This window comes from Neobacillus sp. NRS-1170 (genome assembly GCF_050468025.1).
In genome coordinates this window covers 57,672-115,342 of record NZ_JBITPF010000078.1, presented here as the reverse complement: position 1 = coordinate 115,342, position 57,671 = coordinate 57,672, and the positions used below count along the sequence as shown (strand labels likewise).

The window sequence follows — 57,671 nt, the reverse complement described above, 5'->3', positions numbered from 1 at the left end:
AAGAAAAATGCAATCACGCTGCCGTTGTATACGATTTTAATTTTATTTGCCTTCTTTATTGGATTTTCAGCGATTATTCAAGTACCTGGCTTAGAAGGTGCTGACGGTGACCTGTCACTGTTACGTCTCACGATGCAAACATTTGATCCTTGGTTTGTAGGAATTGTTGGAGGGGCCGGCGTACTTACTGCGTTAGTACCGGTATCCGTTATGGTCATGTCCGGAGCAGTCGGGTTAATGACAGGTTTTTATAAGTTAATTAAGCCAAATTCATCCGATCGCCAGCAGCTGACCGTGTCTAAATTATTTGTTTTATTCATTATTTTAACAGCTTATATTTTCAGTATTTTCGGTGGAGAAGCTTTGGCTATTCTAAACATCATGTCATATGGTTTAATTACCCAATTAGTGCCTGCGCTGATTTTCGGATTCTTTAATACAAAGTTCATGAATGCGTACGGGGCGATTGCCGGTATTATAACTGGTGTTTCCATCGTATTATTTAATTCTGTCACTGCATTTAAATTAGCAAATATTTTCCCAAATATTCCAAGTGTCATTAATGATATCAACATTGGATTTGTAGCCATTGCGGTTAATATTTTCATTGGAGTAGGTGTAAGTTTACTAACTAACACACTTGTAGCAAGAGAAAGTTCCAAGGTAGTAGAAGAATTGGCAAAGTAATTAAAGGAGGGCTCCTTGTGATAAAGTGTAATGCGAATCGACTTGAAAAATTAATTGATTTATTTAGTTTGTTTGGCCAAACAGATAACAACGGAGTAACGAGGCTTTCATTATCTGCGGAAGATATCGCAGCACGTAAGAAATTCCAAACAATATGCGAAGAAATAGGGATGATCGTAACCTACGATGATATGGGGACCATGTATGCAACATTACCAGGAAAGAAAAACTTGCCTCCTATTGTCATAGGTTCTCATTTGGACTCTGTTACCAAAGGCGGGCGTTTCGATGGTGTGCTCGGTGTCCTAACTGCTATAGAGACTGTCTATACGATAAGAGATGAAAATATCGAGTTAGACTACCCAATTACGATTGTCAATTTTACAAATGAAGAAGGAGCCCGGTTTGAGCCATCTCTTATGTCTTCCGGTGTGTTATCCGGAAAGTTTGATAAGACAAAAATGCTCGCTTCAACAGATAAAAATGGCATTTCATTTGCTCAAGCATTAAATGAAAGCGGTTTCGAAGGACCTGAGAAAAATCGTTTAAAAGAAGCGAGCGCTTATATCGAACTGCATATTGAACAAGGACCTGTACTTGAAAGGAGAAACATAGATATCGGCGTTGTAGTAGGTGTGCTAGGAATGGTATGCTACGAAATCACTGTCTATGGAGAATCCAATCATGCAGGTACCACACCGATTAGCATGCGTAAAGATCCAATGTTCACTGCTGCTAATATGATTGCAGATATGCAAAAACAATTACAAAGACTAGATTCGGATCTTGTTTACACCATCGGAAGGATCAATGCCTATCCAAATATCCATACCGTTATTCCTTCAGAGGTAACCTTTACTTTAGAGGCAAGACATCAGGATCCTGGGGTCATTGCCGAAGTAAGTCGAATCGTGGAGCAATTACCCAAAAATACAAATGGATGCTCAATCAAATCAACACTTCTATGGGATCGAGATACAGTTGACTTTAATGAAGAAGTAATCGATGCTTTGGAATCCACTTGCAAAGAGTTAGGCTATAAAGAAAATCGAATGTATAGCGGCGCTGGCCATGATGCTCAATTCATCGCTTCCTATATACCAACTGCAATGATTTTTGTACCAAGTATAAATGGCTACAGTCATCGTGAGGATGAATTAACTTCATATGAAGACTGCGCTAAAGGTACTAACGTTTTACTTAATGCTGTATTAAAATTATGCCGTGAAAAAGTCAGATAAAGGTAATGGAAGAGTACTTATTAGGGTAGTTGACAGTAGAAAAAAATGCTTCTTCCTTAAACAGTCCATTAAAGGTCATTATCAAAACAAAGCCCAAAGCTTTAGTCCTTGGAGTGGCGCTCATCGGACCGGGTGATTATGTATTAATTTATAAGGCATAGTCCGAGGGGATGGTTCTGCTAGTTTTTTTGGTGTAAAAATGGCCTTCATCATGTGATGAAGGCCATTTAAACGTTTAGAGATTAACCACATATTCATCCACAGCATGAAAAGGATAATAGCGGAGTTTTAACTTTACATCTTTTGGCATTTCAAAGGCAAGTGTCCCGGTAATGCTTTCCCCTGCCGCTAAATCTCCTGATGGAAGCGTGGTATCAATATCAATCATGATGAATGGCTGTGGATAAGACTTTCCTTTATTATCGAGCACATCGAAAAAAGCAGGATCGTAACGCATCGGTTCTTTTCCTGTATTTTTTAGTTGAACCGTTACAATAATAAACTCACTTCCCTCTCTTGGTTTCTCTCTTGCATTCCCCTCCGATTTTTCCACCTTTGTCACAGTCAGCGTGGAGCCAGATATTTCAATCTCCTCCCCCACGGCATGAGGTCTTTGCTCCAGTGGATCAGAAGCTGTCTGAGCATTAGGCACATTAATAGAAACCGGTTGAGATGGATTCTTCTCATTGTTTTCAGCAGCTGACTCCGTATTTGAGGTCTTTTTTCCGGGGTTATAAACAACCATTACCACCAATAGGATCACTGCTAATGCCACTAAGAGAGCTTTCCTGCCAATAAACTTTTTCCGAGGCCTTACTTTTTCTGCATGAGCAGCTCCTTTTAATAACTCATCACTTTCAACAAAAACAAACTGTTCCTTCGCAGGTTGGCTTGAAAAAGATGACGTGGACTCTGCTTTTTTCTTTTTCCTTTTTATGAACAAAGCACCATTCAAATTTTCTTCTAGTTCTTTTTTCATCATATTCACTATTAAGATAACAAATAGAAAACCAAAAATGGGGCCAAAAATGATCCAGGGTGCTTGAATAAAGTCATAAAGATTTTGTCCAATTAAACCAGCCCACTCATTAGAAAGAGATGCAGGTTTTGGCGGGTCATCATACCCAATAATTCCCCCAACCGTTTGGCCGCCAAGGAAATATCCGAATAACCCAAGATGCATCGTCAACTGCAAAGTACTTAATAGCTGCTGGATGGTAAATAGGATTCCATAGGATTTGAAATAGGGCATCAAATGTTTTTTTATAATATGAAACTTATTTGCCCCCATTAAGTACGAGCTCCTTATAAAGGAAGTTTTAGTCAATTCATCTGTCAGTTCGGATGCAAAAATCGTTACCGACGGAAAACCCAAAAACACAAGCATCAAAATCTGATAAGCAATAACAGAAGAAACCGGTTTTTCAAACATACCGTGCACCGGCAGCATGACCACGATTCCTAATAATACAGTGGGTATGTATCGAAAAATGATGAAGAAATCTTTAAAGTATTTTTTTAATAATGGAGCATAAAGAGATAGAAATACCCCCATTAATCCTCCGAGCAAAACCCTTAAGAAGGCAACCACCAATGCGGTGATCAGGGTATATTTCGCACCATACAATAATAAAAGAAGCATATTCGCTCCGTTTCGGTCCGTTCCTATGATATGTTCCAAAGAAGGTGGAAACGGTGCCCTGCCAATCACATTAGACTTTTCATCCATAATTATAGTCTGCTTATTAAAGTCCTCCGGTCCGTAAAGGGGATAGAAATAACTAGCCAGAAAGAGAAGGACAAGGATGGCGGCGCCAATGGTTGTTTTTCTATATGTCCTCATAAACTAGCACTCTCCTTCCCTTTATAAAACCTCGACACCAGGTAGCCAGTTGCTTCTATCAACAGCAGAGGTACGGTAAACAACAGCAGGCAAATAACAAGCATTAAGATTTCTCCGGTCCCAATGGATATCACAAAATTTTTCGTAAAGCCGGGAATGTTAAGCATAAACTCTAAGAGATAAATAGTAGATAGAATGATCCAAATACTAGTTCTTAGCTGAATGATATAAAGCGGAAAAATGTTGCGAAGCATATGAACCATTAATACTCTAAACTGGCTGAGCCCCTTGGCTTTTCCGTATAGAACATAATCCCGTAACTCTTCCTCTTCCAAAACCTTAATAAAAAATTGGATTAGAAACAGGGTTGGGAGAAATGAAACGGTAATGATCGGTATTACATATGGCTTATGACCAAAGTTACCGTACAACTGTAAAAACTTAAGACCAGTCGTTTTATAAAGTGTAATAACGAAAAACTGAAAAAGAAAAAGGATAAGCAGGTCCGGTACGGCTTCAAAAAAATTGATCACTTTCTTAAAGAGGTTTCCTAGTTTTTTAGGAGCCATTTGTACCAAAATCGCCACGGCCATCCCAACGAAGACGACCACCAATAGAGAACTGAAGACAATCGTCATCGAATAAAGATAGCTTTCAGCCAGATTCAATTGTTCATATAAACGAATGAAACTGTGGCTGCCTAATTGGGTTATCTTTTGAAAATTGGCTTCGACATACTTCCAAAAGGGTTGAAAGTTAATGGTGAGTGTATCTCCTATTCCGACTAAAGATGGTAAAGCAAACACAAAAAGGATTCCTGATACCATAAGAAAAATTCTTATAGGAATTTCTAATAATTTATACATGTTGTCACCTCGGTTCAAAAATGTTAATGTTCCTAACCTAATTAGACGTAATATCCCCCTTTTTTTATTCAGTTTTTTCCAAAAAAGTTTGAAAAAGGAGATAATATAATGCAGATTAATGTTAATTTAGGTAGACAAATAAATTGTAGAATAATATATTAGGTATTAGTATAGTTAATATAAGTTAGTATATAAAGAACGAAGGGTGAGTTAAGATTAAAAATGAACCGCTTTATCAACAAATAAAGAATAAAATTAAGGAACAAATACAATCCGGAAAGCTGCGAATGGGTGATCGTGTTCCTTCCGAAAAAGAGTTAATGGAGGAATATCATGTAAGTCAGATTACGACAAAGAATGCACTTGCTGGTCTTGCAGAGGAAGGAATAGTAGAAAGAATAAAAGGGAAAGGAACGTTTGTTAGTGAGAGTGCTTTTACATCTTCGATGAATCAACAGAATAAATCCAAAGGGTTTATAGGACTTATTTTACCGACGATGAAAACCAAAATTGATCAAGAGTTCGTTAATTATATTGAAAAATATGTTGCAAAAAATGGACATCAATTAATCGTAAAAATAACAAGAGAGTCCCAATTTGAGGAAGCAATTGCCATCGAAATGTATAAAAAAATGGAAGTTAAAGGTATGATCATTTTTCCTACCGAAAAAGAGAATTATAACGAAGCAGTGCTGCGACTTTCCTTGGATAAGTTTCCATTTGTGTTGATTGATCGATATTTGGAGAATATCTTAACATATAGTGTGGCTTCAGAAAATGAAAATGGAACTCTAGAAGCTATTTCATATTTATTAGATAAAGGACATAAAAATATTGGGTTAATTTCTCCAATTATTACAAATACGGTTACCGAAGAGAGGGCAAAAGGATTTGAGGATGCTTTATTAAAGCGGAAAACCACCATTAATAAAAATCTTTGGCTAACATTAGAATTCAATGATATTTCTAAAAATAAAACGCCCAAGTTAATTAAAGATTTTCTATTGACCAAACCAGAAATGACCGCAGTGTTTACAATGAATGCTGAACTGGCTTCCTATACCCATTTAGCCATTACTTCTCTTAAGAATGAAACAGGCAGAGATATCGAATTAATTACATTTGATCCACCAGGAATTTCCGGAATTTCGTTTATAGAGCAGAATATTGAAGAATGCAGCAAAAAAACAGTAGAGCTCTTATTAGAACAAATTGATGGCACCTATAATCCAAGAAGAATTTTTGTGCCAGTTAAACTTAATCAGTGTGAGCATTTTGAAAGCTTATTATTAGTTGATAAAATCTAACTTTGACAAAACTTCTTGTCAAAGTTAGGTTTTATTTTTTGTCTAATCCCAATTTTTCTGAATTATTAAGTGGTAATAAAAGTATAATTTATACTAAATTTAGTATATTAATGTTAAATCAGTTAATATAATATATAGTTGTAAGCACTTTCAGAAAAGTGAAAAACTTTGTGCCAGTACAGGTTCCATTAAAGGAGATTGTTGAATGATGGAAAAAAATATCCCAAGAAAAGAATATCCTCGTCCTCAATTTGAAAGACAAGAGTGGATGAATTTAAATGGGGAATGGAATTTTAAATTTGATCGAGAGAATCAAGGTGAAAAGGAAAAATGGTATTTAGAGCAACACTTTGATAAAAAAATTATTGTCCCCTTTACGTATGAAACAAAGGCTAGCGGCATTGGAGAGGAAATATTTTGTCCAAATGTCTGGTATCAGAAAAGTGTTGCTGTTCCTAGTGAATATGAAAAAAAGAACATTATTCTCCATTTTCAGGCTGCTGATTATATAACAAAGGTATGGGTAAACGGTACATTTGTTGGTAAAAAAAGGGGAGGGCAAATCGCTTTTTCATTCAATATAACTGATTATTTAGATGAAAAGCTGGAATTAAACATCGTCGTAAAAATTGAAGATAGTCAAAGTTGTTTTCAACCAAGAGGTAAACAAAGGTGGCTGGAAAATAGCTATGAATGCTGGTATGTTCAAACAACTGGAATATGGCAAACAGTGTGGCTTGAATTTTTAAATGAAGCGCATCTTGAAACTGTCAAAATAACGCCTGATATTGATAAGGAATCAGTTGAGTTTGAGTATGAAATTTCAGATGACACTTATCAGTCCTTAGAATTAAGGACGTCAATATCCTTTAATGGTATGCAAGTAAAATCATTTGAGCAAACCGTAATTCGACGAGTACAGACAATTATTACGAATATTGCAAGTGAATTTCATCATTGGAGAGTTCTTCATTGGAGCCCTCAATCTCCAAATCTATATGATATTGAATTTACATTATATAAAAATGGAATAGAAGTAGATAAAGTAAAGTCATATTTTGGTATGAGGAAAATTTCTATTGAAAACGGCAATGTATTGCTTAATAACATTCCAATCTATCAAAAACTCATTTTAGATCAAGGCTATTGGGGAGAATCACATTTAACTCCTCCTTCTGATGAGGCGATTGTTGAGGATATAGATCGAACACTAGAGATGGGGTTCAACGGTGTAAGAAAGCATATGAAAGTGGAAGATCAACGTTATTTATACTGGGCGGATAAAAAAGGATTACTAGTTTGGTCTGAAATGGCTGCAACATATGAATTTTCAGATGAGGCTATTCAAAATTTCACAGAAGAATGGATAGAAGTTGTAAAACAGCATTATAATCATCCAAGCATCATAACGTGGACGCCTTTTAATGAATCTTGGGGCATTAAAAATGTTTATACGGACCGTAAACAACAAACGTTTACAGAAGGAATCTATTATCTTACTAAAGCTATGGATAGTATGCGGCCTGTTATTGTCAATGATGGTTGGGAGCATACTATTTCAGACATTATTACTTTACATGATTATGAGGAATACGGTGATAGATTTTTAAAGCGTTATAACAATAAGGAAAAAATAGTTAATAATGAAATTGCTTTTAATCATTCTAAGCATGCTATGGCAAAAGGTTATACATACAAGGGTCAGCCAATCATTCTAAGTGAGTATGGAGGCATCGCGTTTGATTCAGAAAAAGGCTGGGGATATGGTAACCAAGTAACGAGTGAAGATGACTTTTTACGTCGTTATGAATCTATTACTCAAGGAATTAAAAATACACCCTATATAAGCGGGTTTTGCTATACACAAATTACAGATGTGCAACAAGAGATTAATGGATTATTGAATGAAGATAGAGTACCAAAAGTAGATCTAAAGAAAATCAAAACTATTAATGATAATTAATTCCATAATTTAAAGGAGAAGTTTATGGTATTGCGACAAGAATATCCCCGACCACAATTCGTAAGAAGTAATTGGGTTAATTTAAATGGTGACTGGGAATTCGAATTTGATGATCAGAATATCGGATTCGATGAGAAATGGTTTGAAAAACATAAGGAATATACACGAAAAATAAATGTACCTTTTGCCTTTCAATCAAAGCTTAGCGGGATAAATGACTCTTCGTTTCATGATTGGGTCTGGTATCGGAGAGAATTTGTGATCCCTGATACAATGGCTGGCAAACAAATAATGTTGCACTTTGGAGCAGTAGACTATCGGGCAACGGTTTTTATTAATGGAAAACTGGCTGGAACGCACGAAGGTGGACACACCCCATTCTCCTTTGACATAACGAGTTACTTAATAAGTGGAATGCAGACAGTGGTTGTGAGAGTCGAAGATCCATCTATAGAGGAAACGATCCCCAGAGGGAAGCAATATTGGCTTGATAAGCCAGGTGGAATCTGGTATACGGGAATCACTGGAATTTGGCAAACGGTTTGGTTGGAGGCAGTAAATAAAACTCATATAAAGAAGGTAAAGTTTACTCCAGATATTGATAATGGAGACATTATTATAGATGTTGAATTTTCAGGTGAATATGTTGAAAAAAGCCTCGAAATTGATATTTCCTTTAAAGGAGAAAAAGTAGTTAAAGACACAGTATTAATAACGGATGGATATTTAAAGCGATCTATTAATCTATATAATAGGAAAATATTCAGAACCGGTTTTCATCATGCTGGATGGAATTGGACACCAGAAACTCCTAACCTTTTTGATGTGACGATACGTATGAGAGAACAGGATCATATTCTGGATGAAATCACCTCTTATTTTGGAATGAGAAAAATTCATACTGAAAATGGGATGGTCTATTTAAATAATAAACCATACTATCAAAAACTAGTGCTCGATCAAGGGTACTGGCCAGAAGGTTTACTAACAGCTCCAACTTAACAGGATTTAAAGAAGGATATCGAACTTTCAAAAGAAATGGGATTTAACGGATGCAGGAAACATCAAAAGGTAGAGGATCCATTATTTTTATATTGGGCAGATAAATTAGGCTTCCTGGTTTGGGGAGAATGTGCCGCAGCTCCATCTTTCAGTGAAGACGCCGTTGCCCGTCTCACAAATGAATGGATTGAAATCATAAACAGAGACTACAACCATCCGTGTATTGTAACATGGGTTCCGTTGAACGAGAGCTGGGGTGTTCCGCTCATATGTAATAATGAACAACAAAAGCACCACTCGGCAGCGATGTATCATTTCATTCATTCACTTGATACAACAAGGCTAGTCATTTCAAATGATGGCTGGGAATTAACAAAAACCGATATTTGTGCAATCCATAACTATAATCATGGACAAAAATATGAATATGAAAAATACGATGAGTTTCGAAATGCACTACTCAATAAAGAAAATTTACTTAACTCAGACCAGCGGGTAGAAGAATCTATACAGAAGGATTTAACCATGGTGGCGAACCCATTCTATTAACAGAGTTTGGCGGAATTGGGTTTAAACTTAATAGAGAAATTGGCTGGGGTTACACGACTGTTACGAATGAGGAAGATTACCTGGCTGACTATGAGCGTGTCATGAAGGCAGTGTATGAATCGCATTCATTACATGGATATTGTTATACACAATTAACAGATGTTGAACAGGAGATTAATGGTCTATTGATGTACGATCGTACTCCAAAGTGTGATTTAAAAAAGATTCGAATGATTAATGATATGTGGCATGCTGGGATTGTTAAATAGGATTTTTATTCCCAGTTTTAATAAATCCCAATTCTATTAAAATGCAGAAAAGGGAGGGAGACAGGATTTTTGGTTGGCAGGTAAAATATTAATTAACGAATCAGGGGGAAACAATATGAGAAAAAAAGTAGTTTCTATGTTTTCTATCATTTTAGTGTTATTAGTTGCTTTATCAGGATGTAGTTCAAGTTCTTCAAGCTCTTCAAGTACTAGTACAGCTAAAAATGAGATTGTATATTGGAATCCATTTACAGGTCCTGATGGTGAAAACATGAAACAAATTGTAAATGATTACAACAAGACCAATCCAAAATTTAAGGTGAAAAATGTATCAATTGAAGCAGATGATATGTATAAAAAGATTCCAACTGTAGTGAACTCAGGAAAAGGGATTCCTGATCTGACGATTGTACATGCTGAGAGGATTAAACAATTTGTTGATAATGATCTTTTAACACCTTATGATGATAAATTAGCTGATTACCCTGGAATTAAAGCAGAAAACTATGTACCAGCAGGATGGAACATTGGTGACATTAATGGCAGCAGATATAGTGTTCCGCTAGACGTACACAGTTTTGTTATGTACTACAATAAAGATTTATTAGAAAAATATGCACCGAATGCCCTAGATGATAATGTTATTACTTTTGATGAAATAAGAGCAGCTGGAGAAAAATCCAAAAATGACAAGATTACAGGTATTGGTATAACTTGGACTCGACCAATTTTCTTATCTATTTACAATCAACTTGGCGGGGATATTACAAGTGATGGTGAAAAACCAACACTTGATACTCCAGAAGCGAAGGAAGCACTGCAATTATTAAAAGGTCTCATCGATGATAAAATTGCGAACAAGGATGGGGAAGACCCTGGCCAGTTATTTAAATCCGGTAAAGCTATCTTTTATCCTGAAGGTATTTGGATGCAAAACAGTTTAAAAGAATCAAAAAAATTAAATTGGGGCTTAACAAATTTCCCACAAATTTCGCCTGATAAAATCGTGAATTGGACATCATCTCACCAATTTGTAATGTTTACCGATAAAAATCGATCAGAAGAAAAAGAGAAGGGTATCATGGATTTCCTTGAATACGTTCGCGAAAATTCTCTTCCATGGGCACAAGCCGGGCAAAATCCTGCAGCATTAGCAACGTTGGCAAATCCAGAATATAAAAAATTGCCACAAGCCTTCTTAATCGAAGATCCGGAATTACAGAAAACTCTCAAAATCTTTGATTATAAGTATAATGGCTTTGTTGCTGAAGAAGTTGATAAATTAGTAGGGGATGCTATTTTTGGAAAATTAAATATTGATAAAGGGTTAAAAGCTGCTCAAAAAGCTGTTGAGGATAAGATCGCAACAAATAATAAGAAATAACCCTATTGACGATTAATGTAAATTATTGAGAAATCCTTATATGGCCTTAAGGATTTCTCTCTCTATTCGATAACTAAAGAATAGGAGTTAAAATATATGATAAATGTTGAAGAGACAAAGGAATTACATATGTCATCAGTTCTTGAAAAGAAGCATAGAAAAAAACGATTGAATCTATCTCCCTATCTTTACATTGGTCCACATCTCATTTTATTTGCCATTTTCTTTTTACTCCCCACTTTTTATGGTATTTATATATCCTTTACCAACTGGGATTTAATTGGTGATCCAGAATTTGTAGGTCTTGCTAATTATACCGAAATATTAGTAAACAAAGATTCTACATTTTATGAACAGCTGCGTGTTGGTTTAGGAAATACTTTTAAATTTGTGCTTTTTACAGTTCCAGCCTGTATCATTATTCCATTACTTTTAGCTGCAAGTCTTAATACGAAACCCAAGGGATTAAAGTTTTTTCAGGCATTATTCTACATGCCTACATTGTTCTCAGTTTCGGCAGTAATGATTATCTTTTATATGCTATTTAGTGTTTCTTTTGGACCGATTAATCATTACCTGAATGTTGATACGAACTGGGTAGCTACACAACCATATGCATGGATTACGTTAGTTATTGTAACCGTGTGGTGGACGATTGGTGCCAATATGATCATATATCAGGCAGCACTTAACGGTATTCCAAAAGATTTATATGAAGCTGCCTCGATAGATGGGGCAAATAGCGTTCAAAAGTTTTTTAGAATTACTCTCCCTAGCATAAGAGCTCAAATATTATATACCCTTGTGATTACGACCATTTCTCAATTTAACGTATATGGACAACCACTCATGCTCACAAATGGCGGACCAACGAGCTCAACTTCCGTGTTATTAATGTACATTCAACAAAACGCATTTGGTTCGGGAATTTCTATTGCAGGTATTGGATCAGCAATGGCTGTGGTCCTTGGCTTATGTATTATGGTCGTTTCAGCCATACAATTTATCTTTTTAAGACAACGTGATTAGGAGGTGCTTTTTCTTTGGAGAAAAAAGCAGTTTCAAAATTTGTTTCTATTATATTTTTAACCTTAATGGCCGTAATTTGGGTAATTCCTCTATTGTATACATTCTTTTCATCATTTAAAAGTGAAGCTGACATTCAATCAAATGCTTTCACGATCCTTCCGATTCATTGGGTTATAGGTAATTATCAAGATGTTCTTTTTCAAAACACAAGTGCTCCAGTAGCCAAATGGTTTATGAACTCGTTAATTATTTCGGTATCGCAAACAGTATTGGTTTTAGTAATTGTTTCATTGGCCGGATATGGATATTCAAGAATGAAGTTCAAGGGAAGAGATGCTATCTTTGTGTTCTTAATGGCAACGATGATGTTTCCAGCAGTAGTAAATCTTATTCCACTCTATAAAATTATGGATACTTTAGGATGGGTAAATAACTATTTGGCAGCGATTGTCCCCGGCTCGGCAGCAGTTTTTAATATTTTTCTAGTTAAACAATTTATGCAAGGTATTCCTATTGATTTTGATGAATCTGCAAGAGTCGATGGAGCTTCCGACTTTCAAATTTTTATGAAGTTGATTTTACCGTTAATGAGACCAGTTCTGACTGTTGTTGCACTCTTTACTTTTACAGCCTCATGGAATGACTTCTTATGGCCATCCATTGTATTTAATGATATTGAAAAAATGCCAATAACTCCAGGTTTACAATTGCTGCAGGGAATGTACGCACTTGATATTGCTCACGCCTTAACTGGCGCATTGATTGCTATTGTTCCAACATTTATTCTTTATTTATTTACACAAAAGTATTTTATGGAATCACTTTCTTTATCATCAGGAGTTAAAGGATAACAGGATTTATGCAACTAATCCTTTTCTCTAAAGGAGGTTTAATAATGAATAGAAAACTTGAGAGAAAAATCATTTTGGCAGGATCTTTATGGCAAATAGTATCAGGTCTCCTTACAATATTTGTTTATGCGTCCTTTTTAAAAAAAGAAGGATTAAATACTTCGTATAATACTGTTGCAAAACTTGAGGCAGCCCAATCTATTTTCGGCAGTTTATATATGTTTTCGGTTTCCTTTGGTTTGTTATTTGTTATTTTAGGAATTGTAAACTTTGTTTTAGCGAAATCAATGAAAGATGATCAACCAGAAATCAAAAAACCTATATGGTTTATCGTATTAGGGATACTTTCCTATTTGGTTATGGATATATTAGGAGCTTTTTTATTTTTATCGGCTGGAATTCTAGCAATTGCTAAAAATAAAACCATATCAAAGCTAGCAAACTACCAGGTTTAATAATAGGAGGGGAATTTTCTGAAAAGGATCTTTATGATGGGAATTGTAGCTATCTTTATTTTGTCCGGCCCTATAACGTCACTTGCCTATAGTAATCCATATAAATTATCAAATTCTTGGAAATGGGATACAGGTGTGTTCTATGGAGAAGGAGATCCCTTTATTTTAAAGTATAACGGTACCTATTATCTATATGTAAGTACCGTAGATGATAAGAGTGGAGTAAAAGCTTGGAAGTCCAATGATTTGGTGAATTGGGAGTATTCCGGCTTAGTTACAGAAGAACCAACAACGAAAGCTGCCTATGCACCGGAGGTTGTTTATTGGAATGGTGAGTTTTACATGTATACCTCGCCTGGTGGAAATGGACATTATGTGTACAAAAGCTCAAGCCCGTTAGGCCCTTTTGTGAAGCAGACAAATAATCTGGGTATGGGTATTGATGGTCACGTGTTTATTGATGATGACGGTAAATGGTATTTTTACAGTACTGGGGATCAAAGAATTGATGCACGTCCCATGTCAAATCCATACACTTTTGGTAAAGCTTCAGACACTGGAGCAAAAATGAATGGCTGGACTGAAGGACCTACCATTATAAAAAGAAATAGTAAATATTATATGACCTACACGGGAAATCACGTATGGAATAAGGCGTATCGTGTCGATTATGCAATGAGTGAAAGTCCAGTTTCTGGTTTCACTCATCCCTTTGATCAAAATCCAATTTTGCTAAATTCTGAAGGGGAGAATGTAGGACTAGGACATAATTCAGTCATTAGAGGACCTGACCTGGACTCTGATTATATCGTGTATCACAGTCATGCCAATCCTGGCAGATACTTGAATATAGATCGAATCGCATGGAATGGAGATAAAATGCTCGTTCTTGGTCCAACTACAACAGAACAGCCTAACCCAGACATGCCTGATTTCAGTGAGCGATTCACGCAGTCTTCATTCGAAGAAAAATGGGGAAATATAGGCGGCGGCAGTTGGAGTATAGCATCAGATATGAAGGGATGGCTTCAACAATCCACTGTTAATAATACTAACCTATTTAAACAATTAACAAACGAATCTACAACTTCGGATTACACGGCAGAGTTTAATATGAAATCGATTGAAAAGGGACAGAGTAGTGATCCATACTTTGGTTCTGTTTTTTCCTACAAGGATGAAAACAATTATGGATTAGCCGTATTAAATCCTAATAAAAATCAACTCGTCACAACCTTTTTCGTAAACGGGGTTGAGGTAAAGAAAAATGTAACAGACCTGCCAAAAGACTATGATTATTCCAAGCTTCACCAAATCAGAGTGGAAAAATCATCTTCAACATTTAAGGTTTTTGTTGATGGAATGCAAAAACAAACATCTGAGGTATCTCAGTTAAATGGAGGAAAGATCGGTTACGCAACATCTGATATGCATGCCGCATTTGGTTATACTGCTTTTAGCAATAAAGTGAACGGAAGTAATGTGTTTGATGCCTATAAGCCTTTACCAGGAAAGATTGAGGCGGTTCATTTTAATTCAGGTGAGGAAGGCGCAGCCTATCATGATACAACCACTGAAGATGCAAATGGCAAGTATCGAAAGGAATCTGTTGATATAATATCAAATTCCGAAGGCGGCTATAAGGTAAGTTTGAATGATGCTGGGGAATGGTTGAATTACAATATTAATGTTGAAGCAAATGGTACTTACAATGTCGATCTAAGAGTATCAAAGTCAAGCGGCAATGCACAAGTGAAACTAATGCTAGATGGCTCGACTGATTTGACTGGTGTATTAAATATCCCAAAGACTGATGAATCGAAAACATTTTCAATCGAAGGATTAGATTTACCAAAAGGCATGCACACACTAAAACTTGTCGTTGTAAATGGAACATTTGACTTGTCTATGATGAATTTTCAAGAACATAAGCAGGTAAATGAAATCTCCTCAAATTTTAATGATGGAAAAAGTGATGATTGGGACGAACTAGAAGGGTTTTGGACTGTTAAAACAAATAAACCGAGTTCTTTTGATGCTTATAAACCAATACCAGGTTCCGTAGCAGCAGCCTATTATATAACTGGTGGAGAAGGGGTTGCTTACCACGATACCTCTTCTGAAAATATTGGCGGTGCATTAAGAGGAGATTCTGTTGATATTCGAAATAATCCAAAAGGCGGCACTGCGGTTGGATGGAATCAAACAGGAGAATGGTTTAAATACAATGTATCTATTAAAGAAACTGGACTCTATAATGTCCAAATAAATGCTGCGACCACATTTAATGCCGCTAAGGTTCGATTATGGTTAGATGATGAAATAGACTTAACCGGTGTCCTAGATGTTCCGAACACAAGGGATTGGAACAATTGGCAGCCTGTAATCAAAAGAGGTATTAATTTACCAGAGGGTGAGCATACGATTAAAGTTGAAATCGTAGAAGGTGAATTCGATTTTACTAGTCTTGATTTTTCTTCGTTTGATATTCATAAGCCAGTGCCGGGAATCATTGAAGCTGAAGATTACAATCTCGGCGGAGAAGGTGTAGGCTATCATGAAAACACCGTAGGAAATAGTGGCGAACAGTATCGTGATGATTCTGTGGATATAAGAGCTACTCTAGAAGGTGATTACGCCGTAACTTCAAATCAAGCAGGAGAATGGCTGTCGTATGATGTAAACGTTGAAGAAGAAGGCATATATGGTCTAGATCTGCTTACTTCGGCAATTAAGGATGGAGCGAAGGTAAAGCTCTTATTAGATGAAAAAATTGATTTAACCGGAGAAATTAGTATCCCAAATACAGGTGATTGGAATAACTGGAGAAATGTTTCATTAAAGAACATTTCTTTACCAGCCGGAAAACACACTTTAAGGTTAGTCACGCTGCAGGGTGAATTTGATATATCCAGACTCGCGCTTCATACATTTGATAACTATAAGAAGCTGCCAGGAAACATAATGGCTGCTGATTATATAACCGGCGGAGAAGGAGTTGCCTTTCACGACAATTCGCCTGAGAATATTGGCGGTAAATATAGGAGAGATTCTGTAGATATTCGAAACAATCCTGAAGGTGGATTTAATGTTGGCTGGAATCAAGCAGGAGAATGGTTAAAATATAATGTCGACATTGAGAAAGAAGATAACTACCAAGTAGCTATCAAAGTTGCAACAGAACTTGAGGGAAGTCAAATTAGACTTTTGCTGGATGATACTGTTGATTTAACAGGTATCATGGATGTCCCAAAAACAGGAGGCTGGGATAACTGGGAGAATGTGATTAAAGAAAAAGTATCCTTACCAGCTGGAAAGCACACGATAAAGGTCGAGATGGTGAAAGGTGAATTTGACTTAAGAGGTATTAATTTTACTTTAGATGATGGAAAAGAACCGCCAGCAATTGAAGGAGAGTACAGTACAGCACCAGGAACCTTTGCAAAGTCTGTAATCGGGGATCGAAGATGGAGAGATTATACAGTAGAAGCTGATATTAATATTGGAGCTGGAACAGGTGACGGAGGGATTATTTTTAGAGTGAATAATCCAGCCAATGGTATCGAGCTAGGTCAAAATAATCCAAACTTTATGCAAGGATATATTGCCTATATTAATAAAGATGGTGTTCACTTAGGGAAGTTTAATTATAATTGGACTTACTTAAGAGGTGCGAAAATAAGTGAGCCATTAAACACATCGCAACATATGAAAGTGGAAGCAAAAGGTACAAATATTAAAATATATGTTGGTGATATGAATACTCCTAAAATAGAATATACAGACAATAGCAGCACGCCGTTTACTCAAGGAAAAGTGGGGCTAAGATCATACTATAATTCCACGAAATTTGATAACTTTAAAGTAAAACCTATAGAGATAACCCATGATTCCATGAACAACAATCTTGATAGGATGTTAGAATCGGGCGATGTTGTTCACAGCTTGTATATGACACTAAGAAATAAGCTGGCTCAGTCCAAGCATCATTTGGAAACGGCCAAATTGGAACAATCTATTAAGCATCTTAATGATTTTCGGGAAATTCTTGAAAAAGACAATGATGTAACAGAGGATGTAAGAAATTTACTTGAGTATGATGCTGTAAGGCTGATAATGGACATGAAAGCTAAAAGTAAAGGGATTTAATAAGTGCCTGTCACCACCCACATTCTGTCGAATTCTTCGACATTATTCGGGACGTGACAGGCACTGTTTTTTAGGTAAAAGAACCCGCCCCCATGCATCAAGGGGGAGGGACTCCCCCCGTTTCTCTGCAACTCGCACTAATATGAGTTTACAACAAGCCTACATTGGCCTGTCATTGTTTTGATGGGAGATATATTTTTTAGGTATCGCATCATTATACGGCATTTTGCTATGTCCGTAGCTGCGATGAATCATCATATACAGTAAACCAGCAGCGACAACTACGATTCCCGAAACGAGCACGATATAGTTATCATACCAAGCTGCATCTGGCGTTCTTGGCCAGCACATGTTGATCATTGCAATTATTCCATAGACAAGAGCACCAATATTGATAGGCAGTCCCCACTTGCCCAATTGGTACTTGCCACTTGGCTTCCATCCTTTTAATCTAGCTCGAAGTGCAGCAAGGACAACCATTTGGAATCCAATATAAATTCCAAGCGACGCAAAACTGATGATCTTTGTGAGCGCGTCTGTAGATACTTTTGAGCCAAGAACAATAATAGCTGGAACAATAGCTGCAAGAAGCAGCGAATAAGGTGGAATGTGACGAGCAGGTGAAAACTTTTTTAAGTATCGGCTTCCTACAATCATGTCATCACGCCCATAAGAATAGGCAAGTCTGCTGGCGGCAGCCTGTAAACTTATTGCACATGAAAGGAAAGAAATCAATACAATACCCATTACGATCTTTGCACCAACACTACCAAATGCATTAGTTAATATCGTATCAACCGGCGTAACGTCTTTTCCAGCGATAACTGCCGGAATATCAGCAATGGAAAGTACTAAAGCTAGGCTAACAAAAACTGCGGCAGCACCACCAATGTAAATCGTCCTGCGCATTGCCTTTGGGATCAGAGCACCTGGATTGGGTACTTCTTCTGCAACATCACCACAAGCTTCGAACCCAAAATATAGAAAAATTCCGATTAGTCCAGCTCCAGCAAATGCATAAAAGTAGCTATGGCCGCCTTGGGCACCAAAAGAGTCAAAGAGCACATCAAGACTGTGATGCCTTTGAGTAAAAAGCAGCCAAAAACCAACTGCAAGCGCGCCAATAATCTCAGCAGTAAAACCAATTATTGCTGCAGCTGCGAGAACCTTTGTACCCAGGAAATTGATGATTGTCGATAGTGCTAGTATGACGATTGCACAAAGAATGGTTGAGTCCACTGATACTTTGAAACCCAAAATCTCTGCCAGAAAAGGTCCTGCTCCATATACAACACTGGCAATCGTAACAAACAAAGCTATTAAGTAAACCCAGCCAGTCATCCACGCATACTTTCGCCCCCATAATCTTCGGGCCCAAGGATAAACTCCTCCAGCAACAGGGAATTGTGCAACAATCTCACTAAAGACAAGTGCGACTAGTAATTGTCCGAGACCACAGATGATAAGACTCCAAATCATTGGTGGGCCGCCTTGAGCAAGTGCGTATGCAAATAATGTGTACACACCTACTACAGGAGAAAGATAGGTGAACCCAAGCGAAAAGTTTGCCCATGGACTCATGTCGCGACGAAATTCTGATTCATATCCAAGCGATGCCAGATGGGCAGCATCACGATCATGAAGTTCTGATGCAGACCCGTCCATTTTTTTGTTAGGATGTTCTTTCATGTTTTTAAGCCCCCTTAAAATAGAAAATAGTTACATTTTCTTACATGCAAATATCGTGCCGGTATATAGAGTAATAGGAATATTCTGAAAAAACAAACGGAAACTTCACTATTAATCTTCAACTATTTAATAACTTTGCGATGGGGGAGATAGGGGAATAGAGATAGGTGAAAAAATGCTTTTTATTCTTTTCTGCATAAGTTATTCATAAATTCATAAGAACCGGCTCTTTTTTACTTGGAATTCTAGGAAATGAGTATTTAAAATAATAGGAAAAAATAATATTTGAAGGGATAAAAGCCTTAAGGGGCCACAACCTATTAAAAAAATAAATAAGCAGGTTTTTGGCCTGCTCATTTCCTGTTTTATAAGTGAAAATACTAATCTACTCCACCAAAAAACTCAGTACCTCAGGCAGGGCAGCATGGGACGTCTCTATATGACTAAGGTTATGGAATTTTCTTAAGGCGGCCCCCGGAATTTTTTCCGCCAGGTACTCTGCATGCGAGATAGGCACGGATTTGTCAGCGTCACTGTGCCAAAACTGCACAGGAGTACGAATATCTTCGAAGTTCACATTCCATGGCTTTCCGAAGCCGCGGTAATCGTCTATCATTCCATATGGGGTTTTCGTGCTTTCAACGATCATTTGGATAAAAGCATCAGGAATCTTTTCTGGTATTTGTTCATTCGACTGGGCCAATAAATCTTTAATAAACCTAACAGGATCTGCCTGGGCTTTCTGAGTAAAGGAAATGATGTCTTCAGAATCTCCCCTGGCATCTGTCAGGAAAGCTTTTTCCTCATCACTAATATTTTCGAATAAATGAGGCAGGTAAACAGGTCCAACTCCGGCAGAGATGGCCGCTTTTGTGACACTATGGGGAAGGCGCTGGCAGCAAGCAAGGACAAAGGGGTTCCTCCAGAACCGCCAAAAATAGCGAAATGTTCTAATCCGATGCTATCTGCAAAGAATGCTGTATCCTCCACCACGTTATCTATGGTTCGACCTGGTTGAGGGTCAGAAAGACCATAACCGGATCTCTCCAACACAAATATCTTGAAAGGCTTTGCCGATATATTTTGTGCGATCTGCTCCAACCGACTGAAGGCTCCTAAAATTCGTGCCCCAGGTGTTCCGTGCATCGCAATAATGGGAAATCCGTCTGGCTGCCCATACTCTGCATATCCTAAGATTCTCCCATCAGGCAGCTTCATTGTATTTTCAATCATAATCCAGCCCCTTATCCTGAATTTATGGTCTTTCCCCTTATTTATAAGAAGGGATTCCTCTAATAAAAATATTATGAGGCAGTAAAAATAGACCATTTTCATGATGAGCGGATCCAGTAATAAAGTCTTGAAGCCAATGAAAATGTATAAAAAAAGGATAGATAGAGCATGTATTCTGCTCCACTATCCTTTTTATTAGTGACTTAAAAGTGAAGGTCACTTCTTTATATATATTAAACTCCTATTTTCCCTTGAATGACAACCTGGTCCGACGCCTGCTTTTGCTTCTTATTTACAAGATAAATACTGGCCACGATTAGTACAATGCCTAAGAATAATAGTTTGGTAAACGGTTCATTTAATAAGACAGTTCCGATGACTACTGCGAGCATTGGAACCAAGAATGTAAATGTTGCCACAATACTGGCATCCCCTGTTTTCACTAGTATGACGTAGAGAATCCAAGATAGCGCAATCCCTAGAAGTGAACCAAATGAAAGCCCCCATAAAAACGTATCATTCCATTCAATACTAGACCATTTTTCAGACGAAAGTCCGGCTATCATCAGAACAGATCCGCCAATTAAACACTGGAGTGCCACCATCCAAAGTGAATCAACCGAGTGAGAATTTTTTTTGGTGTACACTGTACCTAATGCCCAGGAAAGTGCGGATAATATGCCGAAAATAATGCCTAAAATGGAAACATGGCCGGAGAATCCTTCTGCGCTTACAGAAATCACTCCAAGAAATCCTAGAATAAGCCCCAATACTTTAGGAATGGTCATCGATTCACCTAACCATAGCCAAGCAAGCAGACCTACTAAAATAGGTTGAAAATAGACAATAACGGAGAATAAGCCTGATGGTACTAATTTAAGCCCCACAGTCTGCAGCCCATAGAACATAGCAATATTTAAAGTGCCGGTTACGACATATATTTTCCAATTCTTTCGCCATTGGATACGGGCGCGGGTTTTCCAAATGATCGCACCTAGGACCAAGCCGCCAATCAAACACCTCATCCCAGCAAAAAGCAAAGGAGGTGTATACACTAATGCAAGTTTATAAATTGGCCAAGAAACACCCCAAATCATAATTAAACCTGCCATCATTAAAAACCATTTTAATTTCATGAGTTCTCCTCCCCCTCAGTTTATTTTTTGATATTAGAGCCTAGCATCTATTTTTCTATAAAAAACCAACTTTAATAGGATACGCCCCTATGTAAAAAATTTCAATTAAGAAATCTTGGATAAAAATCTGGAAGGTGTTTTACGCCCATAGAAAAACGAGGTTGGTAAGGGGAATTTTCCCACACAACCTCGTTTTGTTTAATGAATTATAGTTGGACCTGCTAATTCTTTTGGAGGATTTCCTAAAGCCAGCTTGCTGATATTAGCATAACTCACCTGTTGATACTCTTTAAGCAGCTGTTTAAGTTCATAGAATTTTTGGTCGCCTTTTAACTTTTCGATTTCTTTTTGATAAACAGACAAAACATACTCATCTTGTCCTGCAGGTTTAAATTCGCTTGGGTCTTCATCCATGAGCAATGCTCCCATGTATTGATATCCATAATTAAGTTGACGGGTTAGTTCAATGATATTTAAGAACATATAATAAATAGATGGTTTAGTTTGACCTAAGTGTTCAATGGCCATTTTTGCGTCGTTCAAATCATCATAATTTGCTGAGACTAACATGTCATCAACCCCTTAATCCCATACTTTGTCCGAAGAAAGTCTGGATACAAGTTCTTTATTTTGCTCTCTTTTGAGTTTGCGGATTTTTTCGCGTTCTTTTCCGGTCTCGTATAGATATTTTTCTTCCTCTGTTTCTGGGATGACCTCTGGCACTTCCAATGGTCTTTTATTTTCACCTAGAGGAACGAAAGTAAAGAATGCAGTAGCGGCAATTCTTCGTTCCCCCGTATCAAGTTCTTCAGCAACCACTTTGCAGAAAATCTCCATCGACCTTTTACCCGTATAGCAAACAAATGATTCGATACTAACCGAATCGCTTTGTCGGATGGGGTGAAGAAAATTAACTGAGTCAGTCGATGCCGTAACGCATTGTTTTACTCGTGAGTGCCGGCGAGCAGAAAGTGTCGCACATGCATCCATCTTCTTCATGAGAACTCCGCCAAATAATGTATCATAATTATTCAAATCATTAAGCAACACCTGATCGGTATGAATAACGCGCGTTTCACTACTTTTTTTCGCTTCCATTTCATCACCCTATGTTGAGCAATTTCTTTATACTTGTTTTCCGCTTTTAAATTAGTGTAGGGAGATGTTATCTCATTTAAACCAGTTAGATATTTCCTGAAATGTTGAGAAGCTTCACGCGAAACATCACCAATTAAGGTCCGTTACAAAAACCGTACCATAAGTAAATGAGGTTTTATTATAGAATAATATTTCATAATTGATGTAAAATTAATATCAATAATTGAAGCAATTATGATAAAAGATGAGTGCGGTTATTTGCTGTTTGACAGATATCAGAGTAACGGTAAGTTGCCAGAAAGGTCCTCATGGCAAAGTGAGAGATGAAAAAATATGATTGACATTAGCAAAATAATTCAAGGAAAGAATCTGACAGAATTAGAAACCCAAATTGTGCAGTATATTATTACGAACATCAATACTGTTTTGCAAATGGGAGTCCGCAAGATAGCGAAGGAAAATTTCACGTCTCCTGCGACGGTGATCCGCCTCTCAAAAAAACTAGGTTATGCCGGCTTTGTAGATATGTATTATCAGCTTTTGCCTCTTGTGAAAATAGCAGAATTACCGCAAAGCGGTGTAGTCGGAGATTTCTTAGAGATTAGTGAGAAGGATTTATTGGATCTAAATTCGATGCAACGATATTAGCACAGCCTGAATATAAAGAAGAAATCAGGGAGATTCTTCAGTTTCTTTATCATTCTTTAGAAACATTTGAGATTGAAAATGATTTTGATATTACTTGTCCATTAGGAGTTCATTGTTACTATAATACTCCCAAATTCTAGCCGCTTTTGGTTATTATAATGAAACAAGCAGCCCATCCTTCCGTGAAGGGGTAAAGGTATTTCGAGGATAAGAATCTGGATATCTTTTTTATAACTATAAATAAGTCGGAAAAAGACTTCTCGCCTTCGACTTTATATGATGATTATGCGATAAATGAACGGCTTTTTCACTGGCAAACTCAAAGTCGTGTTACTGAAGGAAGCAAAATTGCAGAGCGCTATATTCATCAAAAAAAGCGAAATCATCAAATTGCCCTTTTTGTTAGGGAGTATAAGAAGGAAAATGGGTATACGTATACTTCGCCATTTGTGTTCTTTGGAACAGCGGATCATATTAGTCATTCTGGCAGTAAGCCGATGAACTTTATTTGGAGCTTGAAGGAGGAAATACTTGGTGCCGAGGGCAAATAAGAATATTTTATAAATCGATGAACCTTGTTGAATGCAGCAAGGTTCTTTTTTGTCGTATGGAAGATATGCTTATTTTTCCTGATTTAATTGTTTAACTGCTGCAATATCTACCGGCACCCATTTAAGGGAGTCCAAATTCTAGCTTTTCAACTATTAATTTGGAATGCTCACTAGGTGTGGGTGTCCCATCAACAACTCTACATTTGATCGAGATTAAGTTAATGATAAATGTTTCGTATTCATGGGTGTTTTCGTTAAAAATCTCTTTAAATGTCTCAATTTTACAGCCCAACTCTTCAATAATTTCTCTCTCTAAGGCTGAGAAGATGTCTTCAATTGCTTCCACTTTCCCGCATGGAAACTCCCACATATTTGGCATCGCCATCAGGGGTGATCTAAGAGCACATAGAATTTCTTGGTGTTTGTTGAAATGGCAAAAGCAGTATTATTCATGGCTTCTGATGATTCTTCATTCATGACTGGTAATAGTTTGATTGTGGATGGCGGGTATACAGCGCAATAATAAATCATGGGAACTAAGTCGGAAAGATGACATTTCACCGGCATATATCTTTAATGTGAGATATTTTAATTAAAAATAATTCAAAAAAATACGCTTTAGACCTTGAAACAAAAACAAAGGGAGGAAATTTCCAATGAGTAATCGTTTTGATGGAAAAGTGGTATTAATTACAGGTGCAGGTTCTGGTTTAGGTCAAGCCTCTGCTTTACAAGTAGCAAAAGAAGGAGCGAAACTTTCACTTGTTGATTTAAACGCTGCTTCATTAGAAGAAACGAAAAGCAAAGTGTTAGAAGTGGCGCCAAACACAGAAATGGTGCTGATCACTGCGAATGTGGCAGATGAACAAGCAGTTTTTTCTTAGGTAGTGCGGGAGAAGGAACAGAGACTTGTCTGCAAAATGAAATACTAAAAAGTTAGAAGGGTAGCTAAATTCTTTCCAATTTTAGAATCAATATTGCTAAAGTGGTAAGTTGATAATTACTATGTTTTGCAGTGCACTTTGGCAAAAATGAAAATATATAAAGAATTATAATATTAAAACTGTTGATTTTATAAGGTTTACAGGATTGGCATAACTTTTGCATATAAAGATTTGTATACAACTAAAAGGAAGAATTAAAAACGGTAGCATTTCAGATTACTAAAATTAGGAGGCGTAATAATAATGAACTATTCATCAAAACTAGTAAAAGTAAATAAAGATCCAGGGCATGGCTCACACATCTCCCCTGTTTATATGACTTCAACATTTGTTTTTGATAATGCAGAAGTAGGAGCACAACGCTTTGCAGGAGAAGATCCAGGATTTATGTATTCACGCCTGGGAAATCCAAATGTAAGAGAACTGGAAGAGAAGGTAGCGGCATTGGAATTTGGTGAAGGTTGTTTGGCTTTCTCATCTGGAATGGCTGCCATAACTGGCTGTCTTTTGGGTGTTTTACAGGCCGGAGATCACGTTGTTGCACACACAGCGTTGTATGGGGCAACGCACGCATTTCTAACTCAAACGGTAAAGAAATTTGGAATTGATGTAACATTTGTACCGTTTAAGACAGGGGAAGAGCTTGAACCACACATTACAGATAGAACGAAAGTGGTCTACTTTGAAACCCCCTCCAATCCTACGCTTTCCTTAGTGGGTATGAAGAGTGTAGCGGCCATCACTAAGCAAAAGGATATCTTGACTGTTGTTGATAATACGTTTTTGTCCCCATATTTACAAAATCCTTTGCTATGCGGCATTGATATTGTCATCCACAGTGCAACAAAATATTTGTCGGGTCATGGATATCTTATTGGCGGGCTAGTGATTTCCAGCAAGGTAATTATTGATCCGATGAGAAAAGAAGTGCAGAAGACTATGGGAGCAAATTTGTCCCCTATGGATGCCTGGCTTCTCTGTCAAGGGATACGTACATTGCACATTCGTATGGATCGTTCACAAGAAAATGCACAAATTTTGGCTGAACGCTTGGAAAAACATAAGGCTATAGAGAAGGTTTATTTTCCAGGACTAGCAAGTTTTGAAGATAAAAATATCATGGAGAAACAAATGAAAGGTCCTGGAGCAATGATTTCTTTTGTCTTGAAGGGAGGATACGAAACAGGCGTTAAACTTATGAATTCAGTAAAACTGAGTACTTTAGCAGTTTCCTTAGGGGATGTAGGTACATTAATTCAACATCCAGCGTCGATGACACATGCGATAATCCCTAAAGAAGAAAGAGAAAAAGCAGGTCTCTATGATGGACTCGTTCGTTTTTCGGTTGGAATTGAAGATGTAGAAGATATATGGAAGGATCTCGAAATGGCATTAGAATAACGGTGCGGCCTCAGGGGTACAGGTCGGGCGGAATCAAGCCGGGGATAGGTTTAAACCGGGAGATTTGTTGAGCGTTAAGGTTAAATATGATTTGGAAAAATCCAACTAGAAAAAGAGGGTGTATAAAATGCTAAACCCATTGGCTTTAGAATTAAATCATGTTATTGAAGAACGGAATAAACCAGTATATGAGATGTTTTCATTGTTAGGAAAGTCCTTGTATTTTCCAAAAGGAATTGTCAGCCAAGCAGGAGAAGCAAGGGGGAAAGCGGACATTTTCAATGCAACAATCGGAATGGCTACAGAGGGTGGACAACCCATTTATATAGATGTGATTCATAAAAACCTCTCCGCCTACGATCCGAAAAATCTGTATCCCTATGCACCGCCTGCAGGGAAACCGGAGCTGCGTGAGGTTTGGAGAAAAAAGCTTCTAAAGGATAATCCTTCACTTGAAGGAAAGGAATTCGGCATCCCGATTGTGACGAGCGGGCTGACCCATGGCTTGAGTATTGTATCCGACCTTTTTGTGGAAAAAGGCGATTCGATTATCTTGCCGGATAAATATTGGGATAATTATCAGATTCTCTTCAACGTCCGCCAGGGCAGCGAGACCGTGACTTATCCTTTATTTTCGAAAGCTAACGAATTTAATGTAGAAGGGTTGCTGGAGGCCCTTTTATCCTGCAAAAATGGTAAAGCGATTCTTGTGCTTAATTTTCCGCATAATCCTACCGGATATACTCCAACGGAGAAAGAGGCAGAAGGAATTTTTGAAGCCATTAAACAGGCTGCGGATCTTGGGGTTAATATTGTTGCTGTTATGGATGATGCTTATTTTGGATTATATTACGAAGATTCAATCAAGGAATCTATATTTGCTCGTTTAGTAGAATTACACCCGCGTGTCCTCCCGATTAAAATTGATGGGGCAACAAAAGAAGAGTATGCGTGGGGTTTTCGTGTAGGGTTTCTCACATTTGGAATTCAAGATCCTCTGGTTTTAGAAGCGTTGGAGAAAAAAGCGATGGGTTCTATTCGAAGTACGATTTCATGCAGTCCGCACCTTTCCCAAACAATCATTTTGGATGCCTTATTAAATCCTGAATTCGAAATGCAGCGCAACGAGAGAAATACAGTAATGGAAGACAGGGCCAAACGGGTCAAAGAAATTTTAGCAGACGGGAAATTTGCGGATGAATTTGAACCCTATCCCTTCAACTCAGGATATTTTGGATGCCTTCGCATCAAGCATTCCGATGCTGAAACACTAAGGGTCCATTTGCTCAATCAGTATGGAGTAGGAACGATCTCCCTTGCAAAGACGGACCTTCGGATTGCCTTTTCTTGTGTTGAATTAAACGATCTAGATCGCCTTTTTGAAATGATCTATCAGTCTTGTAAAGAATTAAATCCTGTTTCTATAAAGCTGTGACATTTTAGAAATGATCTATCACTGGGTGGACCATGAATCACGGCAAGCCATATGAAGGAAGAAGAATGGCTGGAACGGGTTCTTGACTATTTGCAGGGGAATTTGGACTACACGCTGAGTGATTTCCGCAACAACATTCCGGAAATCAACGTGAATCAGCCGGAAGGAACCTATCTTGTATGGGTGGATTGCCGGGAATTGCGTTTTTTAGGCAAAAAATTGAATGAATTTATGTTACAGAATGCGAGAGTTGGGATGAATCAAGGATATAATTTCGGTAAGGAAGGCGAAGGATTTATGAGGCTAAATATTGCCTGCCCTCGTTCCATGCTGCAAAATGCCCTGAGTGGAATGGAAAACGCTGTTGCTTCTTTATGTAAAGTTCATTTAGAATATTTAATAATTATAGTGTTCAACTATTCCAGATTCAAGGAGTAGGAGTTTATGCAGGCTCTATTGGTAACTAGTATTTAACAAAGGATAGTGGGGCGATTTCATATGAATTTAGCACAATTTCCTAGAAAGCGATATACACCAACCTATACACCCATTGAAAAATTACAACATTTATCTGAGGTTATTGGGGGGCCTTCCATCTATATGAAACGGGATGATTTACTTGGACTGACGGCTGGTGGAAATAAAACAAGAAAGCTGGAGTTCCTTGTTGCAGATGCAGTAGAAAAAGGTGCGGATACGTTAATTACCTGTGGAGGCATTCAATCCAATCATTGTCGTTTAACGCTAGCTGCTGCTGTTAAAGAGAATATGAAGTGCATTCTTGTATTGGAAGAGGGGCTTTTAACCGATTCTGAGCCAGATTTTAATGGGAATTATTTCTTGTATCATTTACTGGGCGCTGAAAAAGTCAAGGTTGTGCCGAATGGGACAGACTTGATGAAAGAAATGCAACAAGTAGCGAAAGAGGTAACAGAAGAAGGACATATACCTTATATCATTCCGGTTGGGGGATCGAATCCTATTGGGGCAACAGGATATGCTGCGTGCGCTCAGGAGATTTTGGCACAGTCCTTCGATCAAGGAGTCTCGATCAATGCCGTCGTTTGTGTAAGCGGCAGCGGCGGAATGCATGCAGGTTTGGTGACTGGCTTTTATGGAAATCAAAGTAATATACCCGTAATTGGAATCAATGTAAGCAGAGGTAAAGCGGAACAAGAAGAGAAAGTCTTTCAGCTTGTTAAAGAAACATCAGCACATATTGGCATCCCAAGTTCAATCCCTCGTGAGGCGGTTACGTGTTATGATGAGTATGTCGGACCAGGTTATGCTATACCTACGCCAGAAATGGTCGAGGCAGTCAAGCTCATCGCAAGAACAGAAGGGATTTTGCTGGATCCAGTCTATACTGGTAAAGCGGCAGCGGGACTCATTGATTTAATCCAAAAAGGCTTATTTAAGAGGGAAGATAACATTCTATTTGTGCACTCTGGCGGATCCACAGCGTTATATGCCAACACTTCGCTCTTTCAGTAAAGTTTTGTTACTCAAACGTCTGAAAATTTTATCAACTTTCGGAAAAAATTTTCATTATTGAGAAATCTAGTATAATCATTTATATAAGTGTATAACGGAAAAAAAGAAAAAATGGCAAAACAATGGGTGTTTTGCTTTTTTTAGTACATAGTTTTTTGGAATTTAAAGTTGGCTTGAAAATTGCATAGAGATAAAGGACAGTCAAAAATTTTAAAAGCATGTGAGTTCGTAGGAGGGAGAAACAGTGAGGGGTATCACTCAAAATCAGGAATTTATTCAACTATTTTCAGAGAACCTTACAGCGGTACTTGGCTTTGATATCACCATCCTTGATCGAAGCGGAAATCGGGTTAGTGGAACAGGAAGTTATCAACATCAAATTGGCAAACCCGCACCTGATGGCTCCTTGTTGCGGGCTGTAATGAAGACTGGCAGACCCGATATGACCTATGATGTCATTAAAAATGAATCCCATTGTATGAGCTGTAAATTTTTTAAGGAATGTAAAGAGACAGCAACCATTGGTTATCCAATCGTCAAGGGAAGTGAAACATTAGGAGTCATCGGGCTCATGGGCTTTTCTACAGAACAAAAAGAAAAGATGATCGAAAATGCTGATTCACTCAAGAAATTTCTCCAACATCTGAGTCTGGTAGTGGAATCTCAGTTAATCTCGCAGAATGAAAGATTCCAAGCACAATGCCATTTCTACGAAGATACATTAAATTCGAATAAAGTCATTACCTTTGATGGCTTCATCAGCAAAAATGAGGATATGAAAAATGTGATCCGTAAAGCCAAACGCATCGTAAATAGCATGGCAAATATTTTAATTAGAGGCGCAACGGGAACGGGAAAAGAGGTATTGGCTAAGGCCATTCATTATGAAGGGAATCGGAAAAACCACCCCTTTGTTGCGGTTAATTGTGCCGCTATACCGGAGAATCTACTGGAAAGTGAATTGTTTGGCTATGCGGGCGGGGCTTTTACCGGGGCAAACCGGGAGGGAAAAGCAGGGAAGTTTGAGCTGGCGAATAATGGAACTATCTTTCTTGATGAAATAGGAGATCTGCCTCTTTCCCTGCAGCCTAAACTTCTTAGGGTATTACAGGAAAAAGAGATTGAAAGAGTGGGAGGAAACAAATCACTGCCTGTAAATGTTCGGGTGATTACAGCAACTCATCGCAATTTAGAAGAAATGGTTCAAAACGGTACCTTTCGTGAGGATTTATATTATCGAATCAATGTGATCCCGCTGCATACAAAGTTATTGAAGGAGAGGAGGGACGACATTCCCTTCTTTCTCCAGTACTTCATTTGTAAATATTGTTCGAACTTAAGTCGTATGTACTTAACTATGGATCCACAATTGGAACAATGGCTAATCCAATATGATTGGCCCGGGAATATTAGACAGTTGGAAAATGTTGTGGAGTATATGGTGAATATGGCAGAATCGGATGTACTTGGCTTTCATGATCTTCCGGATTATATGTACCAATTTCAAGCACCTATTCATACCGGTGGGTTAAGTTTAGATGAGATGGTGGCCGAATATGAAAAATCCATTATCCAAAGTTTCTTCTTAGGTGGTCATGATCGAAAAGATAAGGAAAAAGTAGCGGAAGAATTGAAAATTAGTTTATCGACACTTTATCGTAAGCTAGAACGATACAATCTAAAAGTTTGATCACTTTACCTAAGATTGCAAATTTAATTTGCAATCTTTTTTCGTCTCCGTGGGGATATTTCGAATATTTGGAAATATTTTTTCGAATTTGGGAACCGAAAAACAGTACGGAGCGGTAGGTTATCACTATTTTCGTCGCGGAAATGGGAATTTCTCAACTAGTTCGATAGTAGGGATGTTGAATTAACAAGGATTTTATTTTGGCACAACTCTTGCATTAAATGATTACGAAAAGGTGGAGGTGAAGTCCAGTTGAAAAATATAGACAAAATTTACAGAATATTTAAATGATACAGAATAGTGAAACTGAAAATCTGCAAATCATCCATTTTTTAAAAATATAGGGGGGAATTATTTATGAAAAAGAGTTTCATCATCATCGCTTTTTCGATACTCGTAGCACTTCTATTATCTGCATGCGGAAAGCCCGAAAATCAGACAGCAAGTCAACCAGGCAAACAGGCAGATGCGGGGAAGGATTTGCTAGAGCAAATTAAATCGAATGGGACCATTAAAATTGGAACAGAAGGAACTTTTGCACCTTTTAGTTACCATGATTCTTCAGGGAAGTTAACTGGTTTTGATGTTGAAATCGCGGAGGAAGTCGCAAAAAGAGTTGGTGTGAAACCAGAATTCATTGAAACCCAATGGGACGGTATGTTCGCAGGACTCGATTCAAAGCGGTTCGATATTATTGCTAATAATGTGGGAATTACTCCTGACCGCCAGAAGAAATACGATTTTTCAGAGCCGTATATTATGTCAAAACCTTTCTTAATTGTTCACAAGGACAATAATACGATTAAATCATTTGAAGATTTGAAAGGAAAAAAATCGGCTCAGACATTAACTAGTAACTATAAAAATATAGCAGCATCTTATGGTGCTGAGATCGTTGGAGTAGAAGGTTTTAATCAATCCATTGATTTATTACTTTCAAAACGTGCGGATGCGGTTGTAAATGACGGACTATCCTACCTTGATTTCAAAAAGCAAAAGCCTGATGCACCAGTTAAATCCGTCGCAGAACTTGATGAACCGGCAAAAATGGGAGTCATGATGAGAAAAGGGAATAAAGAATTGGTAGAGGCTGTAAATAAAGCGCTTTCTGACATGATGAAGGATGGTAAATATTTAAGTATTTCACAAAAATACTTTGGAAAAGATGTTTCAAAATAGGGAGGGTTCTACATGTTTGCAGACGAAAGAATGGACCGAATTGTTGACATCATTGTAAATTCGTTTTTCCCGATGTTAAAAGCTGGGGTTGCGTTTACGGTTCCCTTGACATTAGTATCCTTTTTTCTGGGACTCCTACTTGCTTTACTTACAGCATTAGCTCGAATCTCGGGAATTAAACTTTTGGACGCTATTGCAAGATTTTATGTATGGGTGGTTAGAGGAACACCGCTGCTTGTTCAGTTGTTTATCATTTTCTATGGCCTTCCGAGTATAGGCATCACGATTAGCCCCCTTCCTTCTGCGATTATCGGTTTTACGATTAGTGTTGGCGCCTACAATTCAGAGATTATTCGTGCGGCTATACTCTCCATTTCCAAAGGTCAATGGGAGGCGGCTTATTCTATTGGGATGAGCTATCCGCAGGCATTAAAAAGAATTATTCTCCCTCAGGCAACAAGGGTATCTGTCCCGCCTTTGGCAAACAGTTTTATTAGCTTGGTAAAGGATACATCGTTGGCCGCTACCATTACGGTGACTGAAATGTTTAGAGTTGCTCAGCAAATTACCGCAACAACGTATGAACCGTTGATACTCTATTGTCTTGCAGGATTTATTTATTTGATTTTCAGTACCGTTCTTTCGAATGCACAAGGACAGATGGAAAAACGACTCGATCGTTATGTGACGGGCTAATTTGATAGGGGGAAATATACATGATTGAAATAAAGAACCTGCATAAACAATTTGGACAAACTGAGGTTTTAAAGGGAATCGATCTAAAAATTGAGGAAGGCAATACAGTTTGTATTATTGGGCCATCGGGTTCAGGGAAAACAACCTTGTTACGTTGCCTGAATTTATTGGAAACGCCTACAAAAGGGAGCATTAAGCTTGGAAAGTTTTCTTTGGATTTTCAGGATAAAAAACCAGTTTCAAAAGATAAGGTGATTAAGTTCCGTCAACAAACGGGTATGGTTTTCCAAGGTTACAATTTGTTCCCTCATATGACTGCACTTGAAAATGTTATGGAAGGTCTTGTTTACGTTCGTAAACAAGACAAGGAAGCCTCTCGTACGAAGGCTCTTCAATTGCTCGAAAAGGTAGGATTATCGGAACGGGCGAACCACTATCCATCCCAGCTATCCGGTGGACAACAACAACGTGTAGGAATTGCACGGGCGATGGCAATGGAACCTGAAGTTCTGCTTTTTGATGAACCTACTTCCGCGTTAGATCCTGAGTTAGTTGGTGAGGTTCTAAAGGTCATGAAAGAACTTGCTAAAGAAGGAATGACCATGGTTGTAGTGACACATGAAATGAATTTTGCGCGTGAAGCAGCAGATAAAGTCGTATTTATTGATAAAGGTGTAATCGTTGAAGAAGGAACACCTCAACAAATTTTTGAACATACAGGGCATGAACGGACATTACAATTTTTAAATAAACTTTGTTCATAGGTAAGGGCCGGTACCCCCAAGCTGAGGAAGAATGGAAAACTTGTTACTCGGCACTTTCCCGCAAGTTAGAACGACAGAATCTTATAACTTTACCCTAGGATTGCAAATTTCAATTGCAATCTTTTTTTGAATAATTAAGAAAATATTTTCAAACCTGGGAATCGAAAAACAGTACGGAACGGCAGATTTACACTATATTCATAGCAGAAATGATAAATTCCCATCTTATTCGGAAGTAGGAAGGTTGAATTAACAATGATTTTATTTTGGCACAATACTTGCATTAATAAAATCGAAAAGGAAGGTGGAGGAAATTAAAAAAATGTAGCTTAAATCTGCGTAAACGTAGATGACTAGAGGAGGGTTTATATGAATGATTTAACAGACTACAAAGTGATTATTGTTGGCGGCGGAAGTGGCGGTATTACAGTGGCAGCACGTCTATTAAACGAGTCACGGACTCTTTATGGAAAAATTGCCATTATTGACCCTGCTGAAAAACATTATTTCCAGCCACTATGGACATTGGTTGGTGGCGGGGTTGTTGATAAAAAGGTAACAGAGAGAGAACAGTCCACTTTAATTCCAGATGGCATTGCATGGATTAAAGAAGCGGTTGAAGCGTTTTTTCCAGATGAACAGTCAGTTGTAACAGCTTCGGGCAACAAACTGAGCTATGACTTTTTAGTGGTGGCAGCAGGTATTCAAATTGACTGGCACAAGGTGAAAGGTTTAAAAGAGAGCATTGGCAAGAATGGAGTTTGCAGTAATTACTCTTTCGATTATGTCGAAAGTACTTGGGAAAATATCCGCAATTTCACCGGAGGGAATGCCATCTTTACAAATCCGAATACACCGGTTAAATGTGGTGGTGCACCACAAAAAATCATGTATCTGGCGGATGATTACTTTCGAAAATCAGGGGTTCGCTCGAATTCCACGATCCACTTTTTCTCTGGAACCGGGAGTATTTTTGGAGTCAAAAAATATGCAGATACATTGAACAGAGTAATTGAAAGAAAAGGAATTGAAACGCATTATCTACACAATTTAGTGGAAATAAATGCACCGCAAAAAAAGGCCTATTTTAAAAACCTTTCGACGGATGAATTAGTAACGATTTCCTATGATATGATTCATGTCGTCCCGCCGATGAGTTCGCCTGATTTCATTAAGAAAAGTCCATTAGCTGCAGATACTGGCTGGGTGGATGTAGATCAATATACATTGCGCCATAAAAAATATGGAAATGTCTTTGGAATAGGCGACTGTACCAATTTACCAACATCAAAAACTGGTGCCGCTATTCGCAAACAAGCTCCGGTTCTTGTTCAGAACTTGTTATGTTTAATGAACCAAAAGACAGGTATCCAAAAGTACAACGGCTATACTTCGTGCCCGCTCGTAACGGGATATGGAAGCTTAGTTTTAGCAGAGTTTGATTATGATTCTAAGCCGGATGAGAGCTTTCCTTTTGATCAAGCAAAGGAAAGATACAGTATGTATCTATTAAAGAAGCAGGTACTCCCCATTGTATATTGGAACGGAATGCTAAAGGGCCTACTATAAAAAAACGTGTTAGTGAGAGGAAGAATATGCAGAAAACAACCATTGATCACTTATCTAATCTCCAACCATTACTTTCATTATTGAGTCAGAAGGAAATACAAAACAGTTTAATCCAAACACTGGAAAAACTACCCGAACTTGTTGACCAGTATTCTGCCCTAGAACGAAATATTGCTTTTATAAAATCCGTTCTAAATGATAAAGAATCGACGGAATATTTATTGGGGGGATTAGAAGATGAAATCGGTAAATACATTCCCACTAAAGATTCATTGGAAGCATTAATGGCACTCGTCCATAACCTTCCGAAATATACTAAATACTTGTCAATGGTAGAACCAATTATGGAATTCCTATTATCGACTTCCCGTGATCAAGAGTCCGTTGATTATTTATATAAGGGGGCACAAGAAATCGCAGGTCCGATCCAGCAAAAGGTTGAAAATGGTTGGGATTTGATTAAGCGGGCAAAAAAAGAAGCGGACCAAGACCATTCACCTGTGACCATCTTTACCGTATTCAAATTAATCAAAGAGCCTGCCGTTCAACGGAGTATTCATTTTGTTAAAGCACTTTTAACCCTTGCTTCTGAACCTAAATTAAAATAATCGACTTCTAAAGGAGTGTTCAATCTCATGTTAATTAAATATTTTTATGATGAGAAATTGGCTCATGCCTCTTATTTGGTCGGGTGTCAAGCTAAGGGAGCAGCCATTGTGATTGACCCTTCCCGCGACGTCCATGCTTACTTGAATGCTGCGCAGGCCAATGGATTATCGATTACAGGTGTTACGGAGACACATATTCACGCCGATTATATTTCTGGTTCAAAGGAGCTGGCTTCCAAAACAGGGGCCAAACTTTATCTGTCAGATGAGGGGGATGCCGATTGGAAGTATCAGTTTTTCGATCAGTACGATTCCCAATTGCTCAAAGACGGGGATAGCTTTTCAATCGGGAATTTAACCTTTGAAGTTCTTCATACTCCAGGGCATACACCGGAACATCTTTCATTTTTATTGACAGATGGCAGCGCAGCAGTCCAAGCTCCTATTGGCCTCTTTACAGGTGACTTTGTTTTTGTCGGAGATGTGGGCCGTCCTGACTTACTGGAGAAAGCTGCCGGTGTAAATGGTTCGGCCTATTCGTTAGCAAAAAAAATGTTTAAATCCTTGCAGCGATTTAAACAGCTACCAGACTATTTACAAATATGGCCGACGCACGGAGCAGGTAGTGCATGCGGGAAATTACTGGGGGCAGTGCCTTCGACAACGGTTGGATATGAAAAGCTAGCAAACTGGGCGTTGCAATATGATGAGGAAGATCTATTTATCGAAGCATTACTTTCCGGGCAGCCTGAGGCGCCAAAATATTTTGGAATCATGAAACGACTAAATAAACAAGGGACGACCCTAATCGAAAACCTTGAGCCTGTCCTTCATGCACAAACTTCGTTAACCGTTGTTCAGGAATGGACCCAAAACGGTATTGTGGTGGATACCCGGCCGGCGAAGCAATTTGCGGAAAAACATATTGCGGGAACCATCAACCTACCCTACAATCAATCCTTTGTGACTTGGGCCGGATGGCTGCTTGAATATGATCAGTCGATCTATTTACTGGTAAGTGGAGAAAATGAAGCGAAAACGCTGAAAGCATTACGATCAATTGGACTTGATCAGGTTAAAGCTGCAATGGATAGCACGTTCATTGAACAGCTCGAATTGAACGAAATGGATGTCGCGGATTATAAAGCAGTTGAACCGAGAGAGATTATGGATAGGCTTGATGAATATTATGTTCTTGATGTTCGTCGGTACAGTGAATGGATGACAGGGCATATTCCGCAGGCTCACCATATCATGCTTGGACATCTAAAAGACAGAATGAACGAGATTCCTAGAGAAAAATCACTTCTTGTCAATTGTAAATCAGGCGCAAGATCGGCCATTGCCGTTAGTCTATTGAAAGCAAATGGATTTGACCAAGTCCTTAATTTAACAGGCGGGTTTGATCAATGGGTAAAAGAGAATAATAAAGCATTGAATTCCACTGAGCTTACTGCTAAAGGGAAAAGATTATAAACACGAACAAAGATTGCGAAATTAACTAGCACATCGTGAAATGTAAAAAGGAGTTATCGAATGACGATTCCTCAATGGATTCTCACAGTTGCCTCAGGCGGAATTATTGGCTTTACTTTAGGACTTATTGGTGGTGGCGGTTCCATTTTAGCGGTTCCTCTTTTGCTTTATGCAGTCGGGGTGAAAGACCCGCATATTGTGATCGGCAGTACAGCCCTGGCTGTTTCCATTAATGCCTTCCTGAATCTTATACCTCATTCACGTGCAGGCCATGTTCATTGGAGACCGGCAATCGTATTTGCTATACCAGGTGTAGTTGGAGCCTTCTTTGGTTCTTACCTTGGCAAGCTTTTACCGAGCAAGCAATTGCTGTTTCTTTTTGCCTTACTTATGATTTTTATGGCCATTAAAATGATCCTACCCAAAAAGACTGTAAAACAGGTAGCAAATACAGAAACAGAAGGTATGAGTTAAATGGATAAATTTAATGGAAAAAAGTTAACCCTATTCGGGGTTATGACAGGATTAGCCTCTGGATTTTTTGGCATTGGCGGCGGATTTTTGGTTGTTCCCTCCTTACTAGTTGCCACAAATATGGCTATCGTTGAAGCAATAGGTACATCTTTGTTTTCTGTAGGAACTTTTGGGCTCACAACGGCACTAAATTACAGCCTTTCTGGATTGGTTAATTGGTTCGTAGTACTGGCACTTGTATGCGGCGGATTTATAGGGGGCATCTTTGGTACGTTCGTTGCAAAGCGTTTAAGCAAACAACGACAAACCCTTAACTATATATTCTCTGCTGTTGTCATCACCGTAGCCATCTATATGATTATAAAAAATGCAGACGCTTTGAATTTATGAATCTATATAGTTTGGTGTAGTAGTTAACTAGATAGGGGGATGCGAAATGAATTACAACTTCGATCAGGAAATTAACCGGATGAAAACAGCTTAGATTGGCCTTGAATGAAGGTCACATTTATGGTCTAGGGGGAGAAGGCTTTATGAGAATGAATATCGCATGTCCCCGCTTACTGTGGAAAAAACTCTACTTCAGTTAGAACAAGCAGTCAAGCAACTTTCCCCTACAGGAAAGTAAAACATCAGAATAGTGAGGAGGAATTAGGATAGATCACACTAATGAATATGATTTCAAAGATTTTGTTCAGGATATGACCGATATGGTTGAACGGAGTCAGAATGATAACGAATGTGTTGTGGAAGCGGAAAGGTTGGTTGGTAAATTAATTCAATCCCAATCATGGCTTCCTGCTGAGAAGAGAAGGCCAAGTGAGGATGGGTACTCGCGGCATCTGTTGTATTTTGACCCAGAGGATCGTTTCGAAGTGATCGCGCTAGTCTGGAAGCCCGGCCAGAAGACCACTCTCCATGATCACGATGATACATGGGGAGCAGAAGGAGTTGTCGCGGGTAAAATTAAAGTGACTAATTATATACGATTAGATGAATTATCTGGGGGCAATATTGTTAAGTTACAGCATACTGATACCATCATTGTAAACGAGCAGAATACAGGAAAGCTACTGCCTCCAGCAGACTGTCATATCTTGGAGGGGGTGGGTAATAAAGCAGCTATCACGATACATGTTTATGGGAAGCAATTGAGAAAATTTCGGGTATTCACCCCTTTAGACGAAGAAGGGCTATATCTTGCAGAAGAAAAGCAGGTTGAATACTCTCCTGCTTAGAATCGATTAAATAGTGAAAGTGTGGTCCTGTCTGTCCCATAAACGTTCCGGATTCAAGAATTTAGAGGTCAAGATAAAAAGCAATGATTATTTGGCGAATTTATTGTTTTCCTACAAAAATCCATACCCTGGGTGGATGCTGATATTCCCGTAATCCCCGGGAGCGGTGGTCCAATTTCATGTCTGGAAGAAGTGGAAAAGTTCGGTCGGGAATATGGTTATCCCCTTATGATTCAAGCCGCATTGGGTGGAGGCAGCCACGGTATGCGTATCGTTCGAAGTGCAGAAGAATTAAAAGAATCCTATGAACGTGCCAAGTCTGAAGCCGCTGATTCAAAGTTAAAAAAGCAAGGGGAGAAGATTAGCCAGTGTTTAGGTATTGCTGACACATTTTAATCGATGCAGCAGTACAGTACGGAAACATTATATTAAGGGGAGTGTTTTTAATGGAAAAATATCCTGCAGCGATTGGTCCTTATTCGGTATACCGTAAAATAGGTAATTTGATTTATACGTCTGGGCAGCTTCCAATTGACCCAGAAATAAACGAATTTCCCAGCGATAAAATTGAAGATCAAACAAGACAATCTCTATTAAATGTAAAAGCAATACTCAAAGAAAATGGCGCGTCGATGGATGATATATTAAAAACAACCGTTTTTCTAAATGATATGAATGATTTCAATGCCATGAATGAAGTATATAAAGAATTTTTTAGTTTTCCCTACCCTGCAAGAACAGCTGTTGCGGTTGAAAAACTGCCTAAAAACGCCTTAGTTGAAATAGAAGTTGTTGCGGTAATAGATAAATAAAAATGGAGATGAAGAAAATGGAGCTAGATACAAAATTAATTCACGGTGGTCCGTTGACTGATCTACATACCGGAAGCTCATCCGTACCTATCTATCAAGCCTCTACCTTTCATCAAGCTCAATTTCCGGAATCACAAGAGTTTACCTATACACGTTTTGGTAACCCAACAAGGAAAGCATTAGAGGAAACGATTTCCTGTTTGGAGTTTGCTAAATATAGTTATGCCTTTGCTTCCGGTATGGCGGCAATTTCTGCGGTACTGCTTAACTTCTCACAAGGGGATCACGTAGTCCTTCCTAAAGATATTTACGGGGGAGCCTATCAGCTCGTAACAGAGATGTTTCCGAGATATGGAATTGAATACACTTTCGTGGATGAGACAGATCTAAACGCCTGGAAGAAGGCAATCAAGGGAAATACTAAAGGAATTTATATTGAGACACCATCTAATCCCCTATTAACGGTTACCGATATTAGAGGTGTTGTTAAGTTAGCAAAGAAATACAACTTGCTGACCATCATCGACAATACGTTTATGACACCGATTTTCCAAAATCCGATTAAATTTGGAGTTGATATCGTCATACATAGTGCGACGAAGTTCATCAATGGCCATAGTGATGTAACCGCCGGATTGGTTGTGACCAACGATCAAGACATTGCGGAGACGTTATTCAAAACGCAAAAAATGCTTGGCAGTATGCTCCCCCCATATGATTGTTGGTTAATTTTAAGAGGAATCAAGACCATGAAAATCCGTATGGAAAAGGAAGTAGAAAATGCAGCATTTATTGCGAAAGAGCTTCAAAAACATAGCAAGGTGAAGGCTGTTTACTACCCGGGCCTTGAAAATCATAACGGAAGAGAGATCCATTTTTCCCAAGCAAGCAGCGGTGGTGCTGTCTTAACCTTTGATTTAGGAAGCTATGAAAATGTGAAGGACTTTTTTGCACATGTAAGCATTCCTATAGTGGCCGTTAGCTTAGGGGGTGTAGAATCAATATTATCCTTTCCGTACACCATGTCCCATGCTGTAATTCCTGAAAAAGAAAGGTTTGAATTAGGGGTGACAGACGGATTAGTGCGGCTGAGCTGCGGCATTGAAGATAAAAATGATCTTCTAAAGGATTTATGCAAGGCATTGGATCATGTAAAAGCAGAAAAAGTGATTATTTAATTACCAGTGGTGGGATCCAATCGAACCATGCGAGAGAGACTGAAGTTCTGGCGGCAAAATATCAGATGAAGTCCTTGTTGATTTTAAAAAAAAAGTAAAAAAAGCTTATTTGATAATGTTATTGGTTTACGCAAAAATGGTAACGCATTCGCAGTGATTTTAAGGAAAATGAGGGGTAAGCATGATTCACAACTTTGATGAAACGATTAATCGAATTGGTTCTGATTCCGATAAATGGGACAATGAAGGGGAAGGCGGCACATTGATTCCGCTGGGCATTGCCGATACTGATTACAAGGCACCACGTGAAGTATTAGACGCTGTAAGGGAAAAGGTGGATTTTGGCGTATTTGGTTATGGGTATTTTCCGTGTGATCGATTTACTGATGCAATTAAAGGTTGGTATGGCCGTCATCATAAAATTGATATAAGGGAGGACGAAATTAGTTATGCGCCTGGATTAATGACAGGTGCGTTATGGATGTTTTTAGATGCTTATACCAATCCAGGAGACAAAGTAGTGATACAGCCTCCTGTCTATGCCACCTTTAAAAAGGTAATTGGGAATTTTAATAGAAAAGCAATCGACAATCGATTAATTTACCACAAAAGAGATGGTTATCAGATTGATTTTGAAGATTTAGAAGACAAACTAAAGATGCCCGATGTGAAAATACTCCTTGTATGTAATCCTGCTAATCCAATCGGGCGGGTATGGACAAAAGAGGAAATGAAGAAAATGTATGATTTATGTCGCGGGAATAACGTGATGATTATAAGCGATGAAATTCATAGTGACATGATTCACAAAGGGCTGCACTTTCACTCCTTTTTAGAGATTTGTGAGGAAGAGGATGAACATGTTGTGGTGATGAACTCCCCTAGTAAAACCTTTAATCTAGCATCCTTTTTTAGTGCTTATGTGATTGTAAAAAATAAAAATATGAAGAAAGCATTTGATGATATTTACGCAAAATATCACTTTGATTATAACTATTTAGGAGTTGAGGCTTTAATCACTGCGTATAATGAATGCGATTATTATGTGGATGAATTAAATGCTTATTTACGAAGCAATATTGATTTTTCGATTAACTATATCCATAAATATTTACCGAAATTAAAAGTTAAGTATCCTGAATGTTCCTATTTGTTATGGATTGACTGTGAAGGGCTAGGCATCACCGGTACTGAATTGGCTGAATTTTTTACAGACGCAGGGGTTAAAGTCAATCAGGGGAGTTCATATGGTAAAGATAGTGGTAACTTTGTAAGAGTAAATATTGCTTGTACAAGATCTTTACTAGAGCACGCATGGAAACAGATTAAGCTAAACTATGACAAATATGGTTTTTAAAAACTAATTGAATTGTGAGGTTCTGTGTATGGGGAACAAACCTGAAAATCAAGGAAATGCAACTGCTGAATGGGAAAAAAAGTCTTATAAATTTCCGGTATCATTTAAATATGCAGTGGTTTCTGTCTTAATCTTTTTCGGCCTGCTGCTTACAGGAACACTTGGTTTTGGTGCATCTCTGGAATTAATGTTCTTGTTGTTATGGATTGTTGTAAGCCTGCTTGTCATGAAACTGGGATATAAATATAATGAGGTTCAAAATATGGCTTGGGAGATGGGTAAGCAATCTTTTGAGCCGAATACAATTATTTTAGTAGTTGGCGTGTTGATTGCTACCTGGATGGCTTCTGGTACAATCCCTTATGTTATGTATTGGGGCTTAGAATTAATTTCGCCGCAATACTTTTTAATCACGGCCTTGCTCCTTACATCTGCAACATCTCTTGCAACCGGAACTTCATGGGGGACTTTGGGTACAGTGGGTTTGGCCTTAATGACAGTTGGTAATGCACTTGGAGTTCCCCAAGCAATGACAGCAGGTGCGATTATTTGTGGTTCCTTCTTCGGAGATAAATTGTCACCCTTGTCTGATAGTACAATTTTAGCAGCTACCGTTGCCGGCTCTAAAGTAATGTCACACGTAAAACATATGTTATGGTCAACTGTCCCAGCGTATATTCTAACAGCAATTATATTTATCATTTTAGGCTTAAAGTATGGAAAAGACGGAGCGAATATACAGGAGATTCAACAAATTACTGGTATAATATCAAAGCATTTCAATTTATCCTGGATTTCATTGATTCCTCTACTGTTTGTACTAGTAATGCTCGTAAGGGGCATTCCACCTATTGTTTCGCTTTTAATGGGAGTGTTTAGCGGTATGGCTGTGGCTGTTTTTACTCAGGGATATAATTTAACAAAAATGTTTGATATCATGACCAATGGATTTGTGTTTAAAAGCGGCAGTAAGTTAGTTGACCCCATCCTAAGCAAAGGCGGGCTCTACAGTTTAATGAGCTCATTCCTTGTTGTCCTTTTAGCCATGTGTGTAACGGGAATGCTGGAACAATCTGGGATTCTTAGTTCTTTAGTGGAGCCATTAGTCAAACGAACCCACGGCTCTACATTTAGAATAACACTAGCTACAATGGTAATCGCATTACTCACAAATATGATTGGCTCATCGATGTTATTAACTTCAATTGTAGCGGGTTCACTTATGAAAAATGTCTTTAAAAATAATAATTTGGCGCCAGAAAATCTTTCGCGTAATATCGAGGATGTTGGGACGATGGGCGCACCGGTTATTCCGTGGAATTCCAACGCAATCTATTGTTCGCAGATGTTGGCGGTATCGCCATATGTTTATTTCCCATATGTCTTTCTAGCCTTCTTTGTCCCATTATTCGATTTAGTTTATGGTGCTACTGGATTTGCAATAAAGAAGTTAAAGCCTGAGAAGCTCGAGGTTGTGGAAACAGCAACTAAAGCGATCTAAGTAAATGAGGTTTTTATATAGGCGATTCCTGATAACATTTATAGGAATCGCATTTTTATTATTGAGAAGTCGTCTATATACTTGCAATGATATTATCCTTAATTTCCAAAAAAAACCTCCCTTTTAAGACCACTCCAAAATCCTCATTTAAGTAGCTCCATGTAAAGAAGTTTATATTGATTAACCTAGAAAGATGATTGAATAAATTCCCAAATATTGTTCAAGTAGTTACAACAACTATCTTGTCTCTTTCCTTTAAAACTTTCTTGGCTTTTAATCCGCTGTTTGAAATTTGAGTTGGTACATGTTTTCTTGGTCTTGAAAAAATTTTTCTCAAACGTGATAGGAAATAGGAATGATTAACTTATAAGAGGCTGAAAAAATAGTGATTTTACAAGGAATTAAAGTTTGGCACGAATATTGCAAATTAATATTCATGACTAAGAGATAAGGAGGTAAGCGATGTATAAAGCCGTTATTCTAGGGACTGGACCTGCTGGGTTAACCGCAGCAATCTATTTAGCACGTGCTAACATAAGTCCTTTAGTCATTGAAGGGCCTGAACCAGGGGGGCAATTGACATTGACAACAGATGTCGAGAATTTTCCTGGTTTTCCTGAAGGGATTATGGGACGAGAGTTGATGCAGAACATGCGAAAGCAAGCTGAGTTTTTTGGAGCAAAGTTTAAAAGAGGCTGGGTTAAAAAAGTCGACTTTTCCAATAACCCTTTTACCTTAACGGTGGAAGGAATAGGGGAGCTTAAAACGCAATCTTTAATCATTTCAACGGGAGCTTCAGCGAAACTTTTGGAGATTCCAGGGGAAAGAGAAAATATTGGGCGTGGGGTAAGCACCTGTGCAACATGCGATGGATTTTTCTTTAGAGGAAAGAAAATTATCGTTGTCGGAGGCGGAGATTCTGCTATGGAAGAGGCAAATTTTTTAACGAAGTTTGCTTCGGAGGTTCGGGTTGTCCACCGCAGAAAGGAGCTTCGCGCTTCCCAAATTATGCAAGACCGTGCCAAAAAGAATCCAAAAATTACGTGGAGCTTAAATTCCATTCCTGAAGAAGTGATCGCAGGGGATCGACACGTTACTGGCTTGAAAGTAAAAAACAGCGAAACAGGAAAAGAGGAAGTTCTGGAAACTGATGGTATTTTCATTGCCATTGGGCACAAACCAAACACAGCATTTTTAGACAATCAAATCAAAACGGATGATATGGGATATATCATGGTGAATCCTGGTGCAACCGAAACGAATATCCCAGGTGTATTTGCCTGCGGGGATGTTCAAGATCATAAATACCGCCAAGCCATTACGGCTGCGGGAAGTGGTTGTATGGCTGCTCTGGATTGCGAAAAATATCTTGATGCAATTGAATTATGTAGTGGAAACAATCTATCTATCATTGAGAACCAAATATAGGGAGGATTTTAATAATGAGAGAGATTAAAACAAAACAAGAGTTTGAAGAGGCGATTTTATCAACAAAACCAGTTATGGCTAAATTCTATGCCGAATATTGCCCAGACTGTCAGCAAACCGATATATTTATGCCCATCTTGGAAGAATCGTATAGAGAAAAAGTAGATATGATTGCAGTAAATCGTGAACATTTTCCAGAGGTATTAGAGAAGCTAGATGTATACGGAATCCCAAGCTTTATTGCTTTTAAAGAAGGTAAGGAACTGAACCGCTTTGTAAGTAAACTTGGAAAAAGTCAGGAAGAGGTTGAACAGTTTCTTAACCAAATTGAAGAGGAAAGTGGAAAACAAGGATAAAAAATCCTAAGAATAAGTGCCTGTCACCACCCAAATTCTGTCGAATTCTTCGACATTATTCAGGACGTATCAGGCACTGTTTTTTCTATTTTTTTATTAATCTACTGGGCGGTTTTCAAAATCGTAGTTTACTGTAGCAGGAGCCACATGTGCTCGATCGAGAGCTGGTGTATCCGGGCGAACAATTTGATAGGCTGATGCTCCAACGATTGAGGCAGCTTGTTGCAGCTTTTCCTTGCTGATATGTTCAATCGTATCTGTTGGCTGGTGATACTGAGGCTCAACAGGTGAATGAATAAATAGAGCAGAAGGAATGCCCACGTCATGGAATGGCTGATGGTCACTTCTTCCTAACTGTCCATACGGCAGCGGCACATCATACATTCTAGATCCGGCTGAAGCTCCTAAGTCCGTCACAAGATTCTTTTTACCGTCAATTGTGTACATGATTAATCCACCTAATGGATGATCTTCTCCTGCTTCTGCCCCCCCAATCATATCCATTTGAAAGTGGGCAACCATGCGGTCTATATCACTTTGTGGAAGTTGCGAAACGTAGAAGGACGAGCCCACCATCCCTCTTTCTTCAGAACCGAATGTAAGGAAGCGGACTTCGGTATCAATCGGAGTATTCACAAATATTCTTGCTAGCTCCAATACAGCGGAGACTCCAGAAGCATCGTCATTTGCACCAGGTCCAAGATGAACAGAGTCATGGTGTGCACCAATCGTAACAATTTGGCCTGTATCCTTGTTCTTGTTTGGCTTTAACTTAGCTTCAACCACATAGGATGTTTTCTCGATTGTTTGAATTTCAACATCTAGCGTGGCCTCTACAGAGCCGTTCTTTAATCTTTCCACTAGATTTAGGCCTTGTGCACGAGTAATTGCTACAGCAGGAACTTCTCCATTGGCTTGTCCAAAGTTATTACCATTAGCGCTGTTGTTATACATGAGAACCCCAACTGCGCCTTTAGCAACCACATTCTTCACTTTTTCAACAAACGTTATATCTCCCCGCTCAACCAAGGCAATTTTACCTGCTACATCATTGGGAACCGTGCCAGCTAATGCTTTTCCAACATTAACGAGCTCTGCCGTTACATTTTCGCTTCCACTGCCGCTAAAGGCATGACCGTTTAAATCAACTCCGTCAACTTTAGCCAGTTCACGGTTCGTCTTATAATCATAGATTGGGAACGGTATTCTTTTAGTTTCGAGTCCTAAGCTCTTAAACTGGCTTTCTATGTACTCAACCCCACGAACCTCTCCCTCGGTACCCGCTTCCCTAGGTACTGCCGATAGATACTTAATAGTATTGTACATATTATCTACGTTAATTTTTTTGATAACCTTGTTGTCAAAAGCTGTGTCTGATTGTGCATTTGGGGCACCATTTGTCTGAGCATACACCACCCCTGATGATAAAATCATGCTTGCTGCTAGAACCGTGATAATCGATTTACGACGAAACATGAAACTCCCCCTTTGAAAAAGTGATACTCTATTATTATTCCAATTTTGGGAATTATAGTAAATAGGAACAAGATCCTAGAAGTTCCCTTAAAATCCGCAAATAGCAATACACCGAATCGATTCATTAATTTGCAACAACTACCATATTTATCTATATCAATATGATAATTAATAGTATCTAAATTTTAAAATTACAAATATTTTCATATCAAAAAAGCTTTGAGGAAGTGTCTCAAGCCTGTTCAGAAGTACCATGGAAAAGATAAATAAAAGGGTTTCTTAACCTTCTATCAGAAGGAATGAGTTGAATTTTTATAATAAAAAATTGCAAAAATTATGTCAAAGTGTTAATATTATGGAAACTATTTTAGTTTCTAAAGTTTCTAAGAGGTGATGCACATTAAAGATCGGATTATTCAGGCTTTTATTGAAGAAATAAAAAATGACAGTTTAAAATTTCCGTTGGAAAATATGGCAAGGCGTCTCGGTGTTAGCAAAAAAACGTTATATAAGTATTTTTCTTCAAAGGCTGATATGCTTGATGCGGTAATTGATTACACCTTTGCAAATATGGATGATAAAGCGACTGCCATCATACATAATGAACAATTATCAATCGTTGAAAAAATAAAAGGTGTAATGACAGTTTTGCCGGACCATTATGAATTTATAGACATTAGTATATTAGATCAAATGAAGCGATATTATCCTGAACAATGGGTCAAAATGGATTCTTTATTAAAAAGTGATTGGGAACTGCTTCGAGGTTTAATTAATCAGGCAATTGAGGAAAAAGCAATTAGTAATGTGAATGTATCATTAATTATGAAGGTGGTCATTAGTTCCCTCAACACAACACTTGATCAAAGATTTTTTTTAGAACACCGAATGACTGTTAATGAAGCACTTTCAGAAATCGCAGATATTTTATTATTTGGACTGGCTATAGAAAATAAAAGATAAATTTCTTTTATTTTCATTTTTTTAGCTTAATGGAAACTAAAAAAACTAGTAAAGTTTCCTCGGGGACTAAATGGAGGTATTTAAAATGTCAAACCCTTTTGAAGATTATAAACCAGATTTTTGTACATCAGGCACTTTTATGAGGCTTCCTTCAGAAAGTGATATTCCAAAAATTGCTATATTGGGAATACCTTTTGACACAGCTGCTTCCTATCGGGTTGGTGCAAGATTTGGGCCGCAGGCAATTCGACAGGCATCTATGTGTTTATCTTCATATCATGCATTACTTGATGTTTTCCCTTTTGAAGAAACGAACGCAATCGATATCGGGGATTTGCCGGTTGTTACCCAAAATATTCACAAAAGTTATGGGATTATTGAAAATGCAATGTTTGATTTAATGAAAAGAGGTATTGTTCCCATTGGATTAGGTGGGGATCATTCTATAACATTGGCAAGCCTAAGAGCAGCAGCAAAAGCATATGGACCAGTTGCTTTGCTCCATTTTGATTCCCATACCGACACATGGGATACTTATATGGATGAAAAATACTGGCATGGTTCTCCTTTTATCCGTGCACACGAAGAAGGTCTCATTCAACCGAAGAAAGTTGTCCAAATCGGTATGCGAGGTTGGGATATTACTTCAAGTCTTGACTTGGAATATAATGTAATTTCTCAGAATGAGTTGTTCACTCGAGGAATAGATGAAGTCATTTTACAAGCAAAAAGCATAATAGGTGACACCCCTTGTTTCTTAACTTTTGATATCGATTTTGTTGATCCCGCATATGCCCCCGGAACAGGTACGCCAGAGGTGGGTGGTTTTAGCAGTCATAAAACACTAAAATTGATTCGGTCTCTTACGGACTTTAATTTTATTGGATTCGACCTTGTTGAGGTCCTTCCTTCTTTTGATCCAACCCAAACTACTGCCCTTTTGGCTGCAACAATCGTGCATACTTTTGGTAGTTTGGTAGCTTTAAAAGTTAAGCAGGATTCCATTATGCAAAAATAATTTTACTTCATGCAAGCATTATCGCCAGGCCAACAGACTCTATTGTGATTAAATGATACTTTTAAAATCATTAGCATTGCATTAAATTAATTTCTATTTAACAAGATATATTTCATAGAAAGTTATCTATAATTTTTATGAATTTATCTAAGACTCTACGAGTAAAAAAACCCCTTATTATTAGGTTAGGTAGTCCTGTTCAAATCACTAATTATAAGGGGAATCCCTAAGTCAAGGGCAACATTGAAATCCTAATTAATGAAATACTAAAAGTTTTAGATGAACAGACTTTTACCAAAATGAATAATGTCATCGATGTTGAAAGGTTTGTTAAAAAACCTATAGCCTACAAATTCTTACAGCTATTCATCTTGTCACAAATAAACAAAATGGAGAGTTTGGCAGAGTTATGGAGGTATTGCAAGGGTGAAGAGGGGCTTCAACTTTATCTATTGTGAAAAAGGAAAAATGCTTATATTCTGGCGTATTTTTTATTTGGAGTTAAATATCTGAATATTCAGATATAGTTTTGAACACCACAAAAATCCAATTTGAATTGACTAGAAAGTTTTCTTGCAATGCTAATGTTTCAAGATATATTAATTTTCTTTTTTGATGACAATTATTTTGAAAATTAGGAGGGAAACAAATGGGAAAAGAGGTTTCCTTAAAACGTTCATTAATACTTTGGCATATTGTCGTAATTGGGATAGGATTTATGGCGCCGACAGTCGTGTTCGATACTTTTGGTATTGTTTCCAAAGCAACAGGTGGCCATGTTCCAGCGGGTTACTTGGTTACTACGATAGCGATTCTTTTTGCTGCTGGAAGTTACAGGAAAATGGTCAGGGCGTTCCCTACCTCAGGGTCGGCCTATACTTATGTACAAAAGACTATGAACCCGTCACTCGGCTTTATGGTTGGATGGTCACTCCTTTTAGATTATCTTTTTACACCGATGATCAGTGCTTTAGTATGCAGTATTTATGTTTCAACATTGTTCCCCAATTTTCCAGTCTGGTTAACCATTGTGATCTTTGTTCTTGTGACAACGCTAACTAATATATTTAGTGTGAAAATTTCGGTATCAGTAAATCTTTTGTTTGTTACTTGGCAATTTATTACTGTATTTGTTTTTACTGCATTATGCATAATCCATCTATTACAAGCAAAGGGACCGGAAGGACTATTTTCCTTAGAACCACTTTATTCAAGCAAGTTGAACTTTTCCTTGCTAATGAGTGGTGCGGCATTACTCGCTTTTTCATTTCTTGGATTTGATGCGGTTACCACACTTGGAGAAGAAACAAAAGACCCGAAAAAAACAATTCCAAATGGGATATTATTAATTGTCATTATTGCAGGTGTTCTATTTATCACAGCTTCCTATTTTGAACAATCTGCATTATCTCTTTTTCCAAAAATAGAAGATATAGAAGGAACCTCCTCTTTCTTAGCTAAGTATCTTGGGGGGGAATTTTTTCAATCCATGTTATTTTCAGCATCCCTTGCATCCACTTTTGCTTCTGGTATGGTTTCACAGACTAGTGCTTCTCGGATATTATATGCAATGGGTAGAGATGGCGTTTTGCCAAGAAAATATTTCAGCTATGTTCATCCCCGCTTCAGAACACCTGTCTATAATATTATTTTGGTGGGACTATTAAGTTTAACCGCTATATTTCTAACATTAGAAACCGCAACTTCTTTTATCACATTTGGGGCGCTAACTGCCTTTACCTTCGTCAATTTGTCAGTCTTTTTCCACTATATTATCAATGAGCGAAAGCGTGGGATCAAATCTGTTTTAAATTATTTAGTTTCACCGTTCATTGGTACAGGCCTGATGGTATTTTTATGGACAAATCTTAATTATCATGCCATCGTTTTGGGTATATCTTGGGGGATAATTGGAATATCGTATCTTTTAGTATTAACTAAGATATTTCGGAAAGATTTATCTAAAATTATATTTGAAGCATAGAAACCTTTAAAAAGTGGAGTGAACATTATGCATAAACTCAGTACAGAACAATTGCTTGAAATCTATAAAGATGCCAAAAGGTTTAATATAAATAAAGACTTCATAATGTTATTAACTAAAGAGATCAGTAAGCGATTACATGGCGGACGAAATATCAAATAATTTCCTTAGAGAAGTGACTAACAAAGCAAATAGGTACAGAAGCTTTTGTTTAAGGTATCTAAAGAACAAGACAAAAGTGCCTGTCATTACCCGCATTTTGTCGAATTCATCGACATTATTCGGGGTGTGACAGCACCAAAAACAATTCCTATTTTCAAGCACATAAAGAAATACCACCTTCACCCAAAAAAAGGGTATAAAATAACCGAAATTGCAAAAAACGCCTTCAAAAATCATTTTTTGAAGGCGTTTTTTGATGTTTGGGTCTAAAAATGCCCTCAAAAATGAAAAAAGGAAGTTCGCTTTCCTCCGCCAACCTCGATATCGTAGAAATGATGAAGGCGGGGGCTTTCACATATAGCCCCGGTAAAGGAAATGGTGGTGAAAGTGTGTCATAAAGCATCACTTTCTAAATGAAAAACATATGACCTTTTTCTTCATTTATTTCTATATCAAGTATGAAGGAATTTTATAAGAAGAAAGGCTGTGGTTGAAGATGGCAAGGTTTAGAATGGTACGTACTGATTTTTGGAAGAATCCGATTGTATTAGAAGAGATGACCCCGGAGGACAAATTTTTTTACCTTTATCTTCTTACGAATCCACTTACGACTCAAACTGGCATCTATAAAATTACGAAAAAACAAATTGCTTTTGATTTGGGCTATTCGATTGAGAGTGTTCATTCCTTAATGGAACGATTCATCGTGCATCACAAGCTGATCCGGTACAATCCTGATACGAGAGAACTGGCAATGAAAAACTGGTGGAAGGATAACCTGGTTAAAGGCGGGAAACCGGTGATGGACTGTATTTTTTCCGAGTTAAAGGATGTGGAGGATCTTTCACTTATTCAATATGTTTCGGAATCCATTCAAAATCAGGAAATTCGCTGCCTATTCGAATCATTTTGTGAACAAGAAGAGATGGTTTTCAGTGAGGAAGTTAACGACCAAAATGAAAATCATACATATCAAGATACTAAATGTGGAGAACATGACGATACGTTGACGCCTCGTAATACGATACGGGGACAAAAAGAAAAAGGAAATAATAATTTAAATTTAAATATTAAACAACAACAAGAAGCTTTTAATCCAAATATAGAGGAAAATCCAGACATCGAGAATCCATTACAAAATGATCAAAAAGAGGTGAAAGAAATTGTTGAGTTTTGGGACAACAATGGATTTGGTCTTTCGAACGTGAATGCCAAACAGCAGCTGTTATCTTGGTTAGAGGGTTCTAGCTTTTTACAGCCGAAAGAGGTGATATTAAAAGCGCTGAATATTGCCTGTACCAATAATAAGCGAAGGCTGAGCTATGTGGTGGGGATTCTGAAAAACTGGTTAAATGATTCCTTACTTACGGTAGAAGAAATTGATTCCTGTTATGAAAGTCAAAATTACGCACCAAAGCAAAGGAAATCAACCGAATCATTTCCTACCGGAAGAGCTATTCCAGGTGGATTTAAACTTGACCTTACGGCAGGGGAAGATTATGAAAGCAGCTAAATAAAAAGATTTCTTAACCTTCTAGCAGAAGCATCCACTGGGACGGTTCTTGCGGTTTAGGTTGTTCCACAAGGACCTTCTTCCTTAGTGAATATGGAGATTTTGTAAAGATAAGTGCTATGAAACCTATCTAAAAGTTCAATCTATATTCTAAAGTGTTTTTATCTTATTAGCTATGATGTCCGTTGCTTTTTTGGGGTTTAAACGATATAAAAAGTCCATTATTTTTGCATCATTCCCGGCTAATACGCGGTATTTTTTATTTTCCATACCTTTAATAATGATTGCAGCTGCTTCATTTGGGCTGATCATCTTATACGAATGGTTGTCAACTCCGTCTATTTCAATTCCAGAATTTCGGACGAGGTTAGTGTCGACTCCACCAGGAAAGACGATGGTTACTCCTACATTGGTATCTCTAAGCTCTAAATGAAGGCCTTCTGTTAACATTTTGACAGCTGCTTTTGAAGCTGAGTAAATTGATTGAAACGGCACAGGGAGAAATCCACCCATGCTTGATACATTTGTAATGTGAGCTTCTGGTCGAGTTAAAAGGTGTGGTAAAAACGATTTACACATATAGAGAGGACCATAAAAGTTTACATCCATGACCCTTTGAATTTGTTCATAATCAAGATCATTCACGCTTTGAAACTGTTGAAGGATTCCCGCATTATTAATAATTCCATCTATGCATCCGTGCACGGCGATGATCTCTTCTGGAAGCTTTTCAACATCAGCTCTGTTAGCTAAGTTAGCCAAGTGTGTCGAAATCTTATCTCCATAGACTGTTGCCAATGACCGTGTTTCCTCCAATCCGGATTTATGGAGGATGGCTGCGACTTTAGCTCCTTTTTCTAGTAGTTGGCAAACTAGTTCTCTCCCAATCCCGCCGCCAGCACCTGTTACGGCAATGACTTTATTGAATACCTTCATCCTATTCCCCCATCTACTCTAATGGAAATTAACCTAATAAATATACATATGTGAGTTAAGTGTATGAAATTCTACCCATTTAGATTTAGGTGGAAGCAAAAACTCATTTTGATACATCATTATAAGTGCCTGTCACCACCCTCATTTAATGGCATCTGGCGCACATAAGTCAGTACTTTTTGCGGGCTTTAAATAACGGCGATTGTAATAAATGCTGAAATAGGATAGCATTAATAAACAATAAAATAGGAGGGGTTGAACGTAAATGATAAACATAACCCTTCCCAAACCAGATGTTACTATTACCAAACAGAATAATCCTGAGCTAAGTAATATTTATGGGTTCACTGATTTCCATCTTATCCCTAGAGATAAGGGGGGAATTTTTATGTTCTATAACAATAATCAAGAGCTATTATTCGTTGGCAAAGCAAGAAAGTTAAGACAAAGAATTAAAAAGCATTTTGAAGATACTGTGTCCCCCATCAAAATGCATAGAGATGAAGTCACTAAAATTGAGGTTTGTATGGTTGAAGACCCAGTACATAGAGAAATTTATGAAACATATATTCTTAATGAACAAAAGTCGAAATACAATATAGACAAGGTTTTTTATAAGTAAATTCTATTAATAAAGGCAATAGGTACAGTCAAATAAGACCAATCCTATTGCCTTTATCAGTTGAAAAATTAAAGAATGAGAACGAATTATTGTTTTGGTTACAGCTTTCATGAGTACTTATTTAATTGGAAAAAATGCTTGAAAGTACTAGATTGCTACTTTTCTTTAGCGGACAGTGAATGTCACTGCTCACCCATTATTTCTTGTTTATTACTTTAGTTCCGCATATTAAATCATGCTATCCCCTTTTCTCCCCATGGAAGGATAGTCAACACACGTGGAGTTTATCTCGCAACTCATTTTAAAGAAAGGCAACTAACCCTTTGGGCGTTGCCTTCTTACGTTTCTTTCATCTCATCGAAAAAAGTGGAACAAGCTTCTAATTATTCTGGGATGTTTGTTAATGAAAAAGTTCTAAATATATATAACCTTTTCTAAAAAAGTTAGAATTTTATAAAAACAATTTAATTATTACAATAAAAGTGTAAAGAGGATTTACAAAAACGTTAGAGGGGGCAAAAAAAAATAAAAGTTAATCATTTTTATTTCAAGAAATGTAACCGTTATCAAGTTTTTGAAAAAGATAGAAACAATGAAGGAGAATGATCAATGAGTGTATAACAGCCTAGTAGCCCATTAGATCACTTATTTAATAATTAAGGAGGCTTGTTGCGGTGAAGAAAAAAGGGATCCTATCAATTGTTTCATTATTATTAGTATCATCTCTCTTTTTATCGGGTTGTTCTGGAGAAAAAACAGGAAGTTCCGAAGCAAAAGGTGATAACAAAACGATTACGGTTCTTGTTGAAGGGGGAAGCCCGGCCTTTAAGGTAGCAAAAGAAACCGCTGCGGAATTTAAAGAGGAAACAGGCTATACAGTTAAAATTGAATCCGTTCCCTATACCGGAGTCTATGACAAACTTAAGGCTGAGGTAGCTTCACAGGCAGGAGCATTCGATGTTGCAACCATCGATATACTTTGGTTTCCTGCTCTAGCTGGCGGACTTTTACCGTTAGAAGATCTCATGACAGATGACATTAAAAATGATTTATTCCCAGGATTAGTAGAAGGCGGAAGTTATCAGAATAAGGTTTATGGAATGCCGGTATGGACGAACGCCAAAAATTTAATCTACCGTAAAGATCTTTTCGAAGATGAAAAGAACAAAGCTGATTTCCAAGCGAAGTATGGATATGAGCTGCATCCGCCAACAACATGGGATGAATATAGGGATGTTGCCAAGTTTTTTACTAAAGATACCGATAATGATGGAAAAGTGGATATGTACGGAACAACGGTCTTTGGTGCGAACAATGGAGATGCGGTAGCCAGCTGGCTTGATCATGCAGCCCAAGCAGGTGCGAAACCATTAGTAGTTGATGATAAAGGCAAAGTTCTTGTCAATACGAAACCGTATGTTGATTCTTTACAATTTTTAGTTGATCTTTTGAAAAAGGATCAATCGGTTCCATCAGGTGCACTTGAAATGGCATCTGCTGAAACTTCTGAGCTATTTTGGAATGGAAAATCTGCGATGATGCTTGCATGGGGTCACTTTTATGTCCCTTCAAATGACCCTAAACAATCAAAGGTAGCAGGAAAAGTTGGAAGTGCTCCAATGATTGGCGGCGAAGCAGGAATAGGTGCTGTCCCAGGCCCATGGTATCAGGTTATTCCTAGTTCTTCCAAGAAACAGAAGATTGCCAAGGAGTACCTCAAGTTTATTTATGAAAAGAATGAATTATTTATGAAATCATTGGGCGTAGCAGCGAGAAAATCTGTATTTGAAAGTTATAGCACGAAGCAGGGCTATGAACATTTGAAACCGCTTATGACGACATTAAGCGGACCACAAACACAAAATCGACCTGCTATTAAGGAATGGCAAGAAATTGAAAGTGAAGCACTCATTCCAGCTGTGCAATATGCACTTTCCGGTGAAAAAACACCTCAAGAGGCACTTGATTGGGCGGCAGATGTAATCAAAGATTTATTACCGCCACAGTAAAATAATATGTTAAATAGAACCTTTTCATTAGACAATTTTTTTCAATGAAAAGGTTCTAAAAAAAATAACATTTTGATAGAAAGGAGCGGTTTTCTTGAGACTGAAAAATGGGGCATTATCGACGATCTTTTTCTTTCCTGCAGGAATCTTTATGTTGGTATTTCTGGTCTATCCAATTTTTCTTTTAATTAGAGACAGTTTTTATAAGATTGATATCATTAATCCTTCATTGCGAGAATTTGTCGGTTTTGCAAACTATACAAACTCGTTGACTTCCGAACGTTTTTTAAAAGCCCTTTGGAACACAGTGGTATATATAGGGGTAGCGGTGGGTTTCGAGTTTATCTTAGGGCTTATCCTTGCTTTGCTTCTCAGCAATGCTTTTAAAGGAAGCCAATTTATTCGGACTCTATTGTTAAGCCCGCTTATGCTGGCACCTTTAGTTACAGGGATAATTTGGAAGTTTATGCTTAATGATCAATTCGGCATTATCAACTGGGGACTTTATAAACTTGGAATCCTTTCTGACCCGCATCAAATACTCTGGTTATCAGACTCACGTTATGCACTCTATTCTACGATTATTGCAGACATCTGGTTAACAACGCCTTTCATTATGCTCGTTCTATTAGCAGGTATTAAAGGAATTCCTATTAGTTTATATGAATCTGCTGATATGGATGGGGCCAATAAATGGCATAAGTTCCGTTACATTACTTTTCCTTCTCTTATTCCAGTCGCCACCGTAGCCTTATTAATTCGTATTATTGATGCGGCAAGAACATTTGATATTGTGTGGGTGCTAACGCAAGGAGGACCAGGTTTTTCATCCGAGCTGCTAAGTACCTATATGTATAAGACATTGACCCGATATGGAGAAGTGGGGCAGTCAAGTGCCATGGCCGTCATTTTTATCATCATTTTATTAGTCCTAAGTTCTTTCTTCATTACAAAAATGTGGTCACCTAGGAGAAGACATTCATAAGGAGAGGTGAATTAAATCATGGCCCACACGCCAATAAAAGAAACGATTGTTGAAAAACCAGTTTGGCTTCCTAGTTTTCATTTTAAACATAAAATATGGACGCTGATTGTATTGGTGGTCACCTGTTTACTGGCTTTATTATTCCTAGGTCCGTATCTCTATCTACTATTAACATCATTGAAACCATCCGCCGAGGCAGTAACTGCACCACCGACTTTATGGCCCACGAAATTTTCATTGGAAAATTATAGGAAAATGTTCGAATACTTGCCTATAGAAAAGTATTTTTTTAATAGCTTAATTACGGCCGGTGCCAGCACCATTTTAAGTGTATTCTTTGGTGCGATGGCTGCTTATGGAATTTCTAGGTTTTCTTCCATAACAGGAAGTTACTTTTTGTTATTTACGTTAGTGATCCGAATGGTACCAATGATTAGTATTGCGATTCCGATG

At 37.9% G+C, this 57,671-nt stretch carries 53 protein-coding genes and 4 pseudogenes (2 of these 57 cut by a window edge); 46 read left to right on the top strand and 11 right to left on the bottom strand.

What is annotated here, in order from left to right; translation table 11 throughout:
- The 3 genes in view from ACIFOT_RS28265 to ACIFOT_RS28255 are tightly spaced (at most 29 nt apart) and all read left to right on the top strand, a layout consistent with a single transcriptional unit that may run on beyond the window.
- Positions 1-687 carry the final stretch of a sodium:solute symporter family protein gene (locus ACIFOT_RS28265; protein ID WP_430071052.1) on the top strand. 798 nt of this gene lie to the left of the window's left edge, so the window shows 687 of its 1,485 coding nt (coding positions 799-1,485); its start codon lies beyond the left edge, outside the window; it ends in the stop codon at positions 685-687.
- 17 nt (positions 688-704) lie between these two features.
- Positions 705-1,928, top strand: a complete 1,224-nt coding sequence (locus ACIFOT_RS28260; protein ID WP_430071049.1) for a Zn-dependent hydrolase — start codon at positions 705-707, stop codon at positions 1,926-1,928.
- Between the two features lie 29 nt (positions 1,929-1,957).
- A complete protein-coding gene (locus tag ACIFOT_RS28255) occupies positions 1,958-2,089 on the top strand; it encodes a hypothetical protein (protein WP_430071047.1) in 132 nt (43 codons plus the stop codon).
- 74 nt (positions 2,090-2,163) lie between these two features.
- On the opposite strand, the gene ACIFOT_RS28250 is transcribed toward ACIFOT_RS28255, so the two are convergent.
- Positions 2,164-3,771 (bottom strand): DUF4352 domain-containing protein, encoded by a 1,608-nt coding sequence (locus ACIFOT_RS28250; RefSeq protein ID WP_430071044.1) that lies wholly within the window; start codon positions 3,769-3,771, stop codon positions 2,164-2,166.
- A complete protein-coding gene (locus ACIFOT_RS28245; protein WP_430071041.1) occupies positions 3,768-4,637 on the bottom strand; it encodes an ABC transporter permease subunit in 870 nt (289 codons plus the stop codon). Before ACIFOT_RS28245 ends, ACIFOT_RS28250 begins: the two co-directional genes overlap by 4 nt.
- A 215-nt stretch (positions 4,638-4,852) precedes the next feature.
- Here ACIFOT_RS28245 and ACIFOT_RS28240 point away from each other — a divergent pair, with 215 nt between their 5' ends.
- The 10 genes from ACIFOT_RS28240 to ACIFOT_RS28195 all read left to right on the top strand — a co-directional run bounded on the left by ACIFOT_RS28240 (position 4,853) and on the right by ACIFOT_RS28195 (position 17,595).
- A complete protein-coding gene (locus ACIFOT_RS28240) occupies positions 4,853-5,944 on the top strand; it encodes a GntR family transcriptional regulator (RefSeq protein WP_430071156.1) in 1,092 nt (363 codons plus the stop codon).
- A 205-nt stretch (positions 5,945-6,149) separates the two neighbouring features.
- Positions 6,150-7,907, top strand: a complete 1,758-nt coding sequence (locus ACIFOT_RS28235; protein WP_430071038.1) for a glycoside hydrolase family 2 protein — start codon at positions 6,150-6,152, stop codon at positions 7,905-7,907.
- Between the two features lie 24 nt (positions 7,908-7,931).
- Positions 7,932-8,909: a glycoside hydrolase family 2 protein gene (locus ACIFOT_RS28230; RefSeq protein ID WP_430071035.1), complete on the top strand. Its 978-nt coding sequence runs from the start codon at positions 7,932-7,934 to the stop codon at positions 8,907-8,909.
- 36 nt (positions 8,910-8,945) lie between these two features.
- Positions 8,946-9,458 (top strand): glycoside hydrolase family 2 TIM barrel-domain containing protein, encoded by a 513-nt coding sequence (locus ACIFOT_RS28225; protein WP_430071032.1) that lies wholly within the window; start codon positions 8,946-8,948, stop codon positions 9,456-9,458.
- Between the two features lie 101 nt (positions 9,459-9,559).
- Positions 9,560-9,727, top strand: a complete 168-nt coding sequence (locus tag ACIFOT_RS28220; protein WP_430071029.1) for a hypothetical protein — start codon at positions 9,560-9,562, stop codon at positions 9,725-9,727.
- Between the two features lie 115 nt (positions 9,728-9,842).
- Positions 9,843-11,111 (top strand): ABC transporter substrate-binding protein, encoded by a 1,269-nt coding sequence (locus tag ACIFOT_RS28215; RefSeq protein WP_430071027.1) that lies wholly within the window; start codon positions 9,843-9,845, stop codon positions 11,109-11,111.
- 96 nt (positions 11,112-11,207) lie between these two features.
- On the top strand, positions 11,208-12,140 hold the full coding sequence (locus ACIFOT_RS28210) for a carbohydrate ABC transporter permease (protein ID WP_430071024.1): 933 nt from the start codon (positions 11,208-11,210) through the stop codon (positions 12,138-12,140).
- Between the two features lie 14 nt (positions 12,141-12,154).
- On the top strand, positions 12,155-12,991 hold the full coding sequence (locus ACIFOT_RS28205) for a carbohydrate ABC transporter permease (protein WP_430071022.1): 837 nt from the start codon (positions 12,155-12,157) through the stop codon (positions 12,989-12,991).
- A gap of 44 nt (positions 12,992-13,035) precedes the next feature.
- Entirely contained in the window at positions 13,036-13,446 is a 411-nt protein-coding gene (locus tag ACIFOT_RS28200) for a hypothetical protein (RefSeq protein ID WP_430071019.1), read from the top strand.
- 33 nt (positions 13,447-13,479) lie between these two features.
- Positions 13,480-17,595, top strand: a complete 4,116-nt coding sequence (locus tag ACIFOT_RS28195; protein ID WP_430071016.1) for a carbohydrate-binding protein — start codon at positions 13,480-13,482, stop codon at positions 17,593-17,595.
- Positions 17,596-17,754: 159 nt separating this feature from the next.
- Here ACIFOT_RS28195 and ACIFOT_RS28190 read toward each other — a convergent pair whose 3' ends face one another.
- From ACIFOT_RS28190 to ACIFOT_RS28165, 6 genes are all read right to left on the bottom strand, one after another.
- Complete coding sequence (locus ACIFOT_RS28190) at positions 17,755-19,284, bottom strand: APC family permease (RefSeq protein ID WP_430071014.1); 1,530 nt, start codon at positions 19,282-19,284, stop codon at positions 17,755-17,757.
- A gap of 385 nt (positions 19,285-19,669) precedes the next feature.
- Positions 19,670-19,987, bottom strand: a complete 318-nt coding sequence (locus tag ACIFOT_RS28185) for an alpha/beta fold hydrolase (RefSeq protein ID WP_430071011.1) — start codon at positions 19,985-19,987, stop codon at positions 19,670-19,672.
- An 83-nt stretch (positions 19,988-20,070) separates the two neighbouring features.
- Entirely contained in the window at positions 20,071-20,517 is a 447-nt protein-coding gene (locus tag ACIFOT_RS28180; RefSeq protein WP_430071008.1) for an alpha/beta fold hydrolase, read from the bottom strand.
- A 233-nt stretch (positions 20,518-20,750) separates the two neighbouring features.
- Positions 20,751-21,653 carry a DMT family transporter gene (locus ACIFOT_RS28175; RefSeq protein ID WP_430071005.1) on the bottom strand — a complete coding sequence of 301 codons (903 nt, stop codon included), beginning with the start codon at positions 21,651-21,653 and terminating at the stop codon, positions 20,751-20,753.
- 198 nt (positions 21,654-21,851) lie between these two features.
- Positions 21,852-22,223, bottom strand: a complete 372-nt coding sequence (locus ACIFOT_RS28170) for a hypothetical protein (protein ID WP_430071003.1) — start codon at positions 22,221-22,223, stop codon at positions 21,852-21,854.
- Between the two features lie 12 nt (positions 22,224-22,235).
- Positions 22,236-22,751 (bottom strand): acyl-CoA thioesterase, encoded by a 516-nt coding sequence (locus tag ACIFOT_RS28165; RefSeq protein ID WP_430071001.1) that lies wholly within the window; start codon positions 22,749-22,751, stop codon positions 22,236-22,238.
- 333 nt (positions 22,752-23,084) lie between these two features.
- On the opposite strand from ACIFOT_RS28165, the gene ACIFOT_RS28160 reads away from it, so the two are divergent.
- Both ACIFOT_RS28160 and ACIFOT_RS28155 read left to right on the top strand, forming a co-directional pair.
- Entirely contained in the window at positions 23,085-23,399 is a 315-nt protein-coding gene (locus ACIFOT_RS28160; RefSeq protein ID WP_430070999.1) for a MurR/RpiR family transcriptional regulator, read from the top strand.
- Positions 23,393-23,963, top strand: a pseudogene (locus tag ACIFOT_RS28155) (DUF3427 domain-containing protein); the annotation flags it as partial. The gene ACIFOT_RS28160 and the pseudogene ACIFOT_RS28155, both read left to right, overlap by 7 nt.
- A 108-nt stretch (positions 23,964-24,071) precedes the next feature.
- On the opposite strand, the gene ACIFOT_RS28150 reads toward ACIFOT_RS28155, so the two are convergent.
- Entirely contained in the window at positions 24,072-24,329 is a 258-nt protein-coding gene (locus ACIFOT_RS28150; RefSeq protein ID WP_430071153.1) for an NUDIX domain-containing protein, read from the bottom strand.
- 48 nt (positions 24,330-24,377) lie between these two features.
- Here ACIFOT_RS28150 and ACIFOT_RS28145 point away from each other — a divergent pair.
- The 22 genes and pseudogenes from ACIFOT_RS28145 to ACIFOT_RS28040 all read left to right on the top strand — a co-directional run.
- A pseudogene (locus ACIFOT_RS28145) lies at positions 24,378-24,473 on the top strand (SDR family oxidoreductase); the annotation flags it as partial.
- A gap of 133 nt (positions 24,474-24,606) precedes the next feature.
- Complete coding sequence (locus ACIFOT_RS28140; RefSeq protein ID WP_430070996.1) at positions 24,607-24,834, top strand: SDR family NAD(P)-dependent oxidoreductase; 228 nt, start codon at positions 24,607-24,609, stop codon at positions 24,832-24,834.
- 303 nt (positions 24,835-25,137) lie between these two features.
- Positions 25,138-26,295 (top strand): trans-sulfuration enzyme family protein, encoded by a 1,158-nt coding sequence (locus tag ACIFOT_RS28135; protein ID WP_430070994.1) that lies wholly within the window; start codon positions 25,138-25,140, stop codon positions 26,293-26,295.
- 127 nt (positions 26,296-26,422) lie between these two features.
- Positions 26,423-27,730, top strand: coding sequence for an aminotransferase class I/II-fold pyridoxal phosphate-dependent enzyme (locus ACIFOT_RS28130; RefSeq protein WP_430070991.1), 1,308 nt, complete (start codon positions 26,423-26,425; stop codon positions 27,728-27,730).
- A 51-nt stretch (positions 27,731-27,781) separates the two neighbouring features.
- Positions 27,782-28,168: a hypothetical protein gene (locus ACIFOT_RS28125; RefSeq protein ID WP_430070988.1), complete on the top strand. Its 387-nt coding sequence runs from the start codon at positions 27,782-27,784 to the stop codon at positions 28,166-28,168.
- Between the two features lie 60 nt (positions 28,169-28,228).
- Positions 28,229-29,224 (top strand): D-cysteine desulfhydrase, encoded by a 996-nt coding sequence (locus tag ACIFOT_RS28120; protein ID WP_430070986.1) that lies wholly within the window; start codon positions 28,229-28,231, stop codon positions 29,222-29,224.
- A 244-nt stretch (positions 29,225-29,468) separates the two neighbouring features.
- Positions 29,469-30,914: a sigma-54 interaction domain-containing protein gene (locus tag ACIFOT_RS28115; protein ID WP_430070983.1), complete on the top strand. Its 1,446-nt coding sequence runs from the start codon at positions 29,469-29,471 to the stop codon at positions 30,912-30,914.
- Between the two features lie 357 nt (positions 30,915-31,271).
- Complete coding sequence (locus tag ACIFOT_RS28110; RefSeq protein ID WP_430070980.1) at positions 31,272-32,093, top strand: amino acid ABC transporter substrate-binding protein; 822 nt, start codon at positions 31,272-31,274, stop codon at positions 32,091-32,093.
- Positions 32,094-32,105: 12 nt separating this feature from the next.
- Entirely contained in the window at positions 32,106-32,789 is a 684-nt protein-coding gene (locus tag ACIFOT_RS28105; RefSeq protein WP_430070977.1) for an amino acid ABC transporter permease, read from the top strand.
- A gap of 20 nt (positions 32,790-32,809) precedes the next feature.
- A complete protein-coding gene (locus ACIFOT_RS28100; protein WP_430070974.1) occupies positions 32,810-33,553 on the top strand; it encodes an amino acid ABC transporter ATP-binding protein in 744 nt (247 codons plus the stop codon).
- Between the two features lie 369 nt (positions 33,554-33,922).
- Positions 33,923-35,122, top strand: coding sequence for an NAD(P)/FAD-dependent oxidoreductase (locus ACIFOT_RS28095; RefSeq protein ID WP_430070971.1), 1,200 nt, complete (start codon positions 33,923-33,925; stop codon positions 35,120-35,122).
- Between the two features lie 26 nt (positions 35,123-35,148).
- Positions 35,149-35,730 (top strand): hypothetical protein, encoded by a 582-nt coding sequence (locus ACIFOT_RS28090; protein WP_430070969.1) that lies wholly within the window; start codon positions 35,149-35,151, stop codon positions 35,728-35,730.
- Positions 35,731-35,757: 27 nt separating this feature from the next.
- Positions 35,758-37,206 carry an MBL fold metallo-hydrolase gene (locus ACIFOT_RS28085; protein ID WP_430070966.1) on the top strand — a complete coding sequence of 483 codons (1,449 nt, stop codon included), beginning with the start codon at positions 35,758-35,760 and terminating at the stop codon, positions 37,204-37,206.
- Positions 37,207-37,266: 60 nt separating this feature from the next.
- A pseudogene (locus ACIFOT_RS28080) lies at positions 37,267-38,070 on the top strand (sulfite exporter TauE/SafE family protein).
- Positions 38,071-38,390: 320 nt separating this feature from the next.
- Positions 38,391-38,918, top strand: coding sequence for a cysteine dioxygenase (locus ACIFOT_RS28075; RefSeq protein ID WP_430070963.1), 528 nt, complete (start codon positions 38,391-38,393; stop codon positions 38,916-38,918).
- Between the two features lie 138 nt (positions 38,919-39,056).
- Positions 39,057-39,245, top strand: a pseudogene (locus ACIFOT_RS28070) (carbamoyl phosphate synthase); the annotation flags it as partial.
- A gap of 119 nt (positions 39,246-39,364) precedes the next feature.
- On the top strand, positions 39,365-39,730 hold the full coding sequence (locus ACIFOT_RS28065; RefSeq protein ID WP_430070960.1) for a RidA family protein: 366 nt from the start codon (positions 39,365-39,367) through the stop codon (positions 39,728-39,730).
- Between the two features lie 17 nt (positions 39,731-39,747).
- Positions 39,748-40,908: a trans-sulfuration enzyme family protein gene (locus ACIFOT_RS28060; protein ID WP_430070957.1), complete on the top strand. Its 1,161-nt coding sequence runs from the start codon at positions 39,748-39,750 to the stop codon at positions 40,906-40,908.
- A 181-nt stretch (positions 40,909-41,089) separates the two neighbouring features.
- Positions 41,090-42,265, top strand: a complete 1,176-nt coding sequence (locus tag ACIFOT_RS28055; RefSeq protein ID WP_430070954.1) for a MalY/PatB family protein — start codon at positions 41,090-41,092, stop codon at positions 42,263-42,265.
- 28 nt (positions 42,266-42,293) lie between these two features.
- On the top strand, positions 42,294-43,766 hold the full coding sequence (gene nhaC, locus ACIFOT_RS28050; RefSeq protein ID WP_430070951.1) for a Na+/H+ antiporter NhaC: 1,473 nt from the start codon (positions 42,294-42,296) through the stop codon (positions 43,764-43,766).
- A gap of 462 nt (positions 43,767-44,228) precedes the next feature.
- The gene (trxB, locus tag ACIFOT_RS28045; RefSeq protein ID WP_430070948.1) at positions 44,229-45,194 is read left to right on the top strand and encodes a thioredoxin-disulfide reductase; all 966 of its coding nucleotides are present in this window, start codon (positions 44,229-44,231) and stop codon (positions 45,192-45,194) included.
- 14 nt (positions 45,195-45,208) lie between these two features.
- Complete coding sequence (locus ACIFOT_RS28040; RefSeq protein ID WP_430070945.1) at positions 45,209-45,550, top strand: thioredoxin family protein; 342 nt, start codon at positions 45,209-45,211, stop codon at positions 45,548-45,550.
- 96 nt (positions 45,551-45,646) lie between these two features.
- Here ACIFOT_RS28040 and ACIFOT_RS28035 read toward each other — a convergent pair whose 3' ends face one another.
- Positions 45,647-47,026: a M28 family peptidase gene (locus ACIFOT_RS28035; RefSeq protein WP_430070942.1), complete on the bottom strand. Its 1,380-nt coding sequence runs from the start codon at positions 47,024-47,026 to the stop codon at positions 45,647-45,649.
- Between the two features lie 393 nt (positions 47,027-47,419).
- Here ACIFOT_RS28035 and ACIFOT_RS28030 point away from each other — a divergent pair, with 393 nt between their 5' ends.
- From ACIFOT_RS28030 to ACIFOT_RS28010, 5 genes are all read left to right on the top strand, one after another.
- Positions 47,420-47,989, top strand: a complete 570-nt coding sequence (locus tag ACIFOT_RS28030; protein WP_430070940.1) for a TetR/AcrR family transcriptional regulator — start codon at positions 47,420-47,422, stop codon at positions 47,987-47,989.
- A gap of 85 nt (positions 47,990-48,074) precedes the next feature.
- Entirely contained in the window at positions 48,075-49,007 is a 933-nt protein-coding gene (speB, locus tag ACIFOT_RS28025) for an agmatinase (protein WP_430070938.1), read from the top strand.
- Between the two features lie 649 nt (positions 49,008-49,656).
- Positions 49,657-50,991 (top strand): APC family permease, encoded by a 1,335-nt coding sequence (locus ACIFOT_RS28020; protein ID WP_430070936.1) that lies wholly within the window; start codon positions 49,657-49,659, stop codon positions 50,989-50,991.
- Positions 50,992-51,018: 27 nt separating this feature from the next.
- Positions 51,019-51,153 carry a sporulation histidine kinase inhibitor Sda gene (sda, locus tag ACIFOT_RS28015; RefSeq protein ID WP_430070933.1) on the top strand — a complete coding sequence of 45 codons (135 nt, stop codon included), beginning with the start codon at positions 51,019-51,021 and terminating at the stop codon, positions 51,151-51,153.
- 496 nt (positions 51,154-51,649) lie between these two features.
- Positions 51,650-52,666 (top strand): DnaD domain protein, encoded by a 1,017-nt coding sequence (locus ACIFOT_RS28010; protein WP_430070930.1) that lies wholly within the window; start codon positions 51,650-51,652, stop codon positions 52,664-52,666.
- A gap of 150 nt (positions 52,667-52,816) precedes the next feature.
- On the opposite strand, the gene ACIFOT_RS28005 is transcribed toward ACIFOT_RS28010, so the two are convergent.
- Positions 52,817-53,602: an SDR family NAD(P)-dependent oxidoreductase gene (locus ACIFOT_RS28005; RefSeq protein WP_430070927.1), complete on the bottom strand. Its 786-nt coding sequence runs from the start codon at positions 53,600-53,602 to the stop codon at positions 52,817-52,819.
- A 265-nt stretch (positions 53,603-53,867) separates the two neighbouring features.
- Between ACIFOT_RS28005 and ACIFOT_RS28000 the strand changes: the two genes are divergently transcribed.
- From ACIFOT_RS28000 to ACIFOT_RS27985, 4 genes are all read left to right on the top strand, one after another.
- Positions 53,868-54,224 carry a nucleotide excision repair endonuclease gene (locus ACIFOT_RS28000; RefSeq protein WP_430070924.1) on the top strand — a complete coding sequence of 119 codons (357 nt, stop codon included), beginning with the start codon at positions 53,868-53,870 and terminating at the stop codon, positions 54,222-54,224.
- 674 nt (positions 54,225-54,898) lie between these two features.
- Positions 54,899-56,233, top strand: coding sequence for an ABC transporter substrate-binding protein (locus ACIFOT_RS27995; protein ID WP_430070921.1), 1,335 nt, complete (start codon positions 54,899-54,901; stop codon positions 56,231-56,233).
- Positions 56,234-56,327: 94 nt separating this feature from the next.
- Entirely contained in the window at positions 56,328-57,218 is an 891-nt protein-coding gene (locus ACIFOT_RS27990) for a carbohydrate ABC transporter permease (RefSeq protein ID WP_430070918.1), read from the top strand.
- Between the two features lie 18 nt (positions 57,219-57,236).
- Positions 57,237-57,671, top strand: partial view of a carbohydrate ABC transporter permease gene (locus ACIFOT_RS27985; protein ID WP_430070915.1) — the 5' portion only. It continues 453 nt past the right edge of the window; 435 of the gene's 888 nt are visible here — the first part of the coding sequence; the start codon lies at positions 57,237-57,239; its stop codon lies beyond the right edge, outside the window.

Coding starts and splice junctions, on each gene's coding strand:
- ACIFOT_RS28250 (WP_430071044.1), bottom strand. CDS start 3,771: ATGAGGACATATAGAAAAACAACCATTGGCGCCGCCATCCTTGTCCTT.
- ACIFOT_RS28245 (WP_430071041.1), bottom strand. CDS start 4,637: ATGTATAAATTATTAGAAATTCCTATAAGAATTTTTCTTATGGTATCA.
- ACIFOT_RS28235 (WP_430071038.1), top strand. CDS start 6,150: ATGATGGAAAAAAATATCCCAAGAAAAGAATATCCTCGTCCTCAATTT.
- ACIFOT_RS28230 (WP_430071035.1), top strand. CDS start 7,932: ATGGTATTGCGACAAGAATATCCCCGACCACAATTCGTAAGAAGTAAT.
- ACIFOT_RS28225 (WP_430071032.1), top strand. CDS start 8,946: ATGGGATTTAACGGATGCAGGAAACATCAAAAGGTAGAGGATCCATTA.
- ACIFOT_RS28220 (WP_430071029.1), top strand. CDS start 9,560: ATGAAGGCAGTGTATGAATCGCATTCATTACATGGATATTGTTATACA.
- ACIFOT_RS28215 (WP_430071027.1), top strand. CDS start 9,843: ATGAGAAAAAAAGTAGTTTCTATGTTTTCTATCATTTTAGTGTTATTA.
- ACIFOT_RS28210 (WP_430071024.1), top strand. CDS start 11,208: ATGATAAATGTTGAAGAGACAAAGGAATTACATATGTCATCAGTTCTT.
- ACIFOT_RS28200 (WP_430071019.1), top strand. CDS start 13,036: ATGAATAGAAAACTTGAGAGAAAAATCATTTTGGCAGGATCTTTATGG.
- ACIFOT_RS28195 (WP_430071016.1), top strand. CDS start 13,480: ATGATGGGAATTGTAGCTATCTTTATTTTGTCCGGCCCTATAACGTCA.
- ACIFOT_RS28190 (WP_430071014.1), bottom strand. CDS start 19,284: ATGAAAGAACATCCTAACAAAAAAATGGACGGGTCTGCATCAGAACTT.
- ACIFOT_RS28180 (WP_430071008.1), bottom strand. CDS start 20,517: ATGATTGAAAATACAATGAAGCTGCCTGATGGGAGAATCTTAGGATAT.
- ACIFOT_RS28175 (WP_430071005.1), bottom strand. CDS start 21,653: ATGAAATTAAAATGGTTTTTAATGATGGCAGGTTTAATTATGATTTGG.
- ACIFOT_RS28170 (WP_430071003.1), bottom strand. CDS start 22,223: ATGTTAGTCTCAGCAAATTATGATGATTTGAACGACGCAAAAATGGCC.
- ACIFOT_RS28165 (WP_430071001.1), bottom strand. CDS start 22,751: ATGGAAGCGAAAAAAAGTAGTGAAACGCGCGTTATTCATACCGATCAG.
- ACIFOT_RS28160 (WP_430070999.1), top strand. CDS start 23,085: ATGATTGACATTAGCAAAATAATTCAAGGAAAGAATCTGACAGAATTA.
- ACIFOT_RS28150 (WP_430071153.1), bottom strand. CDS start 24,329: ATGCCAAATATGTGGGAGTTTCCATGCGGGAAAGTGGAAGCAATTGAA.
- ACIFOT_RS28140 (WP_430070996.1), top strand. CDS start 24,607: ATGAGTAATCGTTTTGATGGAAAAGTGGTATTAATTACAGGTGCAGGT.
- ACIFOT_RS28135 (WP_430070994.1), top strand. CDS start 25,138: ATGAACTATTCATCAAAACTAGTAAAAGTAAATAAAGATCCAGGGCAT.
- ACIFOT_RS28130 (WP_430070991.1), top strand. CDS start 26,423: ATGCTAAACCCATTGGCTTTAGAATTAAATCATGTTATTGAAGAACGG.
- ACIFOT_RS28125 (WP_430070988.1), top strand. CDS start 27,782: ATGAAGGAAGAAGAATGGCTGGAACGGGTTCTTGACTATTTGCAGGGG.
- ACIFOT_RS28120 (WP_430070986.1), top strand. CDS start 28,229: ATGAATTTAGCACAATTTCCTAGAAAGCGATATACACCAACCTATACA.
- ACIFOT_RS28110 (WP_430070980.1), top strand. CDS start 31,272: ATGAAAAAGAGTTTCATCATCATCGCTTTTTCGATACTCGTAGCACTT.
- ACIFOT_RS28105 (WP_430070977.1), top strand. CDS start 32,106: ATGTTTGCAGACGAAAGAATGGACCGAATTGTTGACATCATTGTAAAT.
- ACIFOT_RS28100 (WP_430070974.1), top strand. CDS start 32,810: ATGATTGAAATAAAGAACCTGCATAAACAATTTGGACAAACTGAGGTT.
- ACIFOT_RS28095 (WP_430070971.1), top strand. CDS start 33,923: ATGAATGATTTAACAGACTACAAAGTGATTATTGTTGGCGGCGGAAGT.
- ACIFOT_RS28090 (WP_430070969.1), top strand. CDS start 35,149: ATGCAGAAAACAACCATTGATCACTTATCTAATCTCCAACCATTACTT.
- ACIFOT_RS28085 (WP_430070966.1), top strand. CDS start 35,758: ATGTTAATTAAATATTTTTATGATGAGAAATTGGCTCATGCCTCTTAT.
- ACIFOT_RS28075 (WP_430070963.1), top strand. CDS start 38,391: ATGGTTGAACGGAGTCAGAATGATAACGAATGTGTTGTGGAAGCGGAA.
- ACIFOT_RS28065 (WP_430070960.1), top strand. CDS start 39,365: ATGGAAAAATATCCTGCAGCGATTGGTCCTTATTCGGTATACCGTAAA.
- ACIFOT_RS28060 (WP_430070957.1), top strand. CDS start 39,748: ATGGAGCTAGATACAAAATTAATTCACGGTGGTCCGTTGACTGATCTA.
- ACIFOT_RS28055 (WP_430070954.1), top strand. CDS start 41,090: ATGATTCACAACTTTGATGAAACGATTAATCGAATTGGTTCTGATTCC.
- nhaC (WP_430070951.1), top strand. CDS start 42,294: ATGGGGAACAAACCTGAAAATCAAGGAAATGCAACTGCTGAATGGGAA.
- trxB (WP_430070948.1), top strand. CDS start 44,229: ATGTATAAAGCCGTTATTCTAGGGACTGGACCTGCTGGGTTAACCGCA.
- ACIFOT_RS28040 (WP_430070945.1), top strand. CDS start 45,209: ATGAGAGAGATTAAAACAAAACAAGAGTTTGAAGAGGCGATTTTATCA.
- ACIFOT_RS28035 (WP_430070942.1), bottom strand. CDS start 47,026: ATGTTTCGTCGTAAATCGATTATCACGGTTCTAGCAGCAAGCATGATT.
- ACIFOT_RS28030 (WP_430070940.1), top strand. CDS start 47,420: ATGCACATTAAAGATCGGATTATTCAGGCTTTTATTGAAGAAATAAAA.
- speB (WP_430070938.1), top strand. CDS start 48,075: ATGTCAAACCCTTTTGAAGATTATAAACCAGATTTTTGTACATCAGGC.
- ACIFOT_RS28020 (WP_430070936.1), top strand. CDS start 49,657: ATGGGAAAAGAGGTTTCCTTAAAACGTTCATTAATACTTTGGCATATT.
- sda (WP_430070933.1), top strand. CDS start 51,019: ATGCATAAACTCAGTACAGAACAATTGCTTGAAATCTATAAAGATGCC.
- ACIFOT_RS28010 (WP_430070930.1), top strand. CDS start 51,650: ATGGCAAGGTTTAGAATGGTACGTACTGATTTTTGGAAGAATCCGATT.
- ACIFOT_RS28005 (WP_430070927.1), bottom strand. CDS start 53,602: ATGAAGGTATTCAATAAAGTCATTGCCGTAACAGGTGCTGGCGGCGGG.
- ACIFOT_RS28000 (WP_430070924.1), top strand. CDS start 53,868: ATGATAAACATAACCCTTCCCAAACCAGATGTTACTATTACCAAACAG.